This window comes from Nostoc sp. UIC 10630, from assembly GCF_010747425.1.
GTDB lineage: Bacteria > Cyanobacteriota > Cyanobacteriia > Cyanobacteriales > Nostocaceae > Nostoc.
This window is the reverse complement of the sequence record NZ_JAAGOG010000056.1, coordinates 1-41119: the sequence shown is the minus strand read 5'-3', so window position 1 is coordinate 41119 and position 41119 is coordinate 1. Positions and strand designations below refer to the sequence as shown.

Sequence of the window (41119 nt, the reverse complement as noted above, 5' to 3'; positions counted from 1 at the left end):
ACTGCCATTAGCGCTTGCTGCTGTGATTTGAGAGTTGGGGCTAGGGATTCTCCCTCTTCTAATTCCCCCTGGTTGTTCTGCTGCTCTTGTAGTGGTTTTAGACGATAGCCGATTCCATAAACTGTTTCAATTAAATTACTGGGCGCTCCTACAGCTTTGAGTTTCTGTCTTAACCCTTTGATATGAGTGCGAACAGCTTCTTCTTGGGGAGTATCTTCATAAGACCAAAGATGTTCTAAAATCATGCCACAGCTAAACACCCGACGACTATTTCGCAAGAATAGTTCTAACAGAGCAAACTCTTTTGGGGTAAGCGGGAGCAGATTTCCAGCATAAATCGCTTCACAGCTACTAGGGTCTAGCCGCAACTTCCCAGACTCCAGAACAGGTTGCGAGGTTACGGCTGGGCGACGTAACAGCGCCCTCACACGAGCAACTAACTCTTCTATATCAAAAGGTTTAACTAAATAATCGTCTGCACCTGCATCTAAGCCGATCGCTTTCTCATGACTACTATCGCGCCCTGTCATCAACAAGATCGGCATTTGCAGACCATTAGACCGGATTTTACGACAAAGACTAATGCCATCTAGCTTAGGCAAAACTACATCCAGGAGAATTAAATCATAATCGTAAGCTTGAATAAAATCCCAAGCAGCATCGCCATCAGTAGCAACTTCAACCGCATAGTTTTGGTTAGTCAAAAGGTTGGTCAGTGTACATGCATTTAACTCGTCATCTTCTACAACTAATATTTTCATGTTAAAAGCTTTCCAAGTTAAAATGGATACAACAAATAAAAACTAATAAACTTAAATTGGAAAAAAAATTATATTGCTTTTTAAATAATTAAACCATATCACTCCCTACTCCCTACATCGTCTAAATCTTTCGAGTTATAAAACTTCCAATACGTTACAACAGAAAAAACCCTCTGTTAAACCTGTGAAAAAACGAGTAACACTAACCTTCCCGAAACGCGCCGTGCAAATGCCAGTCACTTACGTACTGGCCAAAGAATTCAACGTCGCTGCTAATATTATCCGTGCCCAAGTTGCCCCAAATCAAATTGGCAAACTCGTAGTGGAACTAGCGGGAGATATCGATCAACTAGATGCCGCTATCGAGTGGATGCGATCGCGCCATGTTAACGTTTCTTATACTTTAGGCGAAATTGCGATCGATGAGGATGTCTGTGTCCATTGTGGCTTGTGTACCGGGGTTTGTCCTACCGAAGCTCTCACTCTCCACCCAGAGACATACAAACTGACATTCACGCGATCGCGTTGTATCGTCTGCGAACAATGTATCCCTACTTGTCCCGTACAAGCAATCTCCACTAACCTTTAACAATCCAAAAACCAAAATTCATCTTTATTCCATCTTAAACACATCCGCTATTACAGCACCATCACCCACCAGCCTACTTTTTGCTGGAGAGTCATAAACTACCAATAGCGAAGGTATACCAGCCACATCCTGAAACAGCGTCATTCCCTCAGCATGATCTTCCCGATTTCCAAATGGAATATCCTGGACAAAATCTGGATTGCTAAAGACATTTTCTCGCAGATTCACGCCATTTACCCAACGATAAATTTGTACGGGCCCATCTAAATCCATCGTTGGGCCCGCTAAAATCAACAAATCTTTGCCATCTACACATAAATCCCGAATTCCCAAACCATTCAACCAGACAAAATGCTTTTTATATAATTCCTTTGCTTCCCCAATTTGCCGCAGTTTCAGAATTCCAGCGCTAGAATCTTCTAATTCAATTTCCAGCACCATAGCCCAACCCCGCAATACAGGGCCACGCAAACCCAAAAAAATCCGGCTTTGATAAACGCCTATTCCTTCAATATCAAAGCCATTATCTTTTCCTGGAATTGATGCCTTGATAAACAAGCCTAAATGAGGGTCGTCTGCCAAAGCTGTCATCAGCAAATTACCCTGTTCCGTTACCTCTAGTTTAGCGGTATTCAACTGCATATCTGGATTTTGGGGATGCGGGTAAGATGAGAATAAGCTACCGTTTATTAGAGGAATCCGTCCTAAGACGTAACGGTTAGGTTCTGATTCAATTTTTGCTAGCCGTTTAAAGTTTTGTGCATCAGTCTTATCAGGTTTAGGCTTTTTACGTTTGTAGCTATGAGAACCAACAAACCATAGATAATTATCAGTGTAAGCAAGTCCCTCGATATCTATTTCTTGATTTTCTGGTGCAGGTAGGTTGATAAATTCTGCTACCCGAAATTGTTGATGGTCTGTAAATTTATCAGTATCAACTAAAGACAGACGCTCAATAGTTGAAGTTTCATCTGACCCTAACCATAAATACTTCTGATGTGTTAGCAACAATGCTGATAAATCTTCTCTATGTTCTTTAAAATTATCTATAAAAGTCAAGATAACTTGATTCAGTAAATGTGAGTTTGACATTCTAAATTATCCTGATGATTGCAAAAAGGTTAATCATGCTATCATAATAAATTATTCATGTAAAAAATTATTATCAGCTATCGTAAATATTAAATCGCAAAAGTGAATCGGCTTTTTAGACCTTTGGTAGATAATTTATCTTACTATTAATAGTATGCAACTATCAATAGTAATAAAAAGCGTAACAACTTCATTGAATAAAAAATATATTAAAACTAGATATAAATTTTTAACTAATGTTATTATGCAATAACCTCATGAGGTAGTAATTAAGCTCAATTATGAAATTAGCCACACAAACCACGGTAAAAACTCTAGGGGACTACGCCTACCAAGCGATTCAAAAACACTTTAAGAAAACCTTGAAGTGGGAAAAATCAGTAAAGAAAGATGAAGATCCAGAAGCGCTCCATCAAATGCGAGTAGGAATGCGTCGTTTACGCACGGCTGTAACTAGGTTTGGACTAGCAGTGGATCTACCAAAACCAATCAGCGATAAAAATATTGGTAAAATAGCCCGTCGTCTTGGTAATCTGCGAGATTTAGACGTACTCAAAGAAAGTTTGGAAAACAATTACAAACCAAACTTACCCCACAAAGAACAAGAATCTTTACAAACAGCTTTCAACGCTTTAGCTAAACAACGTGAAGATGTAGCATTAAGTGTACAGAAAACGTTAAAAGATGAATCTTATAAGTCTTTAAAAGAGGCATTAGATAAGTGGTTAGACAAACCAACTTATCAACCATTGGCATCTATTACTATCCAGCAAGTACTACCAGATTTACTTCTACCAGAAGTGAGTAACTTTTTACTACATCCAGGTTGGCTAGTTGGTACTCAACTTGTGGAAGCAGAGGTAAAAATTCAGAAGAACTGGGAACCAGAAAAGATAGAACAACAATTAACAACACAAGGCGAAATTCTGCATAGTTTGCGAAAAGAAGCTAAACGTATACGCTACCAGATGGAGCTATTTACAGACTTATATGGTGAGTCTTACGGAGCTTATATGACAGAAGTGAAAAATATCCAAGAAATTTTGGGTACGATGCAAGATAGTGCGGTCTTAACTGACTGGCTTGAAAAGGTATTTAAATCAGAAATTAAGACTGAGTTGCCTACCCTTGCTAGTTTGTTAACTGAAAATCGTTATCAGTCGTGGCAGCAGTGGCAACCCTTGCAAGAACGGTATTTAAAAGCTGAAACTAGGCATAGCTTTCATTTAACAATATTGCACCCACTTTCGGGAGTAATCAATTAAAAGTTGCTCTTTATTGGCAAGCATTAAAGAAGGCAGGAGGAAGAAAATATATTTTTTGCCCTCTGCTACTTTCTTTAGGCTGCCGTGTATACACAAGTCTGAAATAGCTGATTAACCAAGGTTTTACCCCACCCTAACCCTCCCCTTATAAAGGCTTGTGTGTACACCGAAACTCCTTTTAGGAGAGAGTGCATCCAAACGAGAAGCGCTATGAAGTGCTATATAAATGATTTTAAAAACCACATCTATCGTAAGAGTAATTGATAAATTGCCCCTACAGCTCATCAAAGAATAATTTCTTCTGCTTCCTTCACCTGCCTTCAGCTTTACTATGAAAGTTAATCTTCTCTAAGATTTGGTAATTTGGCTCACCGGAATTTCAATCCAAAATTCTGTACCTAACCCCGGCTGAGAATCACATTTAAACACACCACCGTGTTTATCTACGACAATTTGATAACTTATTGATAACCCCAAACCAGTGCCTTTTCCCACTGGTTTAGTAGTGAAAAATGGGTCACAGATTCTTGCCTTCAGAGCTTCGGGTATTCCTGAGCCATTGTCTGCAATGCGAATTACTACGCTCTTGATATTACCTTCAAGCTCTCCGATCGCAGTACGAATAGTAATTTGACCGCTATGAAGTTTTGATGAAGATTCCCTGTAATCTTCAAGAGCATCGATCGCATTGCTTAAAACATTCATAAATACTTGATTCAGTGGCCCGGCATAGCATTCTACTAAGGGAAGCTCACTGTATTCTTTGACTAATGTAATAGCCGGACTTTCTGGTTTTGCTTTCAAACGATGTTGCAAAATTAGCAAAGTGCTATCAATGCCCTCATGAATATCAACTGGCTTCATTTCTGCCTCATCAAGGCGAGAGAAATTCCGTAAACCCAAGACAATCTGACGGATGCGATCAACCCCAATTTTCATGGAAGATAGAGTTTTCGGCAAATCCTCAATGAGAAATTCTAAGTCGATCTCGAAGGTGCGATCGCGAATCTCAGGGCTGGGGTTAGGGGTATTTTGTAAATAGAGGTCTAGTATACTCAGTAAATCTTGGGCGTAATTGTTGACATGATTAATGTTGCCATAAATGAAGTTGACGGGGTTATTAATTTCGTGAGCAACACCAGCTACCAGTTGACCTAATGAGGACATTTTCTCAGTTTGGATCAGTTGGGTTTGAGTTTGCTTTAAATCATGCAGAGCTTGAGTCAGCTTTTCTGTCTGCTCTTTAGTTTGATTATGTAATTGGGCTTGTTTGAGTGCAACCCCAAGCTGATTGGCAATTTGAGTGATAAACTTAATTTCCGAGGCTTCCCAATGGCGGGGTGCAGAGTTCTGATAAGCTGCTAGCAAGCCCCATAGCTGCTGCCCAATAAATATAGGTGCGATCGCATAAGCCCTTGCTTGAATTTGCTCTAGAACTGAAATATGGCATTGAGAATGTCCAACTTGATAAATATCATCCACTGCAAAGGTTTCATTGTGACGATATCGGCCACCTTGGGTTTCCTGCAAATAGCTATCTTGCCAAACTGTCTTAGTATCATAACCTACTAGTTTTACCCAGCGATCGCTCACAAACTCGGCAATATATTCACCACTCCAATCAGGCTGAAATTGAAAGACTGCAACTCGATCCGCTTGTAGTGATTTACAGATTTCTTGGGTGGTTGTCTGAAAAATCGCATCTAGATCGAGAGATTCCCTAACTTTGGCGACAACTTCAAACAATACCCGTTGTTGTTCTGCTGCTTGTTGTAAATTTAACGTCTGTTGTCGTGTCTGAGTGAGTAATTCAGCTTGCTGGAGTGCTACACCCATTTGGGCCGCAATCTGACTGAGAAAGTTAACTTCAGAGGCTTTCCATTGTCGGGGGCCAGTATGTTGATAAGTTGCCAGCAAACCCCAAAGTTTTTGCCCAACAAAGATCGGAGCAAGCACAAAAGCGTGAATTTGAAACTGCTCTAGATTGTCGATATGACACTTAGCGAATCCCATCTTGTAGATGTCATCGACTGCAAATGTTTCATTCTTGCGGTAGCGTCCTCCCTCTGTATCTTGTAAGTAGGTGTCATTCCATACTGTATTAATACCTATCTCTGACTCATTCGACCAATATGGACTAGCAGCCTCGAAATCCCCGACAAATTCACCACCCCAATTAGAATCGAAACGATAAACAGAAACGCGATCAGCTTTGATTAATTGACAAACCTCTTTAGTAGTGGTTTGAAAAATAGTATCTGTGTCTAGAGATTCGCGAATCTCGGCAATAACTTTAAACACAGCCTGTTCTTGTTCAGCTGTCCGTTGTAACTCAACTGTGCGTCTTTTAACTTGTTTTTCTAAATTTTCATTGAAGACTTGTACTTGTTGCTGTAGTTCATACTGCTGAATAGCCGAAGCAAAGTGTTTACCGATGTCTCTAGCCAGTTCAATCTCTTCAACCGTCCATTTTTGAGCTTGTGCTTTTTTAGATTCGCGCCAAACCTCAAACGATCGCCGGGGGTATAGTTGCCTTTGATCGCTATCATACTGCCCTGCCCATAAAGTCTCTGTATCTACTTCATTGCGGAAAATGCTTAAGTAGCCCAGTAACTGCTGACGATACTGGAGTGGGATTGTCAATATGCCACGAATTTTAGTTGGTTGAAAAGCAACTTGTAAGCTTCGCAAGTCAGAGCTATTATATAAATCTGAAATTGCCCAAACATCGTATTTACCAAACTTATAGTGTTCTTGCCAGATACTATACTGCTCTATTAGTGGATATATAGTTTGTTCTGGCATCACAGGCTGCTGTCCACAGATAAAAAGCTTGATACAAGTATTTCCTGGTATTAAGCATTCTGTTAAGCTAGTAAGATTGCCGTTGTAGTAATCAAAAGCCTCATTTCTAATGCAAAGCCTGCCACCAACACCATTAAAGGCAGCAACAGCCGCTTCTAAGGCTGGTTGTAATACAATTGTCGGTAGTGAATGTAGCAGCGTAGCAATGCGGTTAATGATAGTTTCCCGTTCGGCTGTTTTGCGGACTTGAGTGAGCAGCGTACTTTGAGCGATCGCTACAGAGAGTTGTTCTACCACCATCTGCACTGCTTCTAGTTCATATTCTGAAATCAAACGCGCTTCAGAATTATGAGAAACCAGTAGCCCCCAGAGTTGATCTTGATAGAGAATAGGCGCTACTACAGAGGATTTTACCCCCATTGCCGTCAAATATTCAATATGGCAGGAGTCTACAGAGCGGTAACGGATCTCCTCTGAGACAGTTTCTCCATTATCCAAGTCACGTAGGTGAATTTGACCAATTTCTTGAGTATCAACATTTACAACAGAACGCACCCGTAATTTGAGAAATAGCTCACGGGCGCTGAGTGGAATATCGTCTGCTGGGAAATTCAGCCCCAGTAATGACGGTAAACGATTATTGTAAATTGACTCAGCAATGACCTGACCGCTACCATCGGCATGAAATTTGTAAATCATCACTCGGTCAGTTTTTAATAGCGATCGCACCTCTGCCGTTGTGACTGTGATAATTTCTTCTAACTCTAAGCTTCGTCGGATACGGTTTGTAATCCGGCGTAGTAAACTTTCTTCCTGGCTATATAAAGGCAAATTTTGTTCAGGATTGGAGGTCATTGCTTATAGAAAAATCAATTAGTAGTTTGCAAAATTAAATTAGTAATTCTAACAACATTGTGAAATTTATTTCGTCAATTTGTCTTCAGTAAAACTACGGTCTAGTTACTAGTGAAAATATTATTTACCTTATATAAAATTCATCAAAAAATCATAAAAACAGACGCTAAAAAATTGCGTCTGTACTAGCTATTAAGATAGAGTTCTTGCTTGTTAGTTTTAACTTTTTGTTGACAGAGAAACATTCAACAAAATTAAACTCTGGTGTTGTCTGCAAAGCGGATTTTTAGATAGTCATCTTCCATCTTTGCCCCTCCTGGTTGTAGTGCTGCTAAGGCTTGTGGCAAAACTAAGTTACGACGATGGTTGCCAATAGTAATATTTAATTCGTCTCCGGTTTTACTTAGTTGAACTTGGTCTTTAGGAATACCAGGTAGATAAATTTCTAAGCTGTATTGATTTTCCTCTTGCACGACTCTAAGAGTAGTTTCTTTGTAATAAACCTGAGTCGGATCTTCATCTTTATAAAGAGTTTCCTTGAGGCGTTCCAATGCAGCTAATCCACACATTTCTTCAGAAAATAGGGGAACTTCTTTCACAGGTAGAGGGTGGAAATTATCATGAATTTCCTGGCGATATTGTTCCTGACTTTCCTTCCAACGTTGGAAAAAGGGATCTTGGACAACGCTTGGAATAATCCGATTAGCCACTACTAAATCTGTTGCAACATTATACAAACTCAGATAAGCATGGGCACGCAGAGACTCTTTAATCACCATCTTTTCAGGATTGGTGACTAGACGTACTGAGGTTTGGGTATTGTCTGTTAATACTTTTTCTAGAGCTTCAATTTGTTCATAAAACTCATAAGGTGCATCCATCACCTCTTTATCGGGTAGCGAAAAACCAGCAATTGGTCTAAAAAATGGTTCAACCAGAGGGCGAAGTGCTACTGAGATGTTTTGAAATGGTTTGTAAAAACGGCGCATATACCAACCACCGACTTCAGGTAGACTCAGTAAGCGCAGTGCAGTGCCAGTGGGGGCTGAGTCGATAATTAATACATCAAACTCACCTTCATCGTAATGGCGTTTCATCCTTACCAAGCCAAAAATCTCATCCATCCCTGGCAAAATCGCCAATTCTTCCGCCTGTACGCCGTCTAAACCCCTCGCCTGTAAAACTTGGGTAATGTAACGTTTTACAGCACCCCAGTTTCCCTCTAGTTCTTGCAGCGCATCCAGTTCTGCACCCCACAGATTTGGGCGAATTTTTTGGGGTGCATGTCCTAGTTCTATGTCAAAACTATCAGCTAGGGAATGAGCCGGATCTGTACTTAAAACCAATGTCTGATAGCCTAGTTCTGCACAACGGAGTCCAGTTGCAGCAGCGACGGAAGTTTTGCCCACGCCGCCTTTACCAGTCATTAAAATTACACGCATAGATGCTTCTATCCTGCCTGAGAATTTTTTACATTTATTTACATTATCGACTGTTTAAGGAAAATAAATGTTGTCTCTAGGCATGAACAGCATCTAAATCTAGGGCGCGATCGCGGCAAAAGCCTTGCGCCCCCTAGAGTATAGTCTATTGAGCTGAAAATCGCTGTAATTCTCAGCCAGTTTCGTTTTTAGAACTGCGATCGCAAATATCCACATCCATTTGAGAGGATGTTTGAAAAGTCATTTTGTCGGTATCAAAAGTTCTAGATTCTCCTAAGTATTCCCTAAAAAATGTGGGTTAGGGGGGATCTCAAAGTGCCTAAAGTCACAGCAAAACACTTTTCAAACAACCTCTTAGTCTCACCACAAAAGCTACTAAGCTGTTATGCAAATAAGATTGCACATCAACTGGTGAGGTTGTCCTTTGTCCTTGGTAAACACAAATGACTAATGACTAATGACGGTCTACACGGAAAATATTGCAATATGTAGGCGCGTTAGCTTAGAGGCTTTGGAAATTCTCCAAGAGCGATCGCTTTGCTTACTTTTTATTCCAGAGGCTTAAAAATGCTTGAGAGATAGCTGGGGTAATCTGACTTTGTAAGTGATTTAGTGCATCACGATGGTTTGGATTGTTGTCGTCATAATAAATAAACAAATTTGTCAGCTTGACAATCTCAGGATTTTGGTCGTTTGTCCCTCTCCATTTGTTAGTAACTTTGTGTAAAACGTCCTTGGGTAGGTTTTGTTGTAAGTTATTTAACGCTGCGATGTAAGAAGGATTTTGAGGATTCTTTTTGAATTGGAAGCACAAATCTATCAGCTTGAGTTGTGATTGTGGCGGGGTTGGAGGCTTATCTGTCAGGTTAGGCTGCTGTAGAATTTGACGCTGTTCAAAAGTGGCAATGCCATTTTCAGTTAAACCCTGAGATTTCTGAAATTTCTTGACTGCTGTATAAGTGGCTGGCCCATAAAAAGGCTTGTCTGGAGGAATTTCGGCAGGGGTTGCAAAACCGTGAAACTTCAATCTATTTTGAAGCCCTTTGACTGTCTCTTCCATTACAGTTCGAGTTTCAGCATCAGCGTTACCATTTACCACAAGTTTTTTTGAGTACTGCTTCTGAAACTTTTTAATCGCTTCTTCAGTAAGATCGTCTGTCAATGAGTTGTTGTTGCGCTTCCAGGGAGCGAATTTAGTGAGATCCGGCTTCGGATCAATCTCAGGTGCTAAATATCCCAGCCCGATCAAGATATGACGGATGACTTCAGGGCTACTAATGGCCATGCTCTTCGATTCCTTTGCTACTAAACTACCATTTAATGTATCTGGTTTTACAAAAATTAAGTAAGTAGAGATAAATAAATCTAACATATCTTATTTGCAGGGCGTTCCAAAAGTTAAGCGATGTGTCACACCAAGTTGCTTTTCTAGAAGAGGTTCGGCGTAAGTAACTAAACACCTGGAAAAAGAAAAGTGGTTTTAAGTCTTGGTGAGTGATCGCGATCGCTTATTCTCAACTATTGATGATGATACTACGTGCTAAGGGCATACATCTTAAGTCAATACGGTTCGGTTGAAGGGGAAAGGGACTCATGTTTTGAATACATCCTTTCCCCTTTACCCAGACTACAAGGAAAGTGAAAAATGCTTATCCGAACCGTATTGCATCTTAAAGTTACACACTCCTACACTTCGCACTCGTTCTGTAACGCATAAACGAAGCGTGAAAACACTTGATTGGTTGAATGTATTTTTAGCAGATATTCACGATCTATGGCTGCGATCGCAACTCTTGCCTTAATTTTCTTCTGGTTTTTCATGCGCGAAACTAAATCTACAGCCTATCCGGTAAGCTCTAAATCGGGGCTTGCTACGTTTAGGGAATAGAGCAATGGTAGTTTTGCGATATCTCGTGATTATTATCACCTACATCGGGCTAGGATTAGGATACTTGCCCGGGCTGCGGATGAATCGGGCGACGATCGCCATTGTTGGTGCTGCCTTCTTAATGGCATTGGGAGTTCTAGATTTGCCTGCGGCGTGGGGTGCGATCGACTACAAAACACTAATTTTTCTATTTGGCATGATGGTAATCAGCGCCAATCTCGCCGCCTCTGGTTTTTTTCAGCTTGCCCTTGATTACACAATCCGCCGCATCCACAGCCCATTTGGGTTACTGGTGGTGTTAACTTTTGGCAGTGGCATCCTCTCAGCACTTTTTCTCAATGATACGATTGCTCTAATTTTGACACCTTTAGTAGTTGGTATTACCCAGTTACTCAAGCTTAAACCTATTCCCTATTTGCTGGCGCTAGCAGGTGCAACTAATCTCGGTTCTGTTGCCACCTTGAGCGGTAATCCCCAAAATATCTTGATCGGTTCCTTTTCTGGCATTAGTTATCTAGATTTTGCGAAAGCCTTAACACCACTTGCGTTGATTTGTTTGACGATTCAGGTAGGCTTATTGTGGTGGTTATATCCAGAGGTGCGATCGCTTCGTCCTTACTTAAAAGTAAAACCTCCGCGTTATCACATCTTCAAGCCACTGTTAATTAAAAGTCTATTGATTACCACCGGATTACTAGTAGCATTTTTAATCGGAATTCCTACTGCTGAAGTTACCTTAATTGCCGCCGCACTATTACTGGTGACGCGCCGCCTCAAGCCTGAGCGAATTTTACAAAAGGTAGACTGGGATTTGCTATTAATGTTTTGTGGACTGTTCATCCTTACCGAAGGTGTACAAAAACTTGGTTCTTTAGAATGGCTTTCTCGTTTTGTTGACAATCCCTTGAGCATTTTAGGGATAACAGCTTTGCTATCAAATTTAGTGTCGAATGTACCGGCTGTACTGCTACTACATCACCTAATTCCCCATCCCGACACCCGCACTTGGCTACTACTAGCGGCGGCTTCAACACTAGCAGGAAATCTCACCCTACTGGGTTCGGTGGCAAACTTGATTGTGGCGGAGGCTGTTGCCAAACAGGGATATCGACTCACTTTTGGGGAACATTTGCGATTTGGATTACCGCTAACTGCTATCACCTTGATGCTTACCTATTTCTGGATTGCTTAAAATTTTTGTAAAATCATCAATGAAAATCGTAATGTAACATATAAATATATGCCTGTAGTATAAGTTTATCAATTATAAGCAAATGAGTGATTCTCGCCTCGTCAAAATCAGCAAATATCTCAGCAAACATCTGCGACATGCACCGGATGCAATTGGGATTAAACTTGCTCCTGGTGGTTGGGTTGCTGTTGATGAATTAATTACCGCTTGTGCTAAAAACAAGTTTTCGATTACCCGTCAAGAATTAGAGGCGGTAGTAGAATCTAGCGAAAAACAACGTTTTTCTTTTGACTCAACAGGTACTCTGATTCGGGCTAACCAAGGACATAGTGTAGAAGTCGATTTACAATTAGAACCTGCTGTTCCCCCAGATGAGCTTTATCATGGCACGGGACACAAATCTGTAGATTCAATTATGGAAACAGGACTTTGCAAAATGTCACGGCATCATGTCCATTTATCAAAGGATATTGCAACAGCACAAACTGTTGGTGCAAGACATGGAAAACCAGTGGTTTTTGCTATATCTGCTGCCACAATGCATCAGGCAGGTTACATCTTCTATTGTTCTGATAATGGTGTTTGGTTAGTGGATCGTGTACCACCTGAGTATCTCCAAAAAATTTGAATTTTCATCGGTTGTTAAAAGTGATTTAAAAAGAAACACTTGTAGAGACCGCGATTTATCGCGTCTCGAAACCCCAAACTTTTGCCAGTAGCCCTTAAATGAACCATATTGGGTTATAAAGATAGCAATCACTTATGTATAGATACAAAAAAGTCCGCTTTCGCGGACTTAAATAAGGGCTTCTGTCACTTTTTCGGCTACAATCATGTATGAATCATGATGCTTTTATTGTTAATTATCGACCAAAAAAAATCAAGATATTTCAGCTAAGATAATGGACATATTTACTGGAATTATATCTTTTTACAAATACTCAAACTGATTAAATTTTAATTGTATAAAATAACTTTTATTATTATTTTATTTTCATAAAAAACGAATTCATAATAACACGAATTGACTTAATTCCAAAAGTATATTTGGACAAAATCCAGATATATATGTCTTTTGAAAGTTCAATATTTACATGGCTTTTAGATTAAAAATGTAAAGGTGGTCAGGTATAACAGCCCCAGGAATGAATTCCCAGTCCTGGGGTTTTATTATGCGATCGCATAGAAAAATGGATTTAATATCATGTCCGGCTAATTAGTTATAATTTCCGCATCTGTGCAAAAACCTGAAAACCCTTTCTCCTCCTGCCCCCTGCCCCCTTGCAGTCTTAATGATAAGTCTTTAACCGAACATGATATAACCCCAACAAAGGAGAAGTTTCCCTTGTTTTTACAGCGCTTATCATGCTTATTCTTCCGTATAGCGGCGCGGCGTATAAACCCAGAAATTACCATCACTGCGTTTGATGGTTCGGGTTTTTGTGGAACCAACGAGAATAATTGTTCGCATATCAGCGCTTGCTGGTGCTAACTGCTCAAGTGCGATCGCTTTCACCGTCTGTCCTGGTCTGCCGAGATTCCGCGCCAATACTACTGGGGTATCCGGTGTTCTATGTCGCAGCAAAATATTTCTCGCTTCTGCCAGTTGCCAAGTACGTTCTTTGGAAACAGGATTGTAAAAAGCGATTACGAAATCAGCCTCGGCAGCAGCAGTAATTCGTTGTTCGATAGCAGACCAAGGCTTCAAGATATCAGAGAGGGAAATAGCACAGAAGTCATGTCCAAGGGGCGCACCAATGGCTGCTGCTGCTGCCTGCATAGCTGAAATACCTGGTGCTACATGAATATCGATAGTGTCCCATTCGGGTTTGGCATAGCGATCGCACACTTCAAAAACTGCTGTTGCCATTGCATAGATACCAGGGTCGCCAGATGAAACCACAGCGACATATCGCCCAGATGCAGCCAAATCAAGGGCCATTTTTGCCCGTGCTTCTTCTTCACGGTTGTCAGACTCATGCCGTTGCTTGCCATCAGCCAGAGAACCGATTAAATCTAAATAAGTTTTATAACCTACGAGGTCAGTTGCCGACTTGAGTATCTCCTTCACTTCTGGAGACATCCATTGCGATCCACCAGGCCCCGTGCCAATAATCGCTAACCTTCCACGTGGCTGACCGATAGTGTTGAGGTCAATTGGTTGGGGGGCAATTGTGATCGCAACATCAGGAGATGAGGAAGATAATGGAGATGTGCCTGTGGCGGCGATCGCAGCTGCTTGGGCAGGGCTATAACCTTGTGATAACAGACTTTCTAGCTGATTTGGGTTAAAAAAGCGGGCAGGTACTCCCAAGGCGCTAGCTACAGCATTAACTGCGGGATTGGCGGCGGTGATGGGTGCAAATATCCCGGCGACTGATGTTTTTTCTAGTTTGGTATCAACTAGTAGCTGCTCTACTAAAGCGACTGCATCATCAATGATGCCATTAATTGCGATCGCTACAGTTTTTGGGTGATAGACAAGACAGTTGGCTGTAGGAGTTACCAAACGTTCCGTAACTTGGATGGTCAAATCTCCATTGGGATTTATGGGTAATTTACTATCGCTCAACCAAGGTGCTATGCCTTCTAGTCTGACTTCTGCCCCAGCTAGCACATCTGAAATAAATTTCTTAGCATCGTCTGGGTTTGCTAAACGGTATCCGTTGGGAGGAGACAAAAGCGTTGTACCCAAACGTAAATCACCTGTAGTTGTAATTGCAGGTTTAACATCAAGCGCTTCGGCAATGCGGCGGGCCAAATCGTTTACCCCACCAAGTCCACCCAAGAGGGGAACAACAGCACTACCATCTTCAGCCACAGCTAACACAGGTGGTTCCTGCTGTTTATCCGAGAGTATGGGAGCTAGCGTCCTAATTAAAATTCCGGCGGCACAAATGCCAATTAGCGGCGTTCCCTGAGCAAATAACTCGCGTAACGTGTCGCCAAAATTAGTAAAGCTGACATCCACTCCCGATGTGCGACCCGCTAGACCGTATAGCGTCGCTCCTGGTAGAACGCTGATTATTTTGCGTGCTACTGTCACGCTATTTTGACCTAGTACTACAATGGCGGGTGCAACGTTCATGATCATAAGTAGATATCTTGCAAAATTCGATATCCTTCAAATGAAACCACAGATTTAGTCATGAAAAAATCATAACTGTCGTTTAATACTTATCCCGACTTGATTAGAACGGGTTTCCTTTTGCAAATCTTTGTCGTTGCAATGCTTCTTCGTACCACTCTAATTCATCCAAAAATTGACCGACTCTCTTCGTCAAAGCGATCGCCTGTGAAGTACCTGCTTCATCCAGAGATTCCCCAATTTTGGAGATGGCAAAAATACTTGAAATCGTAGTCATTCCCATCTCTGACAGAAAAGAACGTAACTGTATGGCTGCCCGTACTCCTCCAAAGCCACCAGCTGAGTAAGAAACAATACCAGCCGGGCGGAAAAAGTATTCTTCTAAATAGTGATCCATCAGGTTGCTCAACCCTGGCTGAATGGAATGGTTATACTCTCCCGCAACAACTACAAAACCGTCTGCTGTTCGGATATGTTCTGCCAGTTCTTCCATCTTTGCAGGAGCATGACCTGTATCATACTCCTTATACATCCGGTCTAAAATGCCAAAGTCATACTCCTTTGCATCGACAAAAATCACCTCATGGTTTCTTTGCTCAAGCTGATTAATTATGAATCTGGCAGCTTTGATGCCCTGGCGATCGCTCCTGTAGGAACCATAGAAGACTACTGTTTTAAAGCTCATGATCAATAATTTTTAACAATGTCTAGCCACAAGTTGAATTTACCATCTACTTACAGCGTCAGATTGCAACAAGCTGATGTGTGTTTAGACATTTGGGTAATTAGGGCTACGCCTACGCATTTCCTGAAATTAAAAAATGCGTAGGCGTAGCCCGTCGTAGACATCGCTTCTTATTTCAATTAGCTTTACGCTCTTTAAGGACTTGATCTAGCAAATTTCTTGCAGGTTGGGCTTTAGCCAACGCTATTTGATGGTCATTATAAGCCCGCACAAGGCGAGAAAGACTGCTCACACCTGACTTGAGTTGCTCAAGTTCTTCACCAGCAACTAATTCGCCATCAAGCATCCGCCCAATTAACGGTTTGATGTCGCCTACTTCCTGCCGAACTTTTTGGAGCTTTTCTAGACTACTCAGCAAGGTTTTGAGTGAGTTCAAGATGTCGTCAATATCCTGCACATCCTCTACTTGTTCCGGCAAATCTTCAACTTTGACTGTATCTTCATCTGAGATTGTAGGCAATTCCTGTGCAGACATTTCAGTTTGAACCCCGTTTGACCGTGCCATTGACGCTTCCTCAAGGAATTTTCCTTAGTGTATCGCTGATTTAGCCTATGTTAAGCAATTTCGCCATAGCTAACCGTTGCAGTTTCCCCGTAGCACCACGAGGTAGTTGTTCCAAAATGTGAATTTGTTTCGGAACTTTGAAGTCTGCCAACATAGTTGAACAGTGAGCTAAAAGTTCTTTTTCGCCAACTTCTCCCTTGAGGACAACAGCAGCGTGGATATCTTCACCTAAAGATTTGTGGGGGACAGCAAAAGCTAAGGCTTCGGCGACGGCGGGATGGCGAAGCAAAACATCATCCACTTCTAAGGGAGAAATTTTTTCCCCACCCCGATTAATCAATTCTTTAATGCGTCCAGTTAAGCGGAGATAGCCGTCTGCATCCACAGTACCCTGATCTCCTGTACGGAACCAACCGTTTACAAAAGCTGTGGCGTTCGCTTCTGGGTTGTTTTCGTAACCATCAATGACATTAGGCGCTTTTACCACCACCTCGCCCAAGCTTCCCTGAGATAATAGGTTGCCTTCGGAGTCCATAATGCCGACATCCACACCAAAGCCATAACCTACACTACCTGGTTTCCGCACTTTTGGCGGTAAGGGATTGGTGGTCATTAAATGGGATGCTTCAGTCATGCTGTAAGATTCCACCACAGGAGCATTGAGAGTTGCCTCCAACTGTTCAATAATAATCGGGGGCAAGGAGGCGCTACTAGAGCGAATGAAACGAAAGGGGTTAGCTTTGACAATTTCTGTGTTACGGCTAGCGCGGGCCAAAATTGTCTGGTGCATGGTTGGCGCTGCGGAGTACCAAGTAGGTTTGTAGGTATCTACTAGTTTCCAAAACTCTAAGGCATTAAAACCATTAGGGCAAATTAGTGTGCCGCCTGATGCTAAAGTTGACAGCAAACAACCTACCAATCCGTGAACATGGAACAGGGGCATTAAGCAAAGTGTAGTATCAGATGCTGTGAGTGAGTAAGCACCAATGATGTTGTTGGCTGAGGCGATTAAGTTGCGATGACGAATCGGCACACGTTTCGGACGGCTGGTAGTACCGCTAGTGTGGAGAATCATAGCCAGATCGTCGGCGTTGGGCGCTGCGGGATTTGATGATTCAATTGGTTTTGAGCCTGTTTTGACTAATTCAAAGCTCAATGTACCGTCAGTATTTACCTTGGCATTAATCACCATCATATTGGGTGTGACGGCGGCGATCGCTGCTTCTGGTTCATCAGACAAGGTAATCAGTGCATTTGCCTGAGTATCTTCGTAGTAGTAGGCAAATTCGTCTTGTTTGTATTTGGGATTTAAGGGTGCAGCAGTACCACACAGGGCGGCAGCCAAAAAGGTAATAGCCATTGGTGAACCGTTAGTCATGGCAATGGCTATGCGTTCTCCCTGTGTCAATCCAAAGCTGTTGAGTTGGGATACGAGTTCAACAATATTCTCGCGTAATTGCTTATAAGTCAGCGATCGCCCCCCAGGTGTAACCAGGGCTGAATGATTATCTTCCCCTGCTAAAAGCTCAAATAAGTTCATTAAAAACCTCCAGATTAGTAAAGTTGGGCATTAGACATAGGTTATTAATGCTTCTCGCTCATTTCCTTTTTTTCATTAAAAAGTATTGTGCTTTTGTATAATATCAACCATTATTTGATTTCTTTTGGTAGTAAGTTAACGGCAAAAAACAAGAGCTAAAATTAAGTCAAGAGTGTATCTGTCGTTACTAGAAATCAGAAAAATATTTTTCAGCAACTAAACCCCATCAATAAAATATGGATCGTCGGAATTTTCTAAAGTATGTCACTTTAGCAGGATCTAGTTTTGCTTTAACGAGTTGTGTTCAAGGCAAAAATTCCAAATTGCTGGGTGAGATGTCTCCCTCAGCGTCGCCTGTAGCGGTAAATGAACCTCTCAAGGTGGGATTTGTTTATGTGGGGCCTGTGGGTAATTTTGGTTGGACTTATGCCCATGATTTAGGTCGCAGAGATATGGAAGCCAATCTTAACGATAAGGTAAAAACTACCTTTGTCGAAAATGTCAATGAAGGTGCTGACGCTGAAAAGATAATTCGCCAACTAGCATTAGATGGTAACAAGTTGATTTTTACCACTTCTTTTGGGTATATGAACCCAACAATTAAAGTCGCTAAAGAATTTGGTGATGTTATTTTTGAACACTGTGCAGGATACAAACGTGCTGCCAATGTCGGCACTTATCTAGGACGTTTTGAAGAACCACGTTACTTAACCGGTATGATTGCTGGCAAAATGACAAAATCAAATGTAGTTGGTTTTATTGGCGCATACCCAATTCCAGAGGTGATTCGGGGAATTAGTGCATTTACACAAGGAATGCGTTTAACAAATCCCCAAGCAAAAGTTAAGGTACTTTGGGTACAAAGTTGGTACGATCCAGCTAAAGAAAGAGAAGCAGCTATTGCTTTGGTCAATTCCGGTGCAGATGTACTGACGCAGCATACCGACTCTGGCGCTGTTATCCAATTAGCTGAGGAAAAAGGTATTTATGTTTTTGGCTACAACAGTGATATGAGCAAGTTTGCTCAAAAAGCCCACCTGACATCAATTATTAACAAATGGGGCAAGTTCTATACAGATAAAGCCTTAGCTGTAATGAGTAATACTTGGAAATCTCAAAACGTTTGGGATGGCATTGGTCAAGGAATAGTGGATATTTCGCCGATGAATCAGGCGATTCCGGTAGAGGTACAACAACTAGTGAATGCGAAGCGCGATGAGTTTATTCAGGGTACTGCACATCCTTTTGATGGCCCGGTGAAAGACCAAAAAGGGGTGGTGCGAGTCCCAAATGGTAAGGTGTTGGAAGATCGAGGACAATTGGCGATGGATTGGTATGTTGAGGGAGTTGAAGGGTCAATTCCCCAGAGGAAACTATAGTAAGCAATTTTAGCGTTAGCGTATAACTTAGCGTCTTATAGAGAAACGGCAATTATAGGAGAAGTTCAGATACTACCCTACGAATTATCTATGATCCATGCGATCGCAAACCGCTATAGAGAGTTAAGAGTAAAAAGTTAGGAGTTGGGAGTTATTCTTTTCATCTCACTTATCCCCCCCTTTCAAGGGCAGGTTTTTAGAAAAGGGTAGAAGATAGAATAAAACATCGTGACATAAAGCAGGTCATGAACGAGTATTCAGGTTTAAACAGCTGGATAGCGATCGTTAGCGCAAAGCTACCACATTTAAGTCAGCCACAGGCGAAGGTACTGGCAATGTGGAGTAATGGATCTGGGAATGATGCTTTTCCCCAGGTCTAACAACAGTAGCAGTATTTTTAGCAGAACTACTGGGTGAGAAAGAAAATACAGTCCGGCAAAGATTGAGGGAATGGTATCGAGACGCAGGTGATAAAAAAGGTAGTCATCGGCAAGAAATCGATGTGAAAAAGTGCTTTGCACCAATGCTTTGTTAACAATCATCGCTGTTGAGAACGGAGGACGACAATAGACTAGGGGTATGCGAGGGCGGGGGAACCACCCAGTAATGCTACGACTGTTGTCACTGCTGCAAACAAATACATACAACCTTGCACGGTTCTACGGCGTAGCGTTACTCTCTTCCTCACCATCGTCATTGTCCGTTAACAGTGTGTACGTTTACCGTCAGGGTAGGGATAGCGAGAATCCCTACCCTTTTTTCTGTCTTGCCGTCAACGGTAGAGATAACGCGTGTTACCGCTACTAATGCTACCAACGATTTATTTATGTTGGATGCAAGTCTACTGCGAGTGGAAGCAGGATGCCAGAGGTGTTTTTGTCTGTAAGTGATGCCAGGAACCGGACTTGAACCGGTGACACGAGGATTTTCAGTCCTCTGCTCTACCAACTGAGCTATCCCGGCTGGGGCTTTTGTGAGCCACGATTAATCAATGTAGCAAACATCCCAAAATATAGCAAGCCCTTGGAGAAAAAAGATTTATGCAGCTTTCAAATTCAACTTAAACCAGATGAAAACGGCTATAAATAGCAGGAATTGTACAAGAACAATACTTGGGCCAGAAGCAAGGTTGAAAATACCAGAGACAATGATGCCAGCAATGCTGCTGATGGAACCAACTATTACCGATATGACTAAAAAGCGGCTAAAGTGGTGACTCATCAATTTGGCAGTAGAGGCGGGAATAACCAAAAAAGCGTTCACTAGTAAAACGCCGACAGCTTTAATCGCTACGGCAACGGCGAGTGAAAGCAAAACCACAAATACATAGCGGTACAATTGGACGGGAATGCCTTGGACTTGTGCTACATCAGGGTTAAGGGTCAATAAAATTTGCTGTCGCAAGGTTGATAGTAAAAATATGCTACCTCCTACAAGTACTAACAGCGTCAAAATCAAATCTGTGGTATCGATCGCTAGAATATCCCCGAACAGCACAGCTATCAAGTTGCCGCGATATCCTTTAATCAAGCTAGTGAGAATCACACCGATCGCTAATGCCCCAGATAGCACTATGCTAAGGACACTATCGCTACCTAAATCGGTTTTGTCGATGAAATAGAGGACAATAACGCCGAAAACCAAGGTAAAAGGTAACAGCATCCAAGTCGGATTTATTTGGAGTAGTACACCTAATGCCACACCTACTAATGCTGCATGACCAACGGCGTGGCTGAAAAAGGACAACTGGCGCAAGGTGACAAAACTACCCAACATCCCGCCAAGTATTCCCATTAACACAGCACCGACGATCGCACGCTGCATGAAGGGGAATGTTAACAAGCTTACCAAGTCATTACTACTGGCGATCGCAAGCCAAGCTATCTGACAATCATTGAAGAAATCCATATTTATAAGCTTTAATGTTGGTGCTGGTAACGGCTGAAACCTGGGCCGTATGTTGCTAACAGGTTTTGCGGTGAAAGGGCAATTTCCGGTTGACCAGTACAAACAATGCTTTGGTTCAGGCAAAGCACGCGATCGCAATGGCGATTTACCATATCAATATCATGGGAAACTTGTAATACCGTCCAACCCTCCTCTCGCTTTAATTCATTTAGCAAAGCGTAAAAATCTGCTGAACCTTGCACATCAACACCAGCAAAGGCTTCATCGAGTACCAACAGTTTCCGAGGCATTACCAAACAATAAGCTAATAAAACCCGCTTGAGTTGACCACCACTAAGAGTACCAATAGCTTGATGCTGTAAATGATAAGCATCGGTTCGCCGTAAAGCTTCTACTACTGCTGCCGATTTTTCTCTATCTTGTTTCCACAGCTTGGAGAAAAATAAATCTCCCTTTTTTCTTTCCTTTGCCCATCCCAGTCCCACCAATTCGCTAACAGAAATAGGAAAGCTGCGGTCAAAGATGAAATTTTGCGGCATATAGCCCAATAAATGACGCAAACGCCCCAACCTTGCAATTGGGCGACCGAAAATTTCAATCGTACCAGCACTTCGAGGTATCAAATCTAAAACCGCTTTTACTAAGGTACTTTTACCAGCACCATTGGGGCCAACAATAGCTGTATCTGTTCCTGGCAACAATTCAAAAGAAACATCTCGAACAGCTAAATAACTACCTTGATAGACAGTTAATCCTTCTACTTTTAAAATAGCAATATCATTAGTCATTGGTTCTTAGTCATTAGTCATTAGTCATTAGTCATTGGTCATTAGTCATTAGTCATTGGTCATTAGTTTTTACAAAGGACAGATGACAAAGGACAAATGACAAACCTATTTACACGAAGTTTCCAAAATTTGTAAGTTAGCTTTCATTGCCTTGAAATAATGCTGCGGATCTGTTTCGCCAGTTTCCAGTGAATCCAGAGAACGCAAAGTTAATTTCAAGTCTTTTGAGAGGCTACTTAGGAGTTTATTATCTACTCCTGGTTCACTAAATAAAGCTTTAACTTTGTACTTTTTAACAGCATTGACGGCATTTTGCACATCAGTTGGTGAAAGTTGATCTTCGGGAATTTGCACCACAGCAACTTGCTTGAGGTTATAGCGTTTGGCTAAATAGGGAAACGCATCATGAAAGGTAATAAAGGTGCAACTAGGAGTTTTTTGTAAAGTCTGTTGAAATTCATTATTTAAACTTTCTAATTCTTTAATATAAGCCGCAGCATTTGCTTCATAAGTAGCTTTATTTGCCGGGTCAGCAGCAATTAATCCATCCCTAATATTAGTTACCTGTTGTTTTGCCAAAACTGGATCTAACCAAACATGAGGATTACCTTGGGCGTGTTCGTGGTCTTCTTTCTCCTTCGCTGTTTTTACAACGGGTGAAATTTCATTTAAGGGTTTAATACCTTTGCTGGCATCAATTTCAGCTAGTTTGGTATTTTCGGCATTTTTAACAGTATTTTCCAGAAACTCCTCTAAACCTAAACCATTTTTTACTAACACATTCGCAGTTGCGATCGCTTTGACATTTTCTGGTGTCGCTTGGTATTCATGTACCTCCGTACCAGGCGGCACTAGAATTTCTACATCTGCGACATTCCCAGCTACTGCCTTAGTAAACAAATATATCGGCAAAAATGTCGTCACAACTTTAGTTTTTCCTAACTGCGCTACTGGGGTAGATGCAGTCGCCTGTGCTTGCGGTGACTGTTCAGGTATTGTTCCCTGATTCGGATTCGATTGTCCACAGCCAGCAATCATCGACAACATTAGTAGAGTCATTATGGACAAGATGCCGCTTCTTTGTCTTCCTATGATCAGCCCTTTGCCATTGAGCATCACGGTGTTTTCCTCCTCAAAATGGATGCAAGTCTATAAGACTTATTCTAAATTTTAGGCCATAATAATTCTCATTCTCATTCCCAATACATAATATCATTCTCAGTTTCCTGTGTAATGAGTAACAACAAAACTTTGTCAGATGGTACAGTCCTCTGCAATTTAGTTTTCCTTGAATAATTAGGATTTCTTGACTTTTTTTGTTAAAAAGGTTGTCTATTTCTGATAATATTACTGACAAATATTTGCATGAAATACACGTTAAAAAAACGTGCTTTGGGTGTGAATTGAAGATCAGTGTGAGGAGAAAAATGCAAAATTTCTGTAAATATCTGCTAGTTAGTCCAGCAGTCTGCTGTGCAATGCTATTTGTGAATACTGCTGCATTTGCAGGTGAAACATCCGCTACGTCTGAAATCAATCAACCGCAAGTTTTAACTAGTCCAGACACAAACACTCAGATAACAGGGCAAGTTACTTCCGTATCTCAATTTTCTGATGTACAACCTACTGACTGGGCATTCCAAGCATTGCAGTCGTTGGTTGAGCGCTATGGCTGTATTGCAGGATACCCAAATAGTACTTATCGCGGTAATCGCGCATTAACGCGATATGAGTTTGCTGCTGGTTTGAATGCTTGTCTCGATCGCGTTAACGAACTTATTGCTACAGCCACAGGCGATTTAGTTAACAAACAAGATTTAGCAACATTACAAAAGCTGCAAGAAGATTTTTCAGCAGAACTGGCGACACTCCGAGGTCGTGTAGATGCAGTAGAAGCTAAAACTGCTGAATTGGAGGCGAATCAGTTCTCAACCACAACCAAACTGCAAGGACAAGTTGTTGCTGTCGTTAGCGATGTTTTGTCAGGAAATACAGTTAACGGTGCAGAAATTACAGACGAAAATACAACTTTAGGGGTTAGGGCGCGGATAGAACTTGTGACCAGCTTCACAGGGAAAGATACGCTGTTCACCAGAATCCAGGCTAATAATATTCTCAGCCCTAATATTGGTACGCCAGAGGGTAACTTATTCTTTGCTGGCGAGGATGGTACTACTAATGCTGCGATAGATGCACTCCTCTACAGATTTCCCTTGGGTGAAAAAACAGAAGTTGTTGCGATCGCTAACGCAGGTGCAGCAGATGATATTACCAGTACTGTTAATCTCTTTGATGGTGATGGTGCTTTTGGTGCTTTATCCACCTTTGGTACACGCAACCCAATTTATGGCCAAATGAATGGTGCGGGGTTGGGAGTAACGCACGAGTTCAGTGATAAATTGGCACTGAGTTTAGGGTATTTGAGTGGTACAGCTAATGACCCTACACCCAATAATGGTTTGTTTAATGGATCTTACGGTGCGTTGGCACAGTTGACAGTTAAACCAAGCGATCGCATTACTATTGGTTTAACTTACATTAATTCTTACAACCAGCCACTACTCACAGGTAGCAATGCAGCAACTCTTGCGCCCTTAGATATAGATGACAATGGTACGTTAGATTCCCGATTTTCCAGTAATTCTTATGGTGTCCAAGCATCCATCGGCATCACTGATAAGATAGTCTTGGGTGGTTGGGCTGGATACACCAACAGCCGTACCTTGACTGGAAACCGTGGAGAAGTTGATATTTGGAACTATGCCGTTACCCTCGGCTTCCCTGACCTCGGTAAAGAAGGAAGTTTGGCTGGTATTATTGCCGGTGTGGAACCTAGATTAACAAGTTCTAATATCGCAGGATTAGATACAGATCCCGATACATCCTATCATCTTGAGGCGTTCTACCAGTATAAGCTGAGTGACAATATCACTATTACACCAGGAGTTATCTGGCTAACATCCCCAGATCATAATGATAACAACGATGATGTTGTGATTGGCGCACTGAGAACCACATTCAGTTTCTAATTTTTAAAACTCCAAAGAAGACGCAAATTTATTTTTTGCGTCTTTTATTTTGTGTTTAATCTCAAAAATAATACCCAATAAAAATACTGGGCTAGATAAACTCAGGTTTGCACAGCAAATTCTTCTTGATCTATTCCCCAATTTACCCAGCGAATCGCTTCACGCGCTGAGTTTATATTTGGTGGAACTCGCAAGGCATGAATAAAGCTTGTGCTAGGGCAAGTCATTTTTAATAAATAAATTGGTTCTTCATCAACATCGGCATCAATTTTTAATAGTGTATATTCAGCCCAAGTATCTAATTCAATAGCTTGTAGTTCTTGGCAGATTCTAGTGTAACCAATACCCTGAATTAACACTCGGCGTAGTTCGGCGTTTTCCTCTCTCAAAAGCCATTCAGCTTGCCATTGCTGCGGGTGAATCTTACCGTATTTTTCAGGTAAAGTTACACCGTGGTGGGAGTAGAGGCTATATCCATCAGTAAATTCAATGGCGGGTTCGCCTTCAGCGTGGAGGCGATTTTCATTGTCGAAGCGTAGGTGAAGGGGACGATCGCAGATAATTGCTACTTTTTCAAAAGCAAAAATCCAGCCACATTCTGTAATTAATGATTGATAGGACTGGAATCTTTTGACATCATAATCAAAATTTAAAGCCCTAAAATAAAAATCATGTACACTAGCCTCTATCGTTCTTCTATTTGGTTGCCAGCATTGAAAATAAATGTTCTCTATATAAGATTCTAAACGTTTTTTTAGAGAAACCCATAATTGCTGTCCAATACGATTTTCTACTTGTCTCCAGGGTTTATTTAGTAATTCTTCATTAATTTTGATAAGCAATTCGGACATGAGACATCCATAGAATAGTCTATATCCATCATCCCAACCATCGCTATCTAGTTTCCAATAAAGACAATCGTATGTTGTAATATCTGCTATCCCCTGAAATATTGGCGAATTTATTAAGTTATTATAAAAATTTATTTGTTTTCCTAGAATTTCTGGTGGGGGCTGATAAGATTGTTGTTGCTTTTTTATTCTAATTCTAAATAATTTATCTAATTTAATAATATTTGAAAAATCAAATTTTCGTCTTAATTCGTCACTTTTATCCAGAAATATCTGACTGAAAGCAGCATAGGGACTAGCACAAAAAATAATCTCAGGTACTTCAAAGCCAAAGGCAGCATAAGCAACTTTTAAGGCTTCAGAGGCTTTTGCACGATCAATCCGCTCAGTTGAAAGCGCGATCGCTCTCCACTTTTCCCGATAAACTGGAATCAAAGCCTCTTGCTCAGGCGTTAAATTTTCAATCAGCGACATATCGCCAACCTTCAGGCTCGTATTCCCGCTGAATTTTCACCATCCAGTCACCTTGGGGAATAGAAATAGCTTTATGCTCCTCATGGGTAAGTAATGCCGACTCTGAAAACACACGCAAATAGAGTGTGCTATCTTTTTCGTATAATTCTGCGTTTCCCTCAGTAATGCGATGCTTATGCCCTGTAACTTCGCCTTCTGCCAAAGTTAAGTGAGGTATTTTTTGTCCTTCAATTTGCTGCACAGGCAGTAAAATTACATCACCTTGACGAATTGGTTGCATAGTTTTGCTTTCTTGACACAGCTACAAACCCCACTTCGCTTTTGCTCTCAAGTTTGATTTAATTTTGGCACAAGCTATATGAAAGTGGGAATTGGGCATTGCTCAATAAATAGTTCTTCTTCCCTTCCTTCCCCATTCCCCATTCCCAATTCCCAATTCCCCATTCTCCATTCCCATGACTTTAGCAACCACCAATCTTGGAAAAACTGGATTAATTGTTTCCCGCCTTTGTCTCGGCACCATGACCTTTGGATTGCAGACTGACGAAGAAACTTCTAGGGACATTCTCGACACCGCAGCCGATGGCGGAATTAACTTTTTGGATACAGCTGATGTTTATCCACTTGGCGGCGGGCTTGCCACTGCTGGGCGTACCGAAGAAATCGTTGGGCGCTGGCTCAAAGGCAAACGCGAACATTTTATCTTAGCTACCAAGTGCGTCGGCCGGGTTGGCCCTGCACCTTGGGATCAGGGTGCTTCGCGCAAACATATTTTAGATGCGATCGATGCTTCCCTACGACGTTTGGGAACCGACTATATCGACCTGTACCAATTGCACTCCGACGATGCTTCCACCCCCCTCGATGAAACCCTGGAAGCCCTGGACGCGGTAGTTCGTGCTGGTAAGGTACGCTACATCGGAGTTTCCAACTTCTTAGCCTACCGACTCGCCCGCGCTTTGGGTCGCGCCGAAACGCGCAATCTAACCAAGTTCGTCTCAATTCAGCCCCGCTACAACCTGTTGTTCCGCGAAATTGAGCGAGAACTATTGCCCCTAGCCAAAGAAGAAGGACTGGGTGTAATTTCCTACAATCCCTTGGCGGGTGGTCTGCTCACGGGGAAACATATTCTCGCTCAAGGCCCCACTTCCGGTACACGTTTTACGTTAGGTGCTGCCGCAGAACGTTATCAAGAACGCTATTGGCACGATCGCGAGTTCGATACTGTAGAGGAATTACGCACAGTCGCGGATCTCGCCGGATTGTCACTCACCACCCTAGCAGTAGCTTGGGTTTTATCTAATCCCATTATTACTGCCCCCATCATCGGCGCTAGTCGCCCACAACAACTTGCTGACAACCTCAAGGCAGTGGAAGTAAAACTCGACGACAGTTTGAAACAAAAGTTAGATGACTTAACCGCCGAATACCGAAGGGGAGATTCTCTTCGTTAGTTTTAACTGATTTTCATAATTACGAATTGGTATTAGTCGCTTGCAAACTGGAAGATTTAAGCATATTAACGCCCAGAGTTTTTGGAAATGACAACCAAAATTCCTTCAAATCAGAAATATCTCATGGATAAAATAGCTAGCATTAAACGCCGTCGTTTTCTCCATTTCGCTACTTCAGGGCTATGCGGCTTTTCTATGGCATATCTGTTAGGGAGTTGTAGCGATCAAAGCGAACAGTCTTCTTTGCTAAACAGTACTAATGCCAGTGAAACTTCCCTTGGAATAAAAACGAAAGTTCTCCGCATGGGATATCAAAGTGCGGGGGATCTCTTCAGAAATCGGAAAGTTTTAGAGAAACGCTTGGAACCGTTGGGGATTAAGGTGGAATGGGCACAATTTGTCCAAGGGCCCCAACTTATGGAAGGGATGGCTGCAAAAAAAGTTGATGTGGGATCTGTGGGAGAAACACCACCAATTTTTGCACAAGTGGCTGGGTCAGAACTTGTTTATGTAGTCGGTACACAAAGAAACCAAAGGACAGGGACAAGTAGTGTTATTGCCGTTCCACCGGAATCTCCCCTTCAGAAGTTTGAGGATATTAAGGGTCAAGAAGTTTACTTTCAAAAAGGCTCGGCATCGCATTACTTTATTATCAGAGCCTTGCAATCAATCGGCTTGACTCTCAAAGATATTAAAATCAGAAGTCTTCCCACAATCGAGGCACGGGCTGCTTTCCTCGAAGGTAAAATTCCCGTTTGGATGACAGGAGATCCCCACTATGCGATCGCCCAAAAGATGGGTCGAATTCGAGTCCTCAAAGATTCTGTTGGGCTAGATTCTCCTGGTGCTTACTATATTGCTGACAGAAAGTTTGCCGAAGAAAACCTTGGTTTGCTAAAAATTATCATTGAGGAGCTTAATAAGCTCGATAAGTGGGCAGAGGCAAATCGAGGTGAAGTTGCCAAATTGATGATTTCTGAACAAAAGCTCGATCCAGATGTGGTAGAAATAGCGATGTCTCGTCGCACTTTTGTAGGACGTAGAGGACTTAGCCCTACGCTGATAAAAGAACAACAACGTGTAGCGGATTTATTTTTTGATGAGGGTGTAATACCAAAGAAAATCAACATTCAAGATGCGTTACTTCCGCCTGATATCTATACTGCAATTACCCCACCAGAAATTATGATCTAGTGATGTACAGTAGGGAGCAAGCTTGAAATTCTTTTGGTAGTTTTTATCATTCATTTATGTCTTAACTTATCTGATAGCTACTATAAGTATTGCTAAAAGACACACATCGAGCTTGTAATTTTCATAATAGTGAATGGGCAAAATATCCGTCCCAAAAAAAACTTTTTTTCTAGCTAATGTGCAAATTTAATGTCCAAAAGTTTATTAATTAAACGAGTAAGTAAGTCAGCTACAACCAAACAGCAAAAGTTTTTAAACAGTGCTGCCAGAAGTCCTTAATACCACCGGACGGCTTATATAGTCGTCCATTTTTATCTTGCAGAACAGCCAAAATGATGCTAGTGGATCGACCTTCATGACGAAAAAGACCAGACAATTCAAACCCTTTCAACGTGCTGCTGATGCACCAAACCTACCATCAACTCCATTCAGGTTCATTTTGTATTTCGTTAACCAGTTTCGCTGGTGGTATGTGTTAATGGTGAGCCTGGAGATGGTACACGCAACCTGTGGCGTTATGTTGCCTTATGCCATTGGTGAGATCATCCGAGGTGTGACGAAATCAACGGGCGACAGCCAGCCCATTTTTGATGCCATGAGGCAACCCCTGATGCTGTTCATCGCCTTGAGTGTGGGTGAAGTAATATTCGGGCGTTCGGCTGGACTCTTGCAAACTATCCTCCATCCAATCCACCGACAACATATTGTGCGATCGCTATATGCCTACTTGCAACACCATTCGCATCGCTATATGAGCAGCAGTTTTTCCGGGGCATTAGCACATCGGATTAGCGAAACTTCTCTGGGTGTTACTCAGACGATGCAAATGTTAATTACTGAATTTATGGCAGTAATTGTTGTGTATATTGTTGCCACGATGTTACTGTATCGCGCTTATCCTCCCCTGGCTGCACTCGTGGGCGTGTGGGCAGTTCTTTTCATCACTATTTCGTTCTGGCTGGCAACTCGCTGCCGAATTTACTCTCGGAAAGCCGCAGCCGCAAGAAGTGAGACAACTGGCATCATTGTAGATACAGTAACAAATCTTACCAGTAGCCGATTGTTTGCTCGTTTGGGTTTTGAACGACGTTATTTGAATGAGCAATTAAGCCGCGAACTCAAACAGGTGAGAAAGTCCAACTGGTATTCGGAGCGAATTCGCTGGTTTCAGTTCATCTCGGCAGCCATTCTGAAAATCAGCACCCTGTATTACTCGCTCTTTCTCTGGAGTCAAGGGAAGATCGCTACTGCTGATTTCGTCGTCGCAACTAGCCTGTCGCTATTGATCATCATTGAAGCCCGGAATTTGAGCCGCCGCTTTCTGGAATTTTTTGAACATATCGGCAATGTTGCCAATGGTGTCTTTACCATCGTTCAACCCCACGAGTTGGTTGATCGCGATCGCGCGATCGCACACCCAATTACCCAAGGTAAGATTGAGTTTCGCCGGGTGAATTTCAATTACTCTGATGAAAAGAAAGTTTTCAACAACCTTTCTGTCACCATCCAAGCGGGACAGCGTATCGGATTGGTAGGTTTCTCTGGTTCGGGAAAATCCAGCTTTGTCAATCTAATTCTGCGTTTATTCGACCCCCAATCTGGACAGATTATTATTGATGGGGTCGATATTCGAGACATGACTCAGGATGCCCTACACGCTCAAATCAGCTTGATTCCCCAAGATCCATCTCTGTTCCATCGCACTTTGCTAGAAAATATTCGTTACGGACGCTTAGATGCAACCGATGAGGAAGTGTTCGAGGCGGCGCGAAAGGCTAATGCTCACGATTTCATCATCCAAAGTCAGGATGGTTATAATTCTCTGGTGGGTGAACGTGGTGTCAAGTTATCTGGAGGACAGAGACAACGTATTGCGATCGCACGAGTAATTCTCAAAGACGCGCCGATCCTGATTTTAGATGAAGCCACCTCTAGCCTCGATTCAATCACCGAAAAAGCGATCCAAGATACCCTCGACTTAGCAATGAATGGGAAAACGGTCATTGTGGTGGCTCATCGACTATCTACCATCGTCCATCTAGACCGGATTTTGGTGTTCGATAAAGGTCGCATTATTGAAGATGGTTCCCACGCTAAACTACTGGCACTTGGCGGTGCTTATCACAGGTTATGGAAAATGCAAGCAGGTGGATTTATCCCAGAAAATCCTGGCGAGGAACGCATACATGAGGTTCGCAGTGGCACAGATAACGTTCAAAAGGGAATGATCGCTTGACATTTGCCGCTACTTGAGGTTCAATTCCAGATTTAATTCAGGAATTGTGCGGGAAAGAGTCTATAAAACTTATGACTTCAGATATCAAACCCATTTTTGATACCCTGGCTGATGAGGAATCTGCCATCGACTGGAATCGTTTGTTGGTCGAAATCCTGACCGTTTTCGACTGCTCTACAGGTACTATCCATACCCTAGATTGGGAAAGCCAGTTATTGCACCTAAAGGCTTACCAAAGCATTCCAGAATTTCTGTTGCCTAAAATGACGGTAATTCCTATCGGCAAAGGGATGGCTGGTGTCGCCGCCGAACGTAAGCAACCCGTACAGATTTGCAACCTGCAAACTGACGAACAGGGGGTGGCCAAACCCTCAGCAAAAGAAACTAAGGTAAAAGGCTCCATCACAGTGCCACTTATGCTAAATGGCAGATTGTATGGAACCTTGGGTATTGCCAAGTCGGTTTCTTATGAATTCACTTCCAAAGAGGAAGAGATATTAATGGAGATTGGAGAGGCCATTAGCCGGAAAATCGTCAGTTAACAGGATTAGCAACTTTGCTAAACTGATTTAACTGACGTTCTTGGCACTATTTCTGACTAATGGTTTCTGGTGTGATGGCTGCATATTGTTCGCTACTCAGCATCGCTTCCTTGATATTGATTGGTTTAGGAATCACTTTTTCTGTGGCAAACAAATCTGCAATTTTCTGTTGATTTTCCATGATTTCTGGCGTAATGGGTCTTAAGCCATAAGCTCGCCTTCCAATCATTGTTGCTAAAATATCTTCATCAATTTTGAGATGGGGAATAGTCAGCTTTACAACTTCTGCTCGGTTTTTTTCACCCCATTGACCTGTGTTATCTACCTCTTCAAGAACCAATCGTACTAATTTCGGGTTTTCTGTGGCAAATTTTCGCGCAGCCATGTAATATCCGCCCTGAGTAGAAATGCCACTAGCATCTCTCAAAACCCGAGCATTTGCCTTTTTTTGTGCTACAGCTAAATAAGGGTCCCAAGTTACCCAGGCATCTATTTTTCCTTGAATAAAAGCATCACGGGCTTCTGAAGGAGGGAGGCTAATGGCTTGAATATCACTATATTTCAAACCAGCCTCTTCTAAAGCTTTTATTAATAAGTAATGGGAAGCAGAACCTTTTTGAAAAACTACTTTCTTACCTTTGAGATCAGCTAAAGTGCGAATTGACGAATTATTTTGGACGATAATTCCACTTCCTTTACCTGTGCTGGGTTTATTACTAGCAACATATACTAAAGATGTACCAGCAGCTTGGGCAAATATCGGTGGGGTTTCGCCTACAGAACCAATATCAACCCTACCTACATTCATTGCTTCCATCAGTTGCGGCCCTGCGGCAAATTGCGCCCATTCGACGGAGACACCTAAAGGCTGTAAACGCTTTTCTATCAATCCTTTAAGTCTGACCAGATCCCCAGAGCTTTGATATCCCATACGGACAGTTTTAGTTTTAAAGCCAGTGGTTTCATTCCCTACATTTGGGGTTGTGACTGAACAACTAATTAAGGTGGTTGAGATTGTTAATAATCCAGGTAATAGTAATAGTGAAAAACGCTGACAAATATTAACTCGTGACTGTTTGAAGGCGGTAATCATGGACGTGATACTTTGTTTTTATTTTGCTAATAGTTACCGATGTTCAGTAGGGTAACATCTGTACATTGGTGTCAACTTAAATGCCAACCCTTTTAAAACTTCATTTCCAGCCAGAGGCTAGAAATACTCCTCATTGGTTGGGCATTCTGAAACGAGACTAAACACCTATGGCATCTGTTCGCCTCTACTGCGTATTGCTCTTAATGTAAGTTCAATGAAACTCTTCTAGACTCGAACTAAAGTTCAAATTTCTCTCCGATTCGAAGAGGGGCGGTTTTGTGTGGTAAAGCCTTTTATAAGCCTTTTTATTTAGATTGTTAGGCGAACACCACATAAACCGTCAAACATTACATTACTCTTAACCCAAAGATTTAGACTTTTTGAAGCTGAAGGTTCTTTTGGAAAAGTTCTTGAACGTTTTTCCAAGCATCGGCAGCAGCTTCGGCATTGTAGCTAGGGCGATGGTTGCAGAAAAAGCCATGTCCTGCACCAGAATAGCGAAATATAGCATGAGGAATCTGATTTTTCTTCAATTCAGCCTCAATCTGTTCCGTTTGTTCTAAGGGGATTCCCTGATCGTCAAGGCCAAAGAAGGCGTAAATGGGGCCTTTGATATCAGGAGTGCGGGTGATGGTTGGTTCTCCACCACCGGGAGTTGAGTTGGGAATACCGCCACCATAGAAGGAAGCTGTAACTTTAATATCTGGTAAAGTGGCAGCTAGATAAACTACGTGACCACCAAAGCAGAAACCAATGGAGCCGATCGCATCTCCTTGCACATTTGGTAAGGTTTTTAGATAGGCGATCGCAGCCTTAATATCACTCAATATTTCCTCGGCTGTTGTCTGTTCCTTATACCCTCTTCCTTGCTGGACATATTCAGGGGTATATCCACCCTCAAAACCGGGAGCGGTGCGTTGAAATAAAGTCGGTGCGATCGCAACATAGCCTTCTTTGGCAAATTTCTCAGCAACTTCTCGAATGTGAATGTTAACCCCAAAAATTTCCTGAATCACAATAACGGCTGGGAAGCTTCCCTTTTGTGCAGGTTCAGCTAAGTAAGCATCAATTTGCAAATCCCCGTTAGGAACTTTAACTTGAGTGGTGCGAATTTCTGTGTTTGTCATCTTAGGGATTAGCCTGTAATTACTTTGAGAACGAAATGTTTTGTGGTAAGTTTTGTACAAAAATACTTAAACTTTACCGATTTACCGTAGTTTATAGAGTAGTATTTCACAAACAATGTCCAAAGGCAAGTCCCAATACTTGTCGGGTTTTGAGGAAAAGGGAAAAGAAAAAACCTTTAACCTTTACCCTTTAACCTTTAACCTTTTCCCCAAACCCAATTCCGAGTTAAAAATGCAAAACCCGAGCAGTATTGAGGCAAGTCCTTATTTAAGAAGGAAATAGCTTACGGGAATAGGGAATAACTTTTTTCTGTCCCCTAAATTCTGAGATATCCCAACAGGAGAATGAAAATGGCGCTCAAAGCAGTTCATCATATTCAGGCAACTTATCCTCAAGAGGTAGAAGATGCAATGCTATCTTTCTACAGCAGAATTTTGGGATTGACTGAAATTCCCAGACCTGATGCGGTCAAAAACGATTCAGGAGCCTGGTATCAGGTGGGAAACATTGAATTGCACGTTAGTAGAGAGAAAAACGCCAATAACCAAGTATCTAGAAGACATTTTTGTTTCCAAGTCGATGACTTGAACACCTTTGAGAAACACCTAAAAGAATATGGAGTAGAAATTATTCCCGATCAACGACCACTACCAGGATGCGTGCGGTTTTTCCTCCGCGATCCCGGTGGGAATCGTATAGAGATCGCAGAGTTCGTCAAGAGTACTTAAAAAGTATATTCTTTACATTTTGATTGTCTAAGAATATGCACAAAGCAGCACCAACATCCCGAATCCTGATAAAAAATACTTAATATTGAAAAGAGCGATCGCTCTTTTCAAAACAAAACCAGTAACTAATCTGTTACGCAAATAAGATTGCACATCAACTGGTGAGGTTGTCCTTTGTCCTTGGTAAACACAAATGACTAATGACTAATGACTAATGACTAATGACTAATGACGGTCTACACGGAAAATACAATATGTAGCGCGTTAGCTTAGTGAGGTATTGTATTCAAACAAGAATCCCTAGCTAGCAACTAAAAAATTATAAACGCAGAGATGATCAGACTTAGCCCAGAACACTTGCAAACTATCCGCGCCCATGCCGAAAGCACCTATCCAGAGGAGTGTTGCGGTATAATCTTAGGCTATTTGGCTAGTGAGGGCAAAATTGTAGTAGAAGTCATGCCAACAGAAAATGCCTGGAATACAGAAGCGGGTGCTGAGTTTTCAGGGGAACGCACAGCAGAGAGTAAAAGACGGCAATATGCGATTGCACCCGAAGTTATGCTAAAAACCCAAAAGGAAGCACGTAATCGCTCACTGAACATCGTCGGCATTTTTCATTCCCACCCAGATCATCCTGCTATCCCTTCAGAATGCGATCGCTTATATGCTTGGCAAGGATACTCGTATATAATAGTTACCGTCCAAAACGGTAAAGCTGGAGAACTTAAAAGCTGGAGCCTTGACGATCGTCATCAATTCCAAGCAGAGACAATTGAAAATTTAAAATAACTGGCTTAGTTCAAAGACAGTCACTCGTAGCGGTTTTAGCCGCCAACACGGATAGAAAATTCATCTTCCCCACTCCCTATCTCCATAAGAGATACAGTTTTTCGATAGGATTAATATTCCGCTCTCCCAGATCATAACTGCTATGCTCAATCCCAATCTGGACGAAATCCAGTTGACCAAAGACGATTACGAACGCTACTCCCGACACCTGATTTTACCGGAAGTAGGACTAGAAGGACAGAAACGCCTGAAAGCCGCCAGTGTACAGTGTATCGGTACAGGTGGACTAGGTTCACCACTACTTTTATATCTGGCGGCGGCGGGTATTGGACGCATTGGGATTGTCGATTTCGATGTTGTTGATACTTCCAATCTGCAACGCCAAGTCATCCACGGGACATCTTGGGTGGGTAAACCCAAGATTGAATCGGCAAAAAACCGCATTCACGAGATTAACCCCTATTGTCAGGTTGATTTATATGAAACTCGCCTGACTTCCGAAAATGCTCTGGAAATCCTTGAACCTTACGATATCGTCGTAGATGGGACTGATAACTTCCCCACTAGATATCTAGTTAACGATGCTTGCGTATTGCTGAATAAGCCCAACGTCTACGGTTCAATTTTACGCTTTGAAGGGCAAGCCACTGTATTTAACTACCAAGGTGGGCCAAATTATCGTGACCTTTTCCCAGAACCACCACCACCAGGAATGGTTCCCTCTTGTGCCGAAGGTGGCGTACTCGGTATTTTGCCAGGAATTATCGGTTTAATCCAAGCAACCGAAACTGTCAAAATCATTCTGGGACAAGGTAATACTCTAAGTGGACGATTGCTGCTATACAACGCCTTAGATATGAAATTTCGGGAGTTGAAACTGCGTCCTAACCCGATTCGCCCAGTGATTGAAAAGCTGGTAGACTACGAAGAATTCTGCGGGATTCCACAAGCTAAGGCAGAGGAGGCAAAACAGCAGTTGGAAAGTCAAGAAATGACTGTTAAGGATTTGAAGGAATTGCTGGATAGCGGTGCAAAGGATTTTGTACTACTGGATGTCCGCAACCCCAATGAGTACGATATTGCCAAGATTCCTGGTTCAGTGTTAGTACCCTTACCAGACATTGAAAATGGCAATGGCGTTGCGAAGGTAAAGGAAATATTGAACGGACACCGCTTAATTGCTCATTGTAAGATGGGCGGGCGATCAGCAAAAGCCCTCGCCATCCTTAAGGAAGCTGGGATTGTCGGGACAAATGTCAAAGGCGGAATTACCGCTTGGAGTCGAGAAATCGATCCTTCAGTTCCAGAATATTAATAAGAGAGGCAGGAGGCAAGAGGCAGGAGAAATACTGCTTTGCCTCCGTTCTCTTTTACACCATGAGCAGAGCTAGTTTGCGCTTTAAGTCTTCCATTCCCTTATCTCTTGATCGCTTTTTTGGAATTAAAAGTTAAAAATTAAGAAAAAGAATAGTTTTTAATTAATTAATTTTGGTACAAAGCCAACAATAATATATAACGCAGTGTTAGCGAGTCCACGTACTCCTTCCCTACGGGACGCTGCGCTAATGGAGAAGCAAACTACCCGCAGCGTCTGTCTGCGACACGCTCCGCGAACGTAGAGAGCGTTTTGGAATTTTTAATTAATAATTTTTAATTTTTAATTGGAGCGAAGCGACTTGACTACCTCAAAATCTCATCTCAATATTTTATGGGTGCAAGTTTGGGTGTTAGCAGTAGTGCAGGGAGCAATTACTCTCACCTGGTTAATTTATAATATATATTTGCCACAACTTTTGACTCAGTTTGGTTTTCCCGCCTCGCTGGCAGTTGCTTTGGTATTAGTCGAAAATGCCTTTGGTGCGGTGCTAGAACCATTGATGGGTGGACTTTCAGACCAAGCTAGACGCTGGGTAGGGACTCGATTTCCCTTCATCTCAGTAGGTATGATTTTGGCATCGGCTTTGTTTATTGCCATACCATGCGTTGTGAGTTTGATTCCACCTACTACTGTAATGCGATCACTCTTACCTATAGCATTGGTAGCCTGGGCATTAGCAATGACAATATTTCGTTCTCCAGCGATGTGCCTCCTGGGGATGTATTCTACACCAGCCCAGTTACCTTTAGCAGTAAGTGTTATAACTTTGGCAGGTGGTGTAATTGGGGCTTTTAGACCGATAAGCTACAAGTTTATCCTGAGCTTAGGGCCAGTTTATACTTTTGCGATCGGTTCTTTCGTCATGCTAGGGGCGGCGGCTGTGTTGCGATTAGTCAATCCTCCAGAAGCAGTAGTGGATAGACACCAAATAGAAGTAGTAAAGTTGCCGTTACAAAAATTGGCTTTGATTTTAGTAACTGGTTTTGGTGTAGCGTGGGGTATTAGATTTCTCTTTGATGTTTTGGGTAAAGTACTCAAGACCCAACTGAATACTGATAATATTGATGTGCTTATGGTGTGGATCGGATTAGCGATCGCAATTGCCAGCATACCAGCAGGAATCTTCGCCGTCAAAATTGGTAATCGTCAAGCCATGCTTTGTGGGATCTGTGCAATCATTCCTTCGTTAGTAATAATGATATCTGTGGGCGCACAAATCCCGATAATTCTATTAATCGTTGCTAGCTTTAGTTTAATTGTCAATGGCGCAATTCCTTTTGCTCTAGGACTAGTACCTCCTCGGTGGGCGGGATTAGGAATTGGGACGTATTTTGGTGGATTCGCTTTAGCAATGAGTTTGTTTGGTGTCATCTTTCCCAAGTTACAAGCAATAACACCTTTTGTTGGTGCAGTTGGAGGTGCATTGGCATTTTTGGTTGCTGGTGTTTGCATTGCGGTAAGTGGCATTTTTGAAACGCAGAGGAACGCAGAGGTTTAACGCAGAGGGACGCAAAGTTATCTTCTGCGTCCCTCCATGTATGAATTACGAATTACCTACGGGTTTAACTTGACTCAACAAATCGTGCAGTTTTTCGCCTTCAATGACTTCTGTTTCTAAGAGTTGAGTAGCGATCGCTTCTAGCAAGTCTCGATTCTGTCTAAGAATCTCTAGGGCTTGTTCGTGGGCTGTTTCCACGATTTCCTTGACTTCGCTATCAATAGCTTTTGATGTGTCTTCACTCACCGCCCGCCGAGGATTAGCCCCGCCATTACCCAAAAACATCGATTGTTGTCCTTGTTGGTAAGCTAATGGCCCTAAGACTTTGCTCATACCATAAGATGTTACCATCCGTTCTGCCAAGTCAGTTGCTCGTTGCAAATCGTTGGAAGCACCTGTTGTAATACTGTTAAACACAATCTCTTCGGCGGAACGTCCACCTAACAGAGTTGCAATCTGACCCCGCAATTCCTCTTCATTCATCAAAAAGCGGTCTTCAGTTGGTAATTGCAGAGTGTAGCCCAAGGCAGCCATCCCACGGGGAATAATCGAAATCTTTTCTACCCGACCGTTTCCTGTGGTTAGCGCCCCGACCATTGCGTGACCAACTTCATGGTATGCAACAATCTTTTTCTCAGTCTCGTTCATGACGCGACTCTTTTTCTCTAAGCCGGCGACTACCCGTTCAATTGCTTCGGCGAAGTCTTCTTGAGCAACACTTTCACGCAGATTACGAGCTGCTAATAATGCGGCTTCATTTACCAAGTTTGCTAAATCTGCGCCAGCAAAACCAGGAGTACGAGTAGCGATCGCTTTTAAATTTACATCATCTCCTAATTTTACCTTTTGAGCGTGAATCTTGAGAATTGCTTCCCGACCAGATAAATCGGGACGGTCTACCAACACTTGGCGGTCAAAGCGACCTGGACGCAGCAATGCAGAGTCAAGGCTTTCAGGGCGGTTGGTCGCTGCTAGGACAATCACCGTTGCATCACCAGCCGCAAACCCGTCCATCTCCGTTAGTAACTGGTTGAGAGTCTGTTCTCGCTCATCGTTACCACCGTAGAAGCCGTTACTGCTACGAGACTTACCGATCGCATCTAATTCATCAATGAATATAATACAAGGAGCCTGTTTCTTTGCCTGCTCAAACAAGTCCCGCACTCTGGAAGAACCCACGCCGACAAACAATTCTACAAACTCGGAACCAGAGATGCTGAAGAATGGAACACCTGCTTCTCCTGCTACGGCTTTCGCTAAAAGTGTCTTACCAGTACCAGGAGGGCCAACTAACAACACACCTTTAGGAATTCTCGCGCCAATTTGCGTAAACCGTGCTGGAGTCTTGAGGAAATCTACAATTTCTACTAACTCAGTTTTTGCTTCTTCTACGCCAGCCACATCTGCAAAGGTGATTTTAGCTGATTCGCCTTCAACGTAAACCTTAGCTTTGCTCTTACCAATGGAAAGCGCACCTTGAGGACCACCGCCGCCACCACGTGACAGAAAGAATTGCCAAATACCAATAAAAATCAGTGGTGGAATCACCCAACTTAAGAGGGTTGTAAACCAAGTATTTTTGGGTGGAGGTGTAGCAGCGAACTCAACTCCCTTTTCTTCTAGCAGTTTGGGTAACTCTAAATCAAAAATTGGTGTAGTTGCAAACACCGGGCCCGGCTCGCCATTTTCTGTTTTTAGTTCGTAGAGAATCTGGTTTTGACCAACAGAAACGCGATTAACTTCCCCTTCTTGTACTTGATGAATAAATAGGCTGTAAGGAACACCAGTAGGGCCAGAAGCAAATAAACCAGGCAAAAATAGATTTAAGAGCAGGAATATTCCTGATACTGCCAGTAAGATATTAGCAATAATCCGAAACCGAGGTGATTTAGGTTGTTCTTTAATTGCCATAGATGTTGTTACCAATCCTTAAGAATGAAAACTGTTGAGAATGTAACTTTATAGTAGAGTCTCTTTTTAAGTCCATATAATTGAAGCAGCTTATACTGTTTCCAACCAATCAAAAATTTGAGCTAACTGATCCAGTGTTACCAATCCATATTGCCAGAGGGTCATAGCCAGGAAGTTGGGGGTCTGCTCACAATGTCGCAAAGCCAGAGAAATTGCTCCACCAGAAATACCCAACTCTTCTTCTAAAAAATGCACCAATTGATCTGTAGCTTTCATCGCAATGTTAAACAATGTTAAATAAGTTTTATTTCTGAGAGAGTTTGACTTGTGTGATGCAATGTCCAGGTTGCATTGCAAAGTTGTTCAATTTGTCTTAGATCCTTAAGGATACTACCTATTTTCATAATTTCTCCTGTTTAGCAATGTCGTAGCATTTTTTTATTTATGTAACTAAACTTAACAATTAAATTAATCTTTGGGAACTAACAAGCAAATACGGTTTACCGTACTCAAAGGCTTAACACCAATGGAAATGAGAAAATTTAATGAACAGAACGCCGTTCAAGAAGACGCAGAGATTGTGAGAAGCGAAGAGAAATCCCCAGCCTCCTCTTCCATATCCTGACTTTTCATGTTATGTGGAAAAGTCCACCAAAAACCTAACCCTCTAACCCCCTTCCCGACGCGGGAAGGCTACGGTGTACAGACAAATCATCTGATCCCCCTAAATCCCCCTTAAAAAGGGGGACTTGAAGAAATTTCCCCCCTTTTTAAGGGGGGTTAGGGGGGATCGAAACACTGTTAGACAACTTTATAAGACTTGTGTGTACACCGTAGCCCTTTCTAAGGGGGGTAATTTAACTTGTGTTTACACTGTGGCTACGGTGTACACACAAATCATCTGATCCCCCTAAATCCCCCTTAAAAAGGGGGACTTGAAGAAATTTCCCCCCTTTTTAAGGGGGGTTA

General features: G+C 42.2%; 34 protein-coding genes and 1 tRNA gene. 16 read left to right on the top strand and 19 right to left on the bottom strand.

The window, feature by feature from the left end; genetic code table 11:
• Positions 1-761: response regulator transcription factor (locus tag G1O98_RS15540; protein WP_163929623.1), on the bottom strand; the 761-nt coding region annotated here is incomplete at its 3' end.
• 184 nt (positions 762-945) lie between these two features.
• Here G1O98_RS15540 and G1O98_RS15535 point away from each other — a divergent pair.
• On the top strand, positions 946-1350 hold the full coding sequence (locus tag G1O98_RS15535) for an NIL domain-containing protein (RefSeq protein ID WP_012411079.1): 405 nt from the start codon (positions 946-948) through the stop codon (positions 1348-1350).
• Positions 1351-1374: 24 nt separating this feature from the next.
• Here the strand turns inward: G1O98_RS15535 and G1O98_RS15530 are convergent, their stop codons facing one another.
• A complete protein-coding gene (locus tag G1O98_RS15530) occupies positions 1375-2442 on the bottom strand; it encodes a DUF3616 domain-containing protein (RefSeq protein WP_163929622.1) in 1068 nt (355 codons plus the stop codon).
• Between the two features lie 281 nt (positions 2443-2723).
• Here G1O98_RS15530 and G1O98_RS15525 point away from each other — a divergent pair, with 281 nt between their 5' ends.
• Positions 2724-3707 carry a CHAD domain-containing protein gene (locus G1O98_RS15525; RefSeq protein ID WP_163929621.1) on the top strand — a complete coding sequence of 328 codons (984 nt, stop codon included), beginning with the start codon at positions 2724-2726 and terminating at the stop codon, positions 3705-3707.
• A 348-nt stretch (positions 3708-4055) separates the two neighbouring features.
• Here the strand turns inward: G1O98_RS15525 and G1O98_RS15520 are convergent, their stop codons facing one another.
• The 3 genes from G1O98_RS15520 to G1O98_RS15510 all read right to left on the bottom strand — a co-directional run bounded on the left by G1O98_RS15520 (position 4056) and on the right by G1O98_RS15510 (position 10181).
• Positions 4056-7367 (bottom strand): GAF domain-containing protein, encoded by a 3312-nt coding sequence (locus G1O98_RS15520; RefSeq protein ID WP_163929620.1) that lies wholly within the window; start codon positions 7365-7367, stop codon positions 4056-4058.
• A gap of 254 nt (positions 7368-7621) precedes the next feature.
• Positions 7622-8809: a TRC40/GET3/ArsA family transport-energizing ATPase gene (locus tag G1O98_RS15515; protein ID WP_012411082.1), complete on the bottom strand. Its 1188-nt coding sequence runs from the start codon at positions 8807-8809 to the stop codon at positions 7622-7624.
• A 541-nt stretch (positions 8810-9350) separates the two neighbouring features.
• The gene (locus G1O98_RS15510) at positions 9351-10181 is read right to left on the bottom strand and encodes a peptidoglycan-binding domain-containing protein (protein WP_163929619.1); all 831 of its coding nucleotides are present in this window, start codon (positions 10179-10181) and stop codon (positions 9351-9353) included.
• 226 nt (positions 10182-10407) lie between these two features.
• Here G1O98_RS15510 and G1O98_RS15505 point away from each other — a divergent pair, with 226 nt between their 5' ends.
• The 3 genes from G1O98_RS15505 to G1O98_RS15495 all read left to right on the top strand — a co-directional run bounded on the left by G1O98_RS15505 (position 10408) and on the right by G1O98_RS15495 (position 12517).
• Positions 10408-10611 (top strand): hypothetical protein, encoded by a 204-nt coding sequence (locus G1O98_RS15505; RefSeq protein WP_163929618.1) that lies wholly within the window; start codon positions 10408-10410, stop codon positions 10609-10611.
• A 90-nt stretch (positions 10612-10701) separates the two neighbouring features.
• The gene (locus G1O98_RS15500) at positions 10702-11889 is read left to right on the top strand and encodes an anion transporter (RefSeq protein WP_163929617.1); all 1188 of its coding nucleotides are present in this window, start codon (positions 10702-10704) and stop codon (positions 11887-11889) included.
• 82 nt (positions 11890-11971) lie between these two features.
• Positions 11972-12517 (top strand): RNA 2'-phosphotransferase, encoded by a 546-nt coding sequence (locus G1O98_RS15495; RefSeq protein WP_163929616.1) that lies wholly within the window; start codon positions 11972-11974, stop codon positions 12515-12517.
• A gap of 741 nt (positions 12518-13258) precedes the next feature.
• Here G1O98_RS15495 and cobJ read toward each other — a convergent pair.
• The 4 genes from cobJ to G1O98_RS15475 all read right to left on the bottom strand — a co-directional run bounded on the left by cobJ (position 13259) and on the right by G1O98_RS15475 (position 17767).
• Positions 13259-14983: a precorrin-3B C(17)-methyltransferase gene (gene cobJ / locus G1O98_RS15490; RefSeq protein ID WP_163929615.1), complete on the bottom strand. Its 1725-nt coding sequence runs from the start codon at positions 14981-14983 to the stop codon at positions 13259-13261.
• Positions 14984-15080: 97 nt separating this feature from the next.
• Entirely contained in the window at positions 15081-15662 is a 582-nt protein-coding gene (locus tag G1O98_RS15485) for an NAD(P)H-dependent oxidoreductase (RefSeq protein ID WP_163929614.1), read from the bottom strand.
• Positions 15663-15837: 175 nt separating this feature from the next.
• Positions 15838-16227: a hypothetical protein gene (locus G1O98_RS15480; RefSeq protein ID WP_012411090.1), complete on the bottom strand. Its 390-nt coding sequence runs from the start codon at positions 16225-16227 to the stop codon at positions 15838-15840.
• A 40-nt stretch (positions 16228-16267) separates the two neighbouring features.
• Positions 16268-17767, bottom strand: a complete 1500-nt coding sequence (locus G1O98_RS15475) for an acyl--CoA ligase (RefSeq protein ID WP_163929613.1) — start codon at positions 17765-17767, stop codon at positions 16268-16270.
• 236 nt (positions 17768-18003) lie between these two features.
• On the opposite strand from G1O98_RS15475, the gene G1O98_RS15470 reads away from it, so the two are divergent.
• Both G1O98_RS15470 and G1O98_RS40720 read left to right on the top strand, forming a co-directional pair.
• A complete protein-coding gene (locus tag G1O98_RS15470) occupies positions 18004-19146 on the top strand; it encodes a BMP family ABC transporter substrate-binding protein (RefSeq protein ID WP_163929612.1) in 1143 nt (380 codons plus the stop codon).
• Positions 19147-19391: 245 nt separating this feature from the next.
• Positions 19392-19526, top strand: a complete 135-nt coding sequence (locus tag G1O98_RS40720; RefSeq protein WP_275941779.1) for a hypothetical protein — start codon at positions 19392-19394, stop codon at positions 19524-19526.
• A 510-nt stretch (positions 19527-20036) separates the two neighbouring features.
• On the opposite strand, the gene G1O98_RS15465 is transcribed toward G1O98_RS40720, so the two are convergent.
• From G1O98_RS15465 to G1O98_RS15450, 4 genes are all read right to left on the bottom strand, one after another.
• Positions 20037-20109 (bottom strand) — tRNA-Phe (locus tag G1O98_RS15465).
• A gap of 75 nt (positions 20110-20184) precedes the next feature.
• The gene (locus G1O98_RS15460) at positions 20185-21054 is read right to left on the bottom strand and encodes a metal ABC transporter permease (RefSeq protein WP_163929611.1); all 870 of its coding nucleotides are present in this window, start codon (positions 21052-21054) and stop codon (positions 20185-20187) included.
• 11 nt (positions 21055-21065) lie between these two features.
• Positions 21066-21842, bottom strand: coding sequence for a metal ABC transporter ATP-binding protein (locus tag G1O98_RS15455; protein ID WP_163929610.1), 777 nt, complete (start codon positions 21840-21842; stop codon positions 21066-21068).
• Between the two features lie 105 nt (positions 21843-21947).
• Entirely contained in the window at positions 21948-22958 is a 1011-nt protein-coding gene (locus G1O98_RS15450; protein WP_163929625.1) for a metal ABC transporter substrate-binding protein, read from the bottom strand.
• 311 nt (positions 22959-23269) lie between these two features.
• On the opposite strand from G1O98_RS15450, the gene G1O98_RS15445 reads away from it, so the two are divergent.
• Positions 23270-24871, top strand: coding sequence for an iron uptake porin (locus G1O98_RS15445; RefSeq protein WP_163929609.1), 1602 nt, complete (start codon positions 23270-23272; stop codon positions 24869-24871).
• 101 nt (positions 24872-24972) lie between these two features.
• Here the strand turns inward: G1O98_RS15445 and G1O98_RS15440 are convergent, their stop codons facing one another.
• Entirely contained in the window at positions 24973-26196 is a 1224-nt protein-coding gene (locus G1O98_RS15440; RefSeq protein ID WP_163929608.1) for a DUF6745 domain-containing protein, read from the bottom strand.
• Positions 26183-26476, bottom strand: a complete 294-nt coding sequence (locus G1O98_RS15435) for a hypothetical protein (RefSeq protein WP_163929607.1) — start codon at positions 26474-26476, stop codon at positions 26183-26185. Before G1O98_RS15435 ends, G1O98_RS15440 begins: the two co-directional genes overlap by 14 nt.
• 175 nt (positions 26477-26651) lie before the next feature.
• On the opposite strand from G1O98_RS15435, the gene G1O98_RS15430 reads away from it, so the two are divergent.
• The 4 genes from G1O98_RS15430 (at position 26652) to G1O98_RS15415 (ending at position 31622) form a co-directional block, all read left to right on the top strand.
• Complete coding sequence (locus G1O98_RS15430; protein WP_163929606.1) at positions 26652-27650, top strand: aldo/keto reductase; 999 nt, start codon at positions 26652-26654, stop codon at positions 27648-27650.
• A gap of 87 nt (positions 27651-27737) precedes the next feature.
• The gene (locus tag G1O98_RS15425; RefSeq protein ID WP_228058268.1) at positions 27738-28844 is read left to right on the top strand and encodes an aliphatic sulfonate ABC transporter substrate-binding protein; all 1107 of its coding nucleotides are present in this window, start codon (positions 27738-27740) and stop codon (positions 28842-28844) included.
• A 355-nt stretch (positions 28845-29199) separates the two neighbouring features.
• Positions 29200-31080: an ABC transporter ATP-binding protein gene (locus tag G1O98_RS15420; RefSeq protein WP_163929605.1), complete on the top strand. Its 1881-nt coding sequence runs from the start codon at positions 29200-29202 to the stop codon at positions 31078-31080.
• A gap of 71 nt (positions 31081-31151) precedes the next feature.
• Entirely contained in the window at positions 31152-31622 is a 471-nt protein-coding gene (locus G1O98_RS15415) for a GAF domain-containing protein (protein ID WP_163929604.1), read from the top strand.
• 46 nt (positions 31623-31668) lie between these two features.
• Here the strand turns inward: G1O98_RS15415 and G1O98_RS15410 are convergent, their stop codons facing one another.
• Together G1O98_RS15410 and G1O98_RS15405 are read right to left on the bottom strand one after the other, a co-directional pair.
• Complete coding sequence (locus G1O98_RS15410) at positions 31669-32715, bottom strand: sulfonate ABC transporter substrate-binding protein (protein WP_163929603.1); 1047 nt, start codon at positions 32713-32715, stop codon at positions 31669-31671.
• 371 nt (positions 32716-33086) lie between these two features.
• On the bottom strand, positions 33087-33842 hold the full coding sequence (locus G1O98_RS15405) for a dienelactone hydrolase family protein (RefSeq protein ID WP_163929602.1): 756 nt from the start codon (positions 33840-33842) through the stop codon (positions 33087-33089).
• 351 nt (positions 33843-34193) lie between these two features.
• Here G1O98_RS15405 and G1O98_RS15400 point away from each other — a divergent pair, with 351 nt between their 5' ends.
• From G1O98_RS15400 to G1O98_RS15385, 4 genes are all read left to right on the top strand, one after another.
• Positions 34194-34571 (top strand): VOC family protein, encoded by a 378-nt coding sequence (locus tag G1O98_RS15400; RefSeq protein WP_163929601.1) that lies wholly within the window; start codon positions 34194-34196, stop codon positions 34569-34571.
• Between the two features lie 333 nt (positions 34572-34904).
• Positions 34905-35363, top strand: coding sequence for a M67 family metallopeptidase (locus tag G1O98_RS15395; protein ID WP_163929600.1), 459 nt, complete (start codon positions 34905-34907; stop codon positions 35361-35363).
• Between the two features lie 142 nt (positions 35364-35505).
• Complete coding sequence (gene moeB, locus G1O98_RS15390) at positions 35506-36678, top strand: molybdopterin-synthase adenylyltransferase MoeB (RefSeq protein ID WP_163929599.1); 1173 nt, start codon at positions 35506-35508, stop codon at positions 36676-36678.
• Between the two features lie 361 nt (positions 36679-37039).
• Positions 37040-38239: an SLC45 family MFS transporter gene (locus tag G1O98_RS15385; protein WP_163929598.1), complete on the top strand. Its 1200-nt coding sequence runs from the start codon at positions 37040-37042 to the stop codon at positions 38237-38239.
• A gap of 45 nt (positions 38240-38284) precedes the next feature.
• Here G1O98_RS15385 and ftsH4 read toward each other — a convergent pair whose 3' ends face one another.
• Entirely contained in the window at positions 38285-40150 is a 1866-nt protein-coding gene (gene ftsH4 / locus G1O98_RS15380) for an ATP-dependent zinc metalloprotease FtsH (protein ID WP_163929597.1), read from the bottom strand.
• Positions 40151-40240: 90 nt separating this feature from the next.
• A complete protein-coding gene (locus G1O98_RS15375; protein WP_114080862.1) occupies positions 40241-40426 on the bottom strand; it encodes a DUF2949 domain-containing protein in 186 nt (61 codons plus the stop codon).
• Positions 40427-41119: the final 693 nt, after the last annotated feature.

What these genes read in the sequence shown, in the direction of transcription:
- G1O98_RS15450 (WP_163929625.1), bottom strand. Translation starts at nt 22,958, where the DNA reads ATGCTCAATGGCAAAGGGCTGATCATAGGAAGACAAAGAAGCGGCATC.
- G1O98_RS15485 (WP_163929614.1), bottom strand. Translation starts at nt 15,662, where the DNA reads ATGAGCTTTAAAACAGTAGTCTTCTATGGTTCCTACAGGAGCGATCGC.
- G1O98_RS15520 (WP_163929620.1), bottom strand. Translation starts at nt 7,367, where the DNA reads ATGACCTCCAATCCTGAACAAAATTTGCCTTTATATAGCCAGGAAGAA.
- moeB (WP_163929599.1), top strand. Translation starts at nt 35,506, where the DNA reads ATGCTCAATCCCAATCTGGACGAAATCCAGTTGACCAAAGACGATTAC.
- G1O98_RS15480 (WP_012411090.1), bottom strand. Translation starts at nt 16,227, where the DNA reads ATGGCACGGTCAAACGGGGTTCAAACTGAAATGTCTGCACAGGAATTG.
- G1O98_RS15415 (WP_163929604.1), top strand. Translation starts at nt 31,152, where the DNA reads ATGACTTCAGATATCAAACCCATTTTTGATACCCTGGCTGATGAGGAA.
- G1O98_RS15470 (WP_163929612.1), top strand. Translation starts at nt 18,004, where the DNA reads ATGGATCGTCGGAATTTTCTAAAGTATGTCACTTTAGCAGGATCTAGT.
- G1O98_RS15410 (WP_163929603.1), bottom strand. Translation starts at nt 32,715, where the DNA reads ATGATTACCGCCTTCAAACAGTCACGAGTTAATATTTGTCAGCGTTTT.
- G1O98_RS15460 (WP_163929611.1), bottom strand. Translation starts at nt 21,054, where the DNA reads ATGGATTTCTTCAATGATTGTCAGATAGCTTGGCTTGCGATCGCCAGT.
- G1O98_RS15495 (WP_163929616.1), top strand. Translation starts at nt 11,972, where the DNA reads ATGAGTGATTCTCGCCTCGTCAAAATCAGCAAATATCTCAGCAAACAT.
- G1O98_RS15425 (WP_228058268.1), top strand. Translation starts at nt 27,738, where the DNA reads ATGACAACCAAAATTCCTTCAAATCAGAAATATCTCATGGATAAAATA.
- G1O98_RS40720 (WP_275941779.1), top strand. Translation starts at nt 19,392, where the DNA reads ATGAACGAGTATTCAGGTTTAAACAGCTGGATAGCGATCGTTAGCGCA.
- G1O98_RS15515 (WP_012411082.1), bottom strand. Translation starts at nt 8,809, where the DNA reads ATGCGTGTAATTTTAATGACTGGTAAAGGCGGCGTGGGCAAAACTTCC.
- G1O98_RS15400 (WP_163929601.1), top strand. Translation starts at nt 34,194, where the DNA reads ATGGCGCTCAAAGCAGTTCATCATATTCAGGCAACTTATCCTCAAGAG.
- G1O98_RS15430 (WP_163929606.1), top strand. Translation starts at nt 26,652, where the DNA reads ATGACTTTAGCAACCACCAATCTTGGAAAAACTGGATTAATTGTTTCC.
- G1O98_RS15440 (WP_163929608.1), bottom strand. Translation starts at nt 26,196, where the DNA reads ATGTCGCTGATTGAAAATTTAACGCCTGAGCAAGAGGCTTTGATTCCA.
- G1O98_RS15455 (WP_163929610.1), bottom strand. Translation starts at nt 21,842, where the DNA reads ATGACTAATGATATTGCTATTTTAAAAGTAGAAGGATTAACTGTCTAT.
- G1O98_RS15420 (WP_163929605.1), top strand. Translation starts at nt 29,200, where the DNA reads ATGACGAAAAAGACCAGACAATTCAAACCCTTTCAACGTGCTGCTGAT.
- G1O98_RS15475 (WP_163929613.1), bottom strand. Translation starts at nt 17,767, where the DNA reads ATGAACTTATTTGAGCTTTTAGCAGGGGAAGATAATCATTCAGCCCTG.
- G1O98_RS15445 (WP_163929609.1), top strand. Translation starts at nt 23,270, where the DNA reads ATGCAAAATTTCTGTAAATATCTGCTAGTTAGTCCAGCAGTCTGCTGT.
- G1O98_RS15530 (WP_163929622.1), bottom strand. Translation starts at nt 2,442, where the DNA reads ATGTCAAACTCACATTTACTGAATCAAGTTATCTTGACTTTTATAGAT.
- G1O98_RS15435 (WP_163929607.1), bottom strand. Translation starts at nt 26,476, where the DNA reads ATGCAACCAATTCGTCAAGGTGATGTAATTTTACTGCCTGTGCAGCAA.
- G1O98_RS15525 (WP_163929621.1), top strand. Translation starts at nt 2,724, where the DNA reads ATGAAATTAGCCACACAAACCACGGTAAAAACTCTAGGGGACTACGCC.
- G1O98_RS15375 (WP_114080862.1), bottom strand. Translation starts at nt 40,426, where the DNA reads ATGAAAGCTACAGATCAATTGGTGCATTTTTTAGAAGAAGAGTTGGGT.
- G1O98_RS15395 (WP_163929600.1), top strand. Translation starts at nt 34,905, where the DNA reads ATGATCAGACTTAGCCCAGAACACTTGCAAACTATCCGCGCCCATGCC.
- G1O98_RS15405 (WP_163929602.1), bottom strand. Translation starts at nt 33,842, where the DNA reads ATGACAAACACAGAAATTCGCACCACTCAAGTTAAAGTTCCTAACGGG.
- G1O98_RS15500 (WP_163929617.1), top strand. Translation starts at nt 10,702, where the DNA reads ATGGTAGTTTTGCGATATCTCGTGATTATTATCACCTACATCGGGCTA.
- cobJ (WP_163929615.1), bottom strand. Translation starts at nt 14,983, where the DNA reads ATGATCATGAACGTTGCACCCGCCATTGTAGTACTAGGTCAAAATAGC.
- G1O98_RS15510 (WP_163929619.1), bottom strand. Translation starts at nt 10,181, where the DNA reads ATGTTAGATTTATTTATCTCTACTTACTTAATTTTTGTAAAACCAGAT.
- ftsH4 (WP_163929597.1), bottom strand. Translation starts at nt 40,150, where the DNA reads ATGGCAATTAAAGAACAACCTAAATCACCTCGGTTTCGGATTATTGCT.